This is a genomic window from Hydrogenophaga sp. FW305-3-2-15-A-LB1 (assembly GCF_058787875.1).
The window spans coordinates 1-53,841 of sequence record NZ_JBYTAE010000033.1 but is presented as its reverse complement, the minus strand read 5'-3'; the positions used below and the strand labels follow the sequence as shown (position 1 = coordinate 53,841).

The 53,841-nt window shown below is 69.8% G+C and carries 51 protein-coding genes and 2 pseudogenes; 33 read left to right on the top strand and 20 right to left on the bottom strand.

Annotated features, from left to right (window positions below):
* From AC3WPZ_RS12280 to epsG, 4 genes are all read left to right on the top strand, one after another.
* Window positions 1-1,015, top strand: a 1,015-nt coding sequence (locus AC3WPZ_RS12280; protein WP_492439800.1) for an EpsD family peptidyl-prolyl cis-trans isomerase, incomplete at its 5' end; no start/stop codon positions are given.
* Window positions 1,012-1,821, top strand: a complete 810-nt coding sequence (gene epsE, locus AC3WPZ_RS12275) for a polysaccharide export protein EpsE (RefSeq protein WP_492439798.1) — start codon at window positions 1,012-1,014, stop codon at window positions 1,819-1,821. The genes AC3WPZ_RS12280 and epsE, both read left to right, overlap by 4 nt.
* Window positions 1,822-1,830: 9 nt before the next feature.
* Window positions 1,831-3,204, top strand: coding sequence for a chain length determinant protein EpsF (gene epsF / locus AC3WPZ_RS12270; RefSeq protein ID WP_382160917.1), 1,374 nt, complete (start codon window positions 1,831-1,833; stop codon window positions 3,202-3,204).
* The gene (gene epsG, locus AC3WPZ_RS12265; RefSeq protein WP_382160920.1) at window positions 3,201-4,061 is read left to right on the top strand and encodes a chain length determinant protein tyrosine kinase EpsG; all 861 of its coding nucleotides are present in this window, start codon (window positions 3,201-3,203) and stop codon (window positions 4,059-4,061) included. The genes epsF and epsG overlap by 4 nt, the downstream gene beginning before the upstream one ends.
* On the opposite strand, the gene AC3WPZ_RS12260 is transcribed toward epsG, so the two are convergent.
* Complete coding sequence (locus AC3WPZ_RS12260) at window positions 4,055-4,456, bottom strand: VanZ family protein (RefSeq protein WP_492439795.1); 402 nt, start codon at window positions 4,454-4,456, stop codon at window positions 4,055-4,057. The genes epsG and AC3WPZ_RS12260 overlap by 7 nt on opposite strands.
* Here AC3WPZ_RS12260 and xrtB point away from each other — a divergent pair.
* Genes xrtB through AC3WPZ_RS12185 form a run of 15 tightly spaced genes read left to right on the top strand, consistent with a single transcriptional unit; the run spans window position 4,455 to window position 20,457 of the window.
* Entirely contained in the window at window positions 4,455-5,360 is a 906-nt protein-coding gene (xrtB, locus tag AC3WPZ_RS12255) for an exosortase B (RefSeq protein ID WP_492439793.1), read from the top strand. The genes AC3WPZ_RS12260 and xrtB overlap by 2 nt on opposite strands.
* 4 nt (window positions 5,361-5,364) lie before the next feature.
* Window positions 5,365-6,078, top strand: a complete 714-nt coding sequence (epsI, locus tag AC3WPZ_RS12250; protein ID WP_382160928.1) for an exosortase-associated protein EpsI, B-type — start codon at window positions 5,365-5,367, stop codon at window positions 6,076-6,078.
* Window positions 6,075-7,193 carry a GDP-mannose 4,6-dehydratase gene (gene gmd / locus AC3WPZ_RS12245; protein ID WP_382160930.1) on the top strand — a complete coding sequence of 373 codons (1,119 nt, stop codon included), beginning with the start codon at window positions 6,075-6,077 and terminating at the stop codon, window positions 7,191-7,193. The genes epsI and gmd overlap by 4 nt, the downstream gene beginning before the upstream one ends.
* A gap of 7 nt (window positions 7,194-7,200) precedes the next feature.
* The gene (locus AC3WPZ_RS12240; protein WP_492439790.1) at window positions 7,201-8,196 is read left to right on the top strand and encodes a GDP-L-fucose synthase family protein; all 996 of its coding nucleotides are present in this window, start codon (window positions 7,201-7,203) and stop codon (window positions 8,194-8,196) included.
* Between the two features lie 27 nt (window positions 8,197-8,223).
* A complete protein-coding gene (locus tag AC3WPZ_RS12235; protein WP_382160936.1) occupies window positions 8,224-9,273 on the top strand; it encodes a CgeB family protein in 1,050 nt (349 codons plus the stop codon).
* On the top strand, window positions 9,270-10,580 hold the full coding sequence (locus AC3WPZ_RS12230) for a lipopolysaccharide biosynthesis protein (RefSeq protein WP_492439788.1): 1,311 nt from the start codon (window positions 9,270-9,272) through the stop codon (window positions 10,578-10,580). Before AC3WPZ_RS12235 ends, AC3WPZ_RS12230 begins: the two co-directional genes overlap by 4 nt.
* Window positions 10,577-11,737, top strand: a complete 1,161-nt coding sequence (locus tag AC3WPZ_RS12225; protein ID WP_492439786.1) for a glycosyltransferase family 4 protein — start codon at window positions 10,577-10,579, stop codon at window positions 11,735-11,737. The genes AC3WPZ_RS12230 and AC3WPZ_RS12225 overlap by 4 nt, the downstream gene beginning before the upstream one ends.
* Window positions 11,734-13,350, top strand: coding sequence for a hypothetical protein (locus AC3WPZ_RS12220; RefSeq protein WP_492439784.1), 1,617 nt, complete (start codon window positions 11,734-11,736; stop codon window positions 13,348-13,350). The genes AC3WPZ_RS12225 and AC3WPZ_RS12220 overlap by 4 nt, the downstream gene beginning before the upstream one ends.
* Before the next feature lie 3 nt (window positions 13,351-13,353).
* Window positions 13,354-14,553, top strand: coding sequence for a glycosyltransferase family 4 protein (locus AC3WPZ_RS12215; RefSeq protein ID WP_492439782.1), 1,200 nt, complete (start codon window positions 13,354-13,356; stop codon window positions 14,551-14,553).
* Window positions 14,550-15,716, top strand: coding sequence for a glycosyltransferase (locus AC3WPZ_RS12210; RefSeq protein WP_492439780.1), 1,167 nt, complete (start codon window positions 14,550-14,552; stop codon window positions 15,714-15,716). The genes AC3WPZ_RS12215 and AC3WPZ_RS12210 overlap by 4 nt, the downstream gene beginning before the upstream one ends.
* Window positions 15,713-16,666, top strand: coding sequence for a class I SAM-dependent methyltransferase (locus tag AC3WPZ_RS12205; RefSeq protein WP_492439778.1), 954 nt, complete (start codon window positions 15,713-15,715; stop codon window positions 16,664-16,666). The genes AC3WPZ_RS12210 and AC3WPZ_RS12205 overlap by 4 nt, the downstream gene beginning before the upstream one ends.
* Window positions 16,663-17,223 (top strand): LbetaH domain-containing protein, encoded by a 561-nt coding sequence (locus tag AC3WPZ_RS12200; protein WP_492439776.1) that lies wholly within the window; start codon window positions 16,663-16,665, stop codon window positions 17,221-17,223. Before AC3WPZ_RS12205 ends, AC3WPZ_RS12200 begins: the two co-directional genes overlap by 4 nt.
* Entirely contained in the window at window positions 17,220-18,068 is an 849-nt protein-coding gene (locus AC3WPZ_RS12195) for a glycosyltransferase family 2 protein (RefSeq protein ID WP_492439774.1), read from the top strand. The genes AC3WPZ_RS12200 and AC3WPZ_RS12195 overlap by 4 nt, the downstream gene beginning before the upstream one ends.
* On the top strand, window positions 18,065-19,303 hold the full coding sequence (locus AC3WPZ_RS12190; protein ID WP_492439772.1) for a glycosyltransferase WbuB: 1,239 nt from the start codon (window positions 18,065-18,067) through the stop codon (window positions 19,301-19,303). Before AC3WPZ_RS12195 ends, AC3WPZ_RS12190 begins: the two co-directional genes overlap by 4 nt.
* Window positions 19,300-20,457, top strand: coding sequence for a glycosyltransferase family 4 protein (locus AC3WPZ_RS12185; protein ID WP_492439770.1), 1,158 nt, complete (start codon window positions 19,300-19,302; stop codon window positions 20,455-20,457). The genes AC3WPZ_RS12190 and AC3WPZ_RS12185 overlap by 4 nt, the downstream gene beginning before the upstream one ends.
* Here the strand turns inward: AC3WPZ_RS12185 and AC3WPZ_RS12180 are convergent.
* Window positions 20,434-21,309: a trypsin-like serine protease gene (locus AC3WPZ_RS12180; RefSeq protein WP_492439768.1), complete on the bottom strand. Its 876-nt coding sequence runs from the start codon at window positions 21,307-21,309 to the stop codon at window positions 20,434-20,436. The two genes, AC3WPZ_RS12185 and AC3WPZ_RS12180, sit on opposite strands and share 24 nt — an antisense overlap.
* Window positions 21,310-21,493: 184 nt before the next feature.
* On the opposite strand from AC3WPZ_RS12180, the gene AC3WPZ_RS12175 reads away from it, so the two are divergent.
* On the top strand, window positions 21,494-22,141 hold the full coding sequence (locus tag AC3WPZ_RS12175) for a PEP-CTERM sorting domain-containing protein (RefSeq protein ID WP_492439766.1): 648 nt from the start codon (window positions 21,494-21,496) through the stop codon (window positions 22,139-22,141).
* A 19-nt stretch (window positions 22,142-22,160) separates the two neighbouring features.
* On the opposite strand, the gene AC3WPZ_RS12170 is transcribed toward AC3WPZ_RS12175, so the two are convergent.
* Genes AC3WPZ_RS12170 through AC3WPZ_RS12160 form a run of 3 tightly spaced genes read right to left on the bottom strand, consistent with a single transcriptional unit; the run spans window position 22,161 to window position 28,480 of the window.
* Window positions 22,161-22,922, bottom strand: coding sequence for a PEP-CTERM sorting domain-containing protein (locus tag AC3WPZ_RS12170; protein WP_382160967.1), 762 nt, complete (start codon window positions 22,920-22,922; stop codon window positions 22,161-22,163).
* Window positions 22,923-22,958: 36 nt separating this feature from the next.
* Window positions 22,959-25,289: a 5'-nucleotidase C-terminal domain-containing protein gene (locus AC3WPZ_RS12165; RefSeq protein ID WP_492439764.1), complete on the bottom strand. Its 2,331-nt coding sequence runs from the start codon at window positions 25,287-25,289 to the stop codon at window positions 22,959-22,961.
* A gap of 47 nt (window positions 25,290-25,336) precedes the next feature.
* Window positions 25,337-28,480 (bottom strand): ExeM/NucH family extracellular endonuclease, encoded by a 3,144-nt coding sequence (locus AC3WPZ_RS12160; protein ID WP_492439762.1) that lies wholly within the window; start codon window positions 28,478-28,480, stop codon window positions 25,337-25,339.
* Between the two features lie 108 nt (window positions 28,481-28,588).
* On the opposite strand from AC3WPZ_RS12160, the pseudogene AC3WPZ_RS12155 reads away from it, so the two are divergent.
* From AC3WPZ_RS12155 to AC3WPZ_RS12120, 8 genes and pseudogenes are all read left to right on the top strand, one after another.
* A pseudogene (locus AC3WPZ_RS12155) lies at window positions 28,589-29,650 on the top strand (SdiA-regulated domain-containing protein); the annotation flags it as partial.
* A gap of 24 nt (window positions 29,651-29,674) precedes the next feature.
* A pseudogene (locus tag AC3WPZ_RS12150) lies at window positions 29,675-29,776 on the top strand (PEP-CTERM sorting domain-containing protein); the annotation flags it as partial.
* 51 nt (window positions 29,777-29,827) lie between these two features.
* Window positions 29,828-30,553, top strand: coding sequence for a lamin tail domain-containing protein (locus AC3WPZ_RS12145; protein WP_492439760.1), 726 nt, complete (start codon window positions 29,828-29,830; stop codon window positions 30,551-30,553).
* A gap of 248 nt (window positions 30,554-30,801) precedes the next feature.
* The gene (locus AC3WPZ_RS12140) at window positions 30,802-31,557 is read left to right on the top strand and encodes an ABC transporter ATP-binding protein (protein WP_382160977.1); all 756 of its coding nucleotides are present in this window, start codon (window positions 30,802-30,804) and stop codon (window positions 31,555-31,557) included.
* A complete protein-coding gene (locus AC3WPZ_RS12135) occupies window positions 31,554-32,390 on the top strand; it encodes an ABC transporter permease (RefSeq protein WP_444688369.1) in 837 nt (278 codons plus the stop codon). The genes AC3WPZ_RS12140 and AC3WPZ_RS12135 overlap by 4 nt, the downstream gene beginning before the upstream one ends.
* 62 nt (window positions 32,391-32,452) lie before the next feature.
* Window positions 32,453-33,487, top strand: a complete 1,035-nt coding sequence (locus tag AC3WPZ_RS12130) for an ABC transporter substrate-binding protein (protein ID WP_492439758.1) — start codon at window positions 32,453-32,455, stop codon at window positions 33,485-33,487.
* Window positions 33,488-33,497: 10 nt separating this feature from the next.
* The gene (locus tag AC3WPZ_RS12125; RefSeq protein WP_382323459.1) at window positions 33,498-34,463 is read left to right on the top strand and encodes an isopenicillin N synthase family dioxygenase; all 966 of its coding nucleotides are present in this window, start codon (window positions 33,498-33,500) and stop codon (window positions 34,461-34,463) included.
* Window positions 34,442-35,164 (top strand): GntR family transcriptional regulator, encoded by a 723-nt coding sequence (locus tag AC3WPZ_RS12120; protein ID WP_492433076.1) that lies wholly within the window; start codon window positions 34,442-34,444, stop codon window positions 35,162-35,164. Before AC3WPZ_RS12125 ends, AC3WPZ_RS12120 begins: the two co-directional genes overlap by 22 nt.
* A gap of 5 nt (window positions 35,165-35,169) precedes the next feature.
* On the opposite strand, the gene AC3WPZ_RS12115 is transcribed toward AC3WPZ_RS12120, so the two are convergent.
* Window positions 35,170-35,493 carry a YegP family protein gene (locus tag AC3WPZ_RS12115; RefSeq protein WP_492433074.1) on the bottom strand — a complete coding sequence of 108 codons (324 nt, stop codon included), beginning with the start codon at window positions 35,491-35,493 and terminating at the stop codon, window positions 35,170-35,172.
* A 148-nt stretch (window positions 35,494-35,641) separates the two neighbouring features.
* Here AC3WPZ_RS12115 and AC3WPZ_RS12110 point away from each other — a divergent pair, with 148 nt between their 5' ends.
* A complete protein-coding gene (locus AC3WPZ_RS12110; RefSeq protein ID WP_492439756.1) occupies window positions 35,642-36,463 on the top strand; it encodes a DUF4377 domain-containing protein in 822 nt (273 codons plus the stop codon).
* Window positions 36,464-36,476: 13 nt separating this feature from the next.
* On the opposite strand, the gene AC3WPZ_RS12105 is transcribed toward AC3WPZ_RS12110, so the two are convergent.
* The 8 genes from AC3WPZ_RS12105 to AC3WPZ_RS12070 form a co-directional block, all read right to left on the bottom strand.
* Window positions 36,477-37,454 (bottom strand): NAD(P)H-quinone oxidoreductase, encoded by a 978-nt coding sequence (locus AC3WPZ_RS12105; protein WP_492439802.1) that lies wholly within the window; start codon window positions 37,452-37,454, stop codon window positions 36,477-36,479.
* Between the two features lie 17 nt (window positions 37,455-37,471).
* Window positions 37,472-38,506, bottom strand: a complete 1,035-nt coding sequence (locus AC3WPZ_RS12100; RefSeq protein WP_444688373.1) for a transketolase family protein — start codon at window positions 38,504-38,506, stop codon at window positions 37,472-37,474.
* 3 nt (window positions 38,507-38,509) lie between these two features.
* A complete protein-coding gene (locus AC3WPZ_RS12095; protein ID WP_382161000.1) occupies window positions 38,510-39,394 on the bottom strand; it encodes a transketolase in 885 nt (294 codons plus the stop codon).
* 101 nt (window positions 39,395-39,495) lie between these two features.
* Window positions 39,496-40,200, bottom strand: a complete 705-nt coding sequence (locus AC3WPZ_RS12090) for an ABC transporter ATP-binding protein (protein ID WP_382163735.1) — start codon at window positions 40,198-40,200, stop codon at window positions 39,496-39,498.
* Entirely contained in the window at window positions 40,193-40,939 is a 747-nt protein-coding gene (locus tag AC3WPZ_RS12085; RefSeq protein WP_382161003.1) for an ABC transporter ATP-binding protein, read from the bottom strand. Before AC3WPZ_RS12085 ends, AC3WPZ_RS12090 begins: the two co-directional genes overlap by 8 nt.
* Entirely contained in the window at window positions 40,936-41,940 is a 1,005-nt protein-coding gene (locus AC3WPZ_RS12080; RefSeq protein WP_444688374.1) for a branched-chain amino acid ABC transporter permease, read from the bottom strand. Before AC3WPZ_RS12080 ends, AC3WPZ_RS12085 begins: the two co-directional genes overlap by 4 nt.
* Before the next feature lie 19 nt (window positions 41,941-41,959).
* Complete coding sequence (locus AC3WPZ_RS12075) at window positions 41,960-42,847, bottom strand: branched-chain amino acid ABC transporter permease (RefSeq protein WP_492439754.1); 888 nt, start codon at window positions 42,845-42,847, stop codon at window positions 41,960-41,962.
* Window positions 42,848-42,916: 69 nt separating this feature from the next.
* A complete protein-coding gene (locus AC3WPZ_RS12070; RefSeq protein ID WP_444688376.1) occupies window positions 42,917-44,182 on the bottom strand; it encodes an ABC transporter substrate-binding protein in 1,266 nt (421 codons plus the stop codon).
* Window positions 44,183-44,397: 215 nt separating this feature from the next.
* Between AC3WPZ_RS12070 and AC3WPZ_RS12065 the strand changes: the two genes are divergently transcribed.
* Entirely contained in the window at window positions 44,398-45,510 is a 1,113-nt protein-coding gene (locus tag AC3WPZ_RS12065; RefSeq protein ID WP_492439752.1) for a glycerol dehydrogenase, read from the top strand.
* Between the two features lie 6 nt (window positions 45,511-45,516).
* On the opposite strand, the gene AC3WPZ_RS12060 is transcribed toward AC3WPZ_RS12065, so the two are convergent.
* A complete protein-coding gene (locus tag AC3WPZ_RS12060) occupies window positions 45,517-45,969 on the bottom strand; it encodes an acyl-CoA thioesterase (RefSeq protein ID WP_382161014.1) in 453 nt (150 codons plus the stop codon).
* Window positions 45,947-47,395, bottom strand: coding sequence for an NAD-dependent succinate-semialdehyde dehydrogenase (locus AC3WPZ_RS12055; protein ID WP_492439750.1), 1,449 nt, complete (start codon window positions 47,393-47,395; stop codon window positions 45,947-45,949). Before AC3WPZ_RS12055 ends, AC3WPZ_RS12060 begins: the two co-directional genes overlap by 23 nt.
* 77 nt (window positions 47,396-47,472) lie before the next feature.
* Here AC3WPZ_RS12055 and AC3WPZ_RS12050 point away from each other — a divergent pair, with 77 nt between their 5' ends.
* Both AC3WPZ_RS12050 and AC3WPZ_RS12045 read left to right on the top strand, forming a co-directional pair.
* Entirely contained in the window at window positions 47,473-48,177 is a 705-nt protein-coding gene (locus tag AC3WPZ_RS12050; RefSeq protein WP_382161024.1) for an SDR family NAD(P)-dependent oxidoreductase, read from the top strand.
* A gap of 16 nt (window positions 48,178-48,193) precedes the next feature.
* Window positions 48,194-49,015, top strand: coding sequence for a shikimate dehydrogenase family protein (locus tag AC3WPZ_RS12045; RefSeq protein WP_382323449.1), 822 nt, complete (start codon window positions 48,194-48,196; stop codon window positions 49,013-49,015).
* Between the two features lie 4 nt (window positions 49,016-49,019).
* Here AC3WPZ_RS12045 and AC3WPZ_RS12040 read toward each other — a convergent pair whose 3' ends face one another.
* The 3 genes from AC3WPZ_RS12040 to AC3WPZ_RS12030 all read right to left on the bottom strand — a co-directional run bounded on the left by AC3WPZ_RS12040 (window position 49,020) and on the right by AC3WPZ_RS12030 (window position 51,733).
* Complete coding sequence (locus AC3WPZ_RS12040) at window positions 49,020-49,661, bottom strand: GntR family transcriptional regulator (RefSeq protein WP_492439747.1); 642 nt, start codon at window positions 49,659-49,661, stop codon at window positions 49,020-49,022.
* 186 nt (window positions 49,662-49,847) lie between these two features.
* Window positions 49,848-51,047 carry an L-dopachrome tautomerase-related protein gene (locus AC3WPZ_RS12035; protein ID WP_444688381.1) on the bottom strand — a complete coding sequence of 400 codons (1,200 nt, stop codon included), beginning with the start codon at window positions 51,045-51,047 and terminating at the stop codon, window positions 49,848-49,850.
* Window positions 51,044-51,733, bottom strand: a complete 690-nt coding sequence (locus AC3WPZ_RS12030) for a type 1 glutamine amidotransferase domain-containing protein (RefSeq protein WP_492433062.1) — start codon at window positions 51,731-51,733, stop codon at window positions 51,044-51,046. Before AC3WPZ_RS12030 ends, AC3WPZ_RS12035 begins: the two co-directional genes overlap by 4 nt.
* A gap of 110 nt (window positions 51,734-51,843) precedes the next feature.
* Between AC3WPZ_RS12030 and AC3WPZ_RS12025 the strand changes: the two genes are divergently transcribed.
* Window positions 51,844-52,779, top strand: coding sequence for a LysR family transcriptional regulator (locus tag AC3WPZ_RS12025; RefSeq protein WP_382327273.1), 936 nt, complete (start codon window positions 51,844-51,846; stop codon window positions 52,777-52,779).
* On the opposite strand, the gene AC3WPZ_RS12020 is transcribed toward AC3WPZ_RS12025, so the two are convergent.
* The gene (locus AC3WPZ_RS12020) at window positions 52,776-53,732 is read right to left on the bottom strand and encodes a LysR family transcriptional regulator (protein ID WP_382323445.1); all 957 of its coding nucleotides are present in this window, start codon (window positions 53,730-53,732) and stop codon (window positions 52,776-52,778) included. The two genes, AC3WPZ_RS12025 and AC3WPZ_RS12020, sit on opposite strands and share 4 nt — an antisense overlap.
* Window positions 53,733-53,841 lie beyond the last annotated feature (109 nt).

Here is a 53,841-nt window from a genome sequence, read left to right as displayed (position 1 = left end):
GGCCATGACCACCCGCAGATTCCCCTCCCCCACCGCGCCCCGCCTGACCGCGCTGGCTGTGCTGCTCACGCTGGCCTTGAGCGCGTGCGGCGCCAAGGACGAAGGCACGCAGGCCACGCAGGTGGCCGCCAAGGTCGGCTCCAACGAGATCTCCGTGCACCAGATCAACCAGGTGCTCGCCCGCACGCCGATGGCCAACGCCTCCAAGGAAGCCGTGCAGGCGGCCAGCCAGCAGGTGCTCGAACGCCTGATCGACCAGCAGCTGGCGGTGGACCAGGCCACCGAGAACAAGCTGCACCGCTCGCCCGACGTGGTGGCCCAGCTCGAGGCCGCGCGCCGCGAGGTGCTGGCGCGCGCCTACCTGCAGCAGCTCACCGGCGCCATGCCCAAGCCCACGCCCGAAGAGGTGAAGGGCTACTACGACACCCACCCGGCCCTGTTCTCGGAACGCCGCGTGTTCAACCTGCAGGAAATCCGCGTGCCGGTGGCCACCGAGGTGTTGAAAGACCTGACCAGCATGGCCACGCAGGCCCGGCCCATCGACGAGGTGGCCAGCATGCTGCGCGCGCGCAACGTGCAGTTCGGCGGCGGCAGCGCCACGCGCACGGCCGAGCAGGTGCCGCTGGAGCTGCTGCCGCGCCTGCACGCGCTCAAGGACGGCCAGAGCCTGGTGGTGAAGAACGGCGACGCCGCCACCTTCCTGCGCGTGGCCTCGTCGCAGCAGATCCCGGTGGGCGAGACCGCGGCCACGCCGGGCATCGAGAAGTTCCTGGGCAACCGCCGCTCCACCGAGCTCGTGAACAGCGAACTCAAGCGCCTGCGCGAAGCCACCACCGTCACCTACCTCGGTGGCTTCGAAGCGCCCGCCCGCGCCACCCCGGGCGCCGACAAGCCCGACGCGGCCGCCGCGAACGGCCCCGCGCTCACCACGCCGCTGGCCGCCGACGACAAGGTGGCGCCCGCGGCCGGTGAAGACCAGGGCGCCATCGAACGCGGCCTGCAAGGTCTGAAGTGAGCACGCGCGCGCTGCTCAGTGCCTGCCTGCTGGCCGTGGCCGCCTGCTTCGGCGCCACGGCGCAGGCCCAGACCGGCCCGGTCGACTACCCGCTGGCCGCGGGCGACACGGTGCGCGTCCAGGTGTTCCAGAACCCGGACCTCGCGCTGGAGACGCGCATCACCGAGAGCGGCACGATCTCTTTCCCCCTCATCGGCGCGGTGCGCCTGGGCGGCCTGTCGGTGAGCGCGGCCGAGAAGAAGATCGCCGATGCGCTGCAGAGCGGCGGCTTCCTGCAGAACCCGCAGGTCACGCTGCTGCTCACGCAGATCCGCGGCAGCCAGGTCTCGGTGCTCGGCCAGGTGGGCCGGCCCGGCCGCTTCCCGCTGGAGACCGCCGGCACCCGCCTGAGCGACATGCTCGCCAACGCCGGCGGCACCACGCCCGGCGGCGACGACGTGGTCATCGTCACCGGCCAGCGCGACGGCCAGGCCTTTCGCAAGACCATCGACCTGCCCTCGCTGTTCCTGCGCGAGAACCGCGCGGACGACATCGTGCTGGGCAGCGGCGACGTGATCTACGTGCACCGCGCGCCGGTGTTCTACGTGTACGGCGAGGCCCAGCGGCCGGGCTCGTTCCGCATCGAACGCGGCATGACGGTGATGCAGGCGCTGGCGCAGGCCGGTGGCCCGACCGCGCGCGGCTCGCGCAGCCGCCTGGAGCTGCACCGCCAGCAGGACGACGGCAGCGTGCAGACCCTGGCGCCCGAGATGAATGACCCGGTCCGGTCCAACGACGTGCTCTACGTGCGCGAGAGCCTGTTCTGAGCGAACCCCATGACGCCCCAACAACTTCTGACCGTGCTGCGCGCGCGCTGGCTCGTGGTCTTCCTCACCTTCGTGCTCGTGGTGGCGGCCGTCGCCACCGTGACGCTGATGGCTGACAAGCAGTACACCGCTTCCGCCGCCGTGGTGCTGGACGTGAAGTCACCCGACCCGGTGAGCGGCCAGACCCTGGCGGGCCTGATGGCGCCCGGCTACATGGCCACGCAGGTGGACATCATCAAGAGCGACCGCGTCGCCAAGCGCGTGGTCAGCGCGCTGCGGCTGGACAGCAGCGCGGCGGTGCAATCGCAATGGCGTGAAGCCACCGAAGGCCGGGGCCAGATCACCGACTGGCTCTCGGCGCTGCTGCAGCGCAACCTGGACGTGAAGCCCTCGCGCGAGAGCAACGTGATCAGCATCGAGTACATGGGCGCCGACCCCAACTTCGCGGCGCTGGTGGCCAACGCCTTCGCGCGCGCCTATGTGGAGGTCAACCTGGAACTGCGCGTGGACCCGGCGCGCAGCTACGCGGGTTTCTTCGACGCCCAGACCCGCTCGGCGCGCGAGCGGCTCGAAGCCGCGCAGAAGGCCTTGTCGGACTTCCAGCAGGTCAACGGCATCACCTCCACCGACGAGCGCGTGGACTTCGAGACCGCCAAGCTCAACGAGACCAGCAGCCAGCTCACCTCCATCCAGGCCGCCACCACCGACAGCCAGAGCAAGCGCCAGCGCAGCGACGCCGACACCGTGGCCGAGGTCATGCAGAGCCCGCTGGTCAACGGCCTCAAGGGCGACATCGCCCGCCTCGAGGCGCGCCTGACCGAAACCGGCGTGAACCTGGGCAGGAACCACCCGCAGACGCTGCGCTACGAATCGGAGCTCGCCACGCTCAAGGCCCAGCTCGATGCCGAGACGCGCCAGATCACCAGCGCCATCACCACCACCTACCAGGTGAACCGCCAGCGCGAGGCCCAGCTGCAGGCGGCCCTGAACCAGCAGAAGGACCGCGTGCTCGAACTCAACAAGCAGCGCGACCAGATCGCGGTGCTGCGGCGCGACATCGAGTCGGCCCAGCGCGTGTTCGAGTCCGTGAGCCTGCGCGCCTCGCAGAGCAGCATCGAGAGCCAGACCAGCCAGACCAACATCGCGGTGCTCAACCCGGCGATCGCGCCCACCTTCCCCTCGGGCCCACGCGTCAAGCTCAACATCGCGATCGCCATGTTCCTCGGCGGCCTGCTCGGCGTGATGCTGGCCCTGGCGCTCGAATTCGCCAACCGCCGGGTGCGCTCGGCCGACGACCTGCGCGCCCTGCGCGACGTGGTGCCGCTGGGCAGCATCGGCCCGGCCGGCGGCATGATGAAACCCACCGCCGGAGCCCGCGCATGAACGCCCCGCTGGACTTCAAGCCGCAGGGCGCCATCGGCGACATCCTGGTCGCGCGCGGCCTGCTGCTGCCGGCCGACGTGGTGCGCGTGGTCGCCCGCCAGGCCAGCCACGACGAACCCTTCGGCGAAGCCGCCATCGCGCTCAAGCTGCTCGACCGCGCCGACCTCGACGCCGCGCTCTCGACCCAGTTCAACTACGGCTACCTGCAGGACGAGGACGCGCCGCTCAGCCGCGAGCTGGTCACGGCATTCAAGCCCTTCTCACGCGCCTCGGAAGAAATGCGCGCGCTGCGCGGCCAGCTCATGCTGCGCTGGTTCAACGACGACCGGCGCCGCCGCCTGCTCACCGTGGTGAGCCAGCGCCCGCGCGATGGCCGCAGCTTCATCGCGGCCAACCTGGCGGTGGTGTTCTCGCAGCAGGGCCAGCGCACGCTGCTGATCGACGCCAACCTGCGCGAGCCGCACCAGGCCAGGATGTTCCACACCACCGGCCACAGCGCGGGCCTGGCCGGCATCCTGGCCGGGCGCGCCGGGCTGGAGGTGATCGAGTCGGTGCCGGGCCTGCCCGGCCTGCGCGTGCTGCCGGCCGGCGCCGCGCCACCGAACCCGCAGGAGCTGGTGGGCATGCCCAGCTTCGGCGCGCTGCTGCAGCAGGTGAGCCAGAACCACGACGTGGTGCTGATCGACACGCCCGCGAGCGAGCGCTTCGCCGACGCGGAGATCATCGCCGCGCGCACCGGCGCGGCCCTGCTGGTCGCGCGCCGCCACCGCAGCCCGCTCGGCGGCCTGGGCGATCTCTCGCGCCGCCTGCAGGACACCGGCGTGGCCCTCGTGGGCTCGGTGCTGAACCATTACTGAGCCGTATGCGACGCCACCCACTCCCGCAGGCGAATGCGCACCGCGAGCACCGTGGTGCCCAGCGCCGCGCCCACCGCGTCGGCCACCAGGTCGTCGATGTCGGCGCTGCGCCCGGGCAGGCGCATCTGGCTGGCCTCGTCGAGCACGCCCACGAGCAGCGCGCCCGTGAAACCAATGACCATCGCCGACACCCCGCGGCGGCCGCTGGCGAAGCCGATCGCGCACGACAGCACGGCGTAGACCGCCATGTGGGCGAGCTTGTCCCATGGGGCCGGCACCAGGCCCACCGCGAAGGGCTGCGCGCCACCGATCCACAAGGCCAGCGGCACCGCCAGTGTCAGCGCCACGGCCAGCCAACGCGCCACGCGCTGCACGCGCCGAAGTGAGAAACCCATGAGCACCACCACACCTTCGATTGATACGGGCGCCGCGCCGATGGTGACGCGCCTTCTGCCCTGGCTGCCGATTATGGTCGGGCTGGCGGTGCTCTACGTGCCCACCCTCTACGACCTCTTCACTGGGATCTGGGCCCAGGACAATCAGTTCCACGGCCCCATCGTGCTGGCGATCTCGCTGTGGCTGCTGCACCGCAACTGGTGCGCGATGGAAGCCGCCTCGCAAGGCAGCCGGGGCAGCGCCTGGGGCTGGCCGCTGGTGCTGTTCGCGCTGGCCTGCTACGCGCTGGGCCGCTCGCAGGGCATGGGCATTCTCGAGGTCGGCTCGGTGATCTGGCTGCTGGCCGGCGTGGTGCTGCTCACGCACGGCGCGTCCGGCCTCAAGGCCCAGTGGTTCGCCTTCTTCTTCATGCTGTTCATGGTGCCGCTGCCCTCGCAGGTGGTGGACATCGTGACCATGCCGATGAAGATGATGGTCTCCTACGTGGCAGAGAACGTGCTCTACGCGCTGGGCTACCCGATCGGCCGCAACGGCGTGATCCTGCAGATCGGCCAGTACATGCTGCTGGTGGCCGACGCCTGCGCCGGCCTGCAGACGCTGCTCACGCTCGAAGCCCTGGGCCTGCTGTACCTGAACCTGGTGCGGCGCGACTCGCTGTTCCGCAACGTCGGCCTGGCCATCCTGATCGTGCCGATCTCGTTCACCGCCAACGTGATCCGCGTGATGGCGCTCAGCCTGATCACCTACCACTTCGGCAACGAGGCCGGCCAGGGTTTCCTGCACGGCTTCGCCGGCATGGTGCTGTTCCTCAGCGCCCTGCTGATGATCATCGCCTTCGACAGCGCGCTCCAGTGGGTGGAGCGCCTGCGCCAGCGGCCCGCCACCAGCCTGCAGAAAGCCTGACGCCATGGTCTTCCCCTTCAAGAACCTCTTGCTGATGGCGCTGATGCTGGCCTCGGCCGCGCTCGCCTACGCCATGCGCCCCACCGCCCGCCTGGCCGACGAGCGGCCCACCATCGACCTGGCCACGATGGTGCCGACCGAATTCAACGGCTGGCGCGAGCAGCCCAACGTGGCGGTGCAGATCATCGACCCCGAGCAGCAGGCCACCATCGAGGCCATCTACACCCAGACGCTCACGCGCAACTACATCCACGCCGACGGTTACCGCATCATGCTGTCGATCGCCTACGGCAACGACCAGAGCGACAACCTGCAGCTGCACAAGCCCGAGGTGTGTTACCCGGCGCAGGGCTTCAAGCTGGAGCGCATCGAGCGCGTGCCACTCCAGCTGCACGGCCGCGCCATCGCGGCCACCCGCCTGGAGACGCACCTGGGCAACCGCTACGAGCCCGTGACCTACTGGACCGTGGTGGGCGACCACGTCACCACCACCGGCATCGACAAGAAGCTGACCGAGATGCGCTACGGCCTGGGCGGCCGCGTGCCCGACGGCATGCTGGTGCGGGTCTCCTCCATCGACCGCGACAGCGCGCGCGCCCACCGCCAGCAGGCCCGCTTCGCGGCCGACCTGGTGGCCGCCCTGCCCGCCGAACACCGCGCCCGTTTCTCCGGCGTCGACAGCGCCACCACCACTGCCTCCACCCCGCCCGCACCATGAAGAAAAAAATCGCGCTCATCACGGGCATCACCGGACAGGACGGCGCCTACCTCGCCGAACTGCTGCTTCAGAAGGGCTACGAGGTGCACGGCATCAAGCGCCGCGCCTCGTCGTTCAACACCGACCGCATCGACCACCTCTACCAGGACCCGCACGAGTCCGGCCGCCGCCTGGTGCTGCACTACGGCGACCTGGCCGACAGCAGCAACCTGATCCGCATCGTCGGGCAGGTGCGCCCCGACGAGATCTACAACCTGGGCGCCATGAGCCACGTGGCGGTGAGCTTCGAGAGCCCCGAGTACACCGCCGACATCGATGCCGTCGGCACGCTGCGCCTGCTCGAGGCGGTGCGCCTGCTCGGCATGGAGAAACACTGCCGCTTCTACCAGGCCTCCACCAGCGAGCTCTACGGCCTGGTGCAGGAAACGCCGCAGAAGGAGACCACGCCCTTCTACCCGCGCAGCCCCTACGCGGTGGCCAAGCTCTACGCCTACTGGATCACGGTGAACTACCGCGAGGCCTACGGCATGTACGCCTGCAACGGCATCCTGTTCAACCACGAGAGCCCGATGCGCGGCGAGACCTTCGTCACGCGCAAGATCACGCGCGCGGTCTCGCGCATCGCGCTGGGCCTGCAGCGCTGCCTGCACCTGGGCAACCTGAGCGCGCTGCGCGACTGGGGCCACGCGCGCGACTACGTCGAGATGCAGTGGCTGATGCTGCAGCAGGAGCAGCCCGAGGACTTCGTCATCGCCACCGGCGTGCAGTACAGCGTGCGCCAGTTCGTGGAGATGGCCGCGCGGGAACTGGGCTTCACGCTCGACTGGGTGGGCGAAGGCAGCGACGAGGCCGGTGTGGTCGCGTCGGTGCAGCGGCCCGACCTGCGCTGTTCGGTGGGCGATGTGGTGGTGCGCGTGGACCCGCGCTACTACCGGCCCACCGAGGTGGAGACGCTGCTGGGCGACGCCAGCAAGGCGCGCACGCGCCTGGGCTGGACGCCGAAGACGACCCTGCCCCAGCTGGTGAGCGAGATGGTGCAGGCCGACTACCGCCTGGCGCGGCGCGATGCCATGGTCAAGCTGGCCGGCTTCCCCGCCTTCGAATACCAGGAGTGAGCACCCCATGCGCCACGATGCACGCATCTACGTCGCGGGCCACGGGGGCCTGGTGGGCTCGGCCATCGTGCGCCAGCTGCGCGCGGCCGGCTACCACCGCCTGCTGCTGCGCACGCACGCCGAGCTGGACCTGACGGACGCGGCGGCCACCGCCGACTTCTTCGCGCGCGAAAAACCCGAGTACGTCTTCCTCGCGGCCGCCCGCGTGGGCGGCATCCTGGCCAACCAGCAGTTCCCGGCCGACTTCATCCGCGACAACCTGCTGATCCAGACCCACGTGATCCACGAGGCCTGGCGCGCCGGCGTGCAGCGCCTGCTGTTCCTCGGGTCGAGCTGCATCTACCCGCGCCTGGCGCCGCAGCCGATGAAGGAGACCGACCTGCTCAGCGGCCCGCTGGAGGCCACCAACCGGCCCTACGCGCTGGCCAAGATCGCGGGCATCGAGATGTGCTGGAGCCACAACCGCCAGCACGGCACGCGCTTCCTGGCCGCGATGCCGACCAACCTGTACGGCATCGGCGACAACTACGACCTCGACACCAGCCACGTCATCCCGGCGCTGCTGCGCAAGTTCCACGAGGCGCGCGGGCGCGGCGCGCCCCAGGTCACGGTCTGGGGCAGCGGCACGCCGCGGCGCGAGTTCATGTACAGCGACGACATGGCCGCCGCCTGCCTGTTCCTGATGAAGCTGCCCGAGGCGCGCTTCCTGTCGCTGCTGGGCAGCGACGAGGCCGCCACCGGCCGCTTCGAGCCCCCGCTCATCAACATCGGCGTCGGCCACGACCTGAGCATCCGCGAACTGGCCCAGACCATCCAGCAGGTGGTGGGCTACCAGGGCGACGTGGTGTACGACACCAGCCGGCCCGACGGCACGCCGCGCAAGCTGATGGACGTCTCGCGCCTGCAGGCGCTGGGCTTCACGGCCAGCGTGCCGCTGGAGCAGGGCCTGCGCCGCGCCCTGGCCAGCGCCGATTTCGCGCGCGCCGTGGCGCGCGCGGCCTGATCGCGCCCACCGGCCATGCACACCCCCATGCCCTCCGTGCTCTACCTGGGCCAGAAGAGCGGGACCTGCCTGGACCGCGCGAACGCGCTGCGCCGCATCGGCTGCATGGTCGACCACATCGACCCGCGCGAGCTGCTGCCCGCCACGGTCTGGGTGGACCGCTGGACCTGGCGCATGGGGGGCCACTGGTTCTCGCCCTGGGCACAGCGCGCGCTGCAGGCGCGCCTGGGCTTCAAGCGCTACCACCTGTGCCACGTGGACTGCGGCGAATGGATCACCCCGGCGGTGATCGCGCTGCTGCGCCGGCACGCCCGCCACGTCATCAACTACAACAACGACGACCCCACCGGCGCGCGCGACGGCGCCCGCTTCGCCGCCTACCGGCAGGCCGTGCCGCACTACGACCTGGTGGCGGTGCTGCGCGAGACCAATGTGCCCGAGGTGAAGGCCCTGGGCGCGCGGCGCGTGCTGCGCGTGCACCACTGCGCGGACGAGGTGAGCCACGCGCCCCGCCCCTTGAGCGAGGCGGACCGGCAGACCTGGCACTCGCAGGTGCTGTTCCTGGGCACCTGGTTTCCCGAGCGCGGCCCCTTCCTGCTCGAGCTCATCCGCCTGGGCGTGCCGCTGACCATCCGCGGCCCGAACTGGCACAAGGCGCCCGAATGGGCCGAGCTCCAGCCGCATTGGGCCGGCGGCGCCATCGGCGGCGACCACTACGCCAAGGCGATCCAGTGCGCGCAGGTGAACCTGGGGCTGCTCTCGCGCGAGAACCGCGACCTGCACACCACCCGCTCGGTGGAGATCCCGGCGCTGGGCGGCCTGCTGTGCGCCGAGCGCACGCCCGAGCACACGGCCATGTACATCGAAGGCCAGGAAGCCCTGTTCTGGTCGGGCGCGGAAGAATGCGCCGCGGTGTGCCGCGAGGCGCTGGCCGACGAGCACCGGCGCCAGCGCGTGGCCAGCGCGGGGCATTGGCGCCACCTGCTGAGCCCCCACCGCAACGACGCGCTGATGCGCACCCTGCTGACGGCCGTCGACCAGATCGAAGCACCCGCGGTGCTGGAGCCCACGGCGTGAACCGCGCCTTGCGCCAGCGCGTGGTCGCCGGCATGGGCGCCAACTCGGTGGGCATGGCCATCACCATCGGCACCCAGCTCGCCTCGCTGCCCCTGTTTCTCGCGGTGTGGGACACGCGCACCTACGGCGTCTGGCTCATGATCAGCGCCCTGCCGGCCTACCTGTCGATGGCCGACGTGGGCATGGTGACCGCCGCCGGCAACCGCATGACCATGGCCATGGGCGCGGGCAACGCTGCCCTGGCCAACCGCGTGTTCCAGAGCGCGCAAGGTTTCGTGCTCTGTGTCTGCGGCGCGCTGGCGCTGCTGGCGCTGCCCGGCATCTGGTGGTCCGCGTGGCCGGCGGACGCCACCGCCGACCAGCGCCTGGCCCTGATGGCCCTGGTGGCCGGCGTGCTGGTCTCCTTCCTGGGCGGCCTGTCGGAACAGCTCTTCAAGGCCACCCACCGCTACGCGCAGGGCGCCTTGCTGGGCAACGCCACGCGCCTGGCCGAATGGGCGGGCTGGATGCTGGGCCTGCTGCTCTCGGGCAGCTTCACCGCCGTGGCCCTGGGCGGCCTGTTGTGCCGCATCGCCGGCACGCTGCTGTCGATGCAGGTCGCGCGCCACGGCTCGCACGGCCTGGCCTGGGGCCTGGCCGACGCGGCGCCGGCCGTGGTGCGCCAGATGGTCCGGCCGGCCGCCGCGTTCATGGCCTTTCCGCTCGCCAACGCCCTGAGCCTGCAGGGGGTGACCCTGCTGGTGGGCGCCCTGCTCGGCCCCGTGGCCGTGGCGGTGCTCAACACCTACCGCACGCTGGCGCGCACCGCGGTGCAGGCCACGGCGATCCTGAGCCACGCGCTGTGGCCCGAGTTCGCGCGCCTGTTCGGCCAGGGCGCGCTGGCCAGCCTGCGGCAGCTGGTGGGGCGCAGCGCCTGGTGGGGCGTGGCGCAATCGCTGCTGCTGAGCGCTGCGCTGTTCGCGCTCGCGCCCTGGCTGCTGCGCGCCTGGACGCATGGCGAGATCGGCTTCGACCCCTGGGTGTTCGGCCTGCTCATGGCCTACGCGGCGGTGGCCGGCCTGTGCCATGTGCCGCGCGTGCTGCTCATGTCCATCAACCGGCACGGTCCGCTGGCCGTCTGGTCGCTGCTGGCCAGCGCGCTGTGCGTGGCCCTGGTCTGGCTGCTGAACGAACCAATGGGCCTCACCGGGGCGGCCACGGCCATGCTGGCCAGCGAGGCCCTGCTGACCGGCATCTGCCTGCGGCTGGCCTGGGGCGCGATCGAGGCCCCCGCCGCCGCGCCGCGCGGCCAGGGGGTGGCGCCATGAAGGTCGCTCTCTCGGTGCCGGGCAAGTTCCACACCTTCGACCTGGCGCGCGAGCTGCACGCGCAGGGCGCGCTGGCCGGCATCCTCACCGGCTACCCGCGCTTCAAGCTGCGCCACGAGCAACTGCCCGCCTCGCTGATCCGCACCTTCCCCTGGTTCATGGCGCCCTACATGGCCAACCCGTGGCAGCACCGCCTGCCGCGCCGCTGGACGCGGGCGCAGGAACACCTGGTGGCCACCACCTTCACCGCGTGGGCCGCCGCCGCGCTGCCCGCCTGCGACGTGTACGTGGGCCTGTCGGGCAGCTCGCTCGCGGCGGGCCGGCGCCAGCAGCGCCAGGGCGGGCGCTACGTGTGCGACCGGGGCTCGGCCCACATCCGCGTGCAGGATGCGCTGTTGCGCGAGGAACACCACGAGTGGGGCCTGCCCTTCGAAGGCGTCGATCCGCGCAACCTGGAGCGCGAGGAGGCCGAGTACGCGCAGGCCGACTGCATCACCGTGCCCTCGGCCTTCGCGTGGCAATCGTTCATCCGCCAGGGCGTGCCGCCGCAGAAGGTGCGGCGCCTGCCCTACGGCGTCGATCTGGCGCGCTTCGCGCGCTCGGGCGAGCCCGACGCGCGGCGCTTCGACCTGCTCTTCGTCGGCGGCATGAGCCTGCAGAAGGGCGTGCCCTACCTGCTGCAGGCCTACCGCGCGCTCAAGCACCCCGCCAAGTCGCTGAAGATCGCGGGCACGCCTTCGCCCCAGCTGATCGCGCACCTGAGCGCCAAGGGCCTGTGGTCGCCCGGCATCGAGGTGCTGGGCCACGTGCCGCAGAGCGAACTCAGGCACCTCATGAGCCGCAGCCACGCCCTGGTGCTGCCCAGCGTGCAGGACGGCTTCGGCATGGTGCTCGCCCAGGCCATGGCCTGCGGCTGTCCCGTGATCGCCAGCGAGAACACCGGCGCGCGCGACCTCTTCGACGACGGGCAGGAAGGTTTCATCGTCCCGATCCGCAACGCGGCGGCGCTGGCCGATCGCCTGCAGCGGCTCGTGGACGAAACCGGCCTGCGCGAGCGCATGGCCGCGGCCTGCATCGAGCGCGTGCAGCGCCTGGGCGGCTGGCGCGACTACGGCCAGCGCGCGCTCGGCCTCTACCAGCAGCTGGTGGCGGCATGAGCAATGCCCGCTTCATCCTGCTGAGCCTGATGGCCCTGGCCACCCTGGCGCTGGCGGCGCAGATGGTGATCGATTTTTCGACCATCAACATCGGCGCAGCCTGCATCGTGTTCGCCTCGTCGATCGCGATGCTGCTGTACCTGCTGTGGACGCCGGCCCTGCACACCCACCCCCTCTCCACCTTCGCGCTCTTCGGCTTCTGCGTGACCACGCAGATGGGCGCGCTGCTGGGCCAGACCGTGTTCGGCACCTCGCTGGCGCAGAACCTGCGCCAGCCCCTGGAAACCTTCGCCACGCTGGCGGGCTTCCAGGTGATCGCGCTGCTGGCGCACATGCTCTACCGCTGGTTCCTGCACCCGGCCCCACCGCCGTCGCCGATGGCGGCCCCGCTGGTGGCCTCGCCCTCGCTCATCCGCCAGCTGCTCGGCAAGCTCGGCCTGTACGAGGCGCCGCCCACCAGCGCGCTGTGGCTCATGGGCTATGTGGGCCTGTTCGCCTTCCTCATCAGCGGCGGCAGCGAAGGCACCTTCCGCAAGGTGCTCGACGGCATGCGCTTCCTGACCTGGGCGCCGTTCCTGATCCCCATGTACCTGATCCAGGTCGGCCCCGCCTACTGCCGCCCGCGCCGGCAGTACCTGCACCTGCTGGGCTTCGGCAGCCTGGTGATCCTGCTGGGGCTGGCGGCCAATGTGCGCAGCATCATGCTGTCGGGCTTCGTCACCATCGCGCTGTTCGCGCTGCTCACCGCCCTGCGCAGCCAGAAGCCGGTGTCGGGCAAGCGCTGCCTGCAGCTGGGCCTGCTCGGCCTGGTGCTGGGCGCGGTGGCCATTCCCATGACCGACCTGGCCACCGCGATGGTGGTGGCGCGCAAGGTGCGCGGCGGCGTGTCCGCCGTGGACATGGTCAAGGAAACGCTCTACTACTTCCAGCGCCCCGAGCTGCTGGCGCAGCAGGAGCGCATGCAGCGCGACGCCGCCACCCTGGACAAGTACGACGAGTACTACTTCGAGAACCCGCTGCTGGCGCGGCTGATGGAGACCAAGTTCCACGACAACTCGCTGTACTTCGTCTCGCGCTTCTCGCAGAGCGACACCGCCCGCCTGGCGCAGACCTCGGTCGACCTGATGTGGTCCATCCTGCCCAACCCGGCGCTCAAGGCGCTGGGGGTGGACGTGAACAAGCGCGACCTCGAGTTCTCGATGGGCGACTACCTGAGCCACCTGAGCCAGGGCGGCCCGCTGGGCGGCTACCGCACCGGCTCCATGCTGGCCCAGGGCCTGGCGCTGCTGGGCATCGGCTTCGCGGTGGTGTACTTCTTCGCCTGCCTGGGGGTGTTCGCCCTGCTCGACCTGCTGTCCTACCGGCAGCGCTCCGGCCAGGTGCTGCTCAGCACCGTGGGCATGTTGTCGATCTGGAAGATCTTCCAGTACGGGCTCACCGCCGACGCCCTGCACGCCTGGGTCTCGCTGGTGTTCCGCGAACTGCCGCAGCAGGTGTTCTTCTTTGTCGTCATCACCACCTTCGTGCGGTGCCTGGGCCTGGTGTTCCAGGGCGGCGCCCGGCCCGACCCGCGCGCCACGCCACCCGCGCACGGTTTCCCCCTGCGGCCCTAGACCATGCGCATCGTCCTGTTCACCCACCCGGCCTTCCTGGCCTCGCAAAGCATGCCCCGCTTCGCGCAGATGCTGCGCCACGCCTACATGGCGCGCGGGCACGAGGTCCAGGTGTGGTCGCCCCCGGCCCGCGTGCGCCGCTGGGTGCGCGGGCCGCTGTCGAAATGGGCCGGCTACGTCGACCAGTACCTGCTGTTCCCGCTCTGGGTGCGGCGGCAGCTCGCGCGGGTGCCCGAGGACACGCTGTTCGTGATGACCGACCAGGCGCTCGGCCCCTGGGTGCCGCTGCTGCGCGACCGGCCGCTGGTGGTGCACGTGCACGACCTGCTGGCCCTGCGCTCGGCCCTGGGCGAGATCCCCGAAAACCGCACCGGCGCGAGCGGGCGGGTCTACCAGCGTTACATCCGCCGGGGTTTCCAGCAGGCGCGCCATTTCATCTGCATCTCGCAGCGCACGCGCGAGGACCTGCGGCGCGTGGGCGGCGTCGATCCGCTCTCGTGCGAGGTGGTCTACAACGGCCTGAACCAGCGCTTCGCGCGCATCCCGGCGGCGCAGGCCCGGGTGCAGCTGCGCGGCGCGGGCATGCCCGTGGCGCCCGGCGGCCTGCTGCTGCACGTGAGCGGTGGCCAGTGGTACAAGAACGTGGCCGGCGTGCTGCGCCTCTACGCGCACTACGCGCGCAACCAGCGCCACCCGCTGCCGCTGTGGCTGGTGGGCGTGCCGCAGACCGAGGCGGTGCAGGCCGTGCTGCGCGAGGTGCCCACCCAGGGCACGGTGCATTTCCTCTACGGCATCGACCACGCGCTGCTGCAGGCGGCCTACTCGGTGTCGCGCGCCTTCCTGTTCCCCAGCCTGGCCGAGGGCTTCGGCTGGCCCATCGTGGAGGCGCAGGCCTGCGGCTGCCCGGTGTTCACCACCGACGACACGCCGATGAACGAGATCGGCGGCCCGCACACCTTCTACCTGCGCCGGCTGCGCCACGGCGAAGACGAACAGGCCTGGGCCGCCGAGGGCGCGCGCCTGATCGAGGCCGTGATCAACGAAACCCCCGCCGACGCGCAGGCCCGCGCGCAAACCTGCATGGCCTGGGCCCGGCGTTTCGACGCCGACCGCGCCATCGGCCAGTACCTGCAGGTCTACGGGCAGGTGCTCGCCGGCCAGCAGGTGAGCCTCAACGCCGACATGGCCCGGACCCCCGCATGAAAATCCTGCAAGTCATCCACTCCGCCGACCCGGCCCGTGGCGGCCCGATCGAAGGCGTTCGCAACGTCGCGCACCGCATGGCCGAACTCGGCTGCGAGACCGAACTCGTGACCCTGGACGACCCCGCGTCGAGCTGGCTCGGCCAGCTGACGCAGAAGGTGCACGCGCTCGGCCCGAGCCGGGGCAACTACGGCCTCAACGGCCGCATGGTGTCCTGGCTCGACCAGCACGCGCGGGGTTACGACTTCGTGATCGTCAACGGCCTCTGGCAGTACCACAGCTTCGCTACCTGGCGCGTGCTCGCGCGCACCGGCCAGCCCTACGCGGTGTTCACCCACGGCATGCTGGACCCCTGGTTCAAGCGAACCTACCCGCTCAAGCATTTCAAGAAGTGGCTGTACTGGCCCTGGGCCGAATACCGCGTGCTGCGCGACGCGGCCGCCGTGCTCTTCACCTGCGAGGACGAGCGCCTGCTGGCGCGCGAGTCCTTCCGGCTCTACAAGGCGCGCGAGCAGGTGGTCTCGTTCGGCACGCGCACGCCGCCGGCCGACGGCGCGGCCCTGGCCGTGCGCTTCCTCGATGCCCACCCCGCGCTGTGGGGCAAACGCGTGCTGCTGTTCCTGGGCCGCATCCAGGAGAAGAAGGGTTGCGACCTGCTGATCGACGCCTTCGCCGATGTCGCCGAGCAGGCGCTCGACCTGCACCTGGTGATGGCCGGCCCCGACCAGACCGGCTGGATGGCCGCGCTGCGCGCCCAGGCCGCGCTGCGCGGCGTGGACCACCGCATCCACTGGGTGGGCATGCTGCAGGGCGATGAGAAGTGGGGCGCGTTCCACGCGGCCGAGGCCTTCGTGCTGCCCTCGCACCAGGAGAACTTCGGCATCGCGGTGGCCGAGGCCCTGGGCTGCGGCCTGCCGGTCCTGATCTCCGACAAGGTCAACATCTGGCGCGAGGTGCAGGACGCGGGCGCCGGCCTGGTGGCCGAGGATACGGTGGACGGCACGCGCGCCCTGCTCGAACGCTGGCTCGCGCTGCACCCGGCAGACCGCCAGCGCATGTCCCTGGCGGCCAGTCGGCTGTTCAGGAAGAGCTTCACCGTCGAAGCCATGGCCGACAGCCTGCTGCAGGTGATCCGCCAACACGCCCGCGAGAAACAGCCATGAGCCTGGTCAAGACGAACTCGGTGGGCCACATCGCCACGGCCGGCGACTGGCTCTGGGAGAACCTGCAGTTCCTGTGGATGCGCCTGCAGGGCCTGCAAGGCCGGGGCGACGACATGGCCGAGCTCATGGCCGAACTCGACGGCTACCGCACGGCCTACGAATCGCTCAGCGGCTGGCTGTTCCGCGACGCGGCCATCTTCGAGGTGGGTTATGGCGCGCGCCCGCTGCGGCTGCTCGCGCTGACCTCGCTGGGCCTCAACGCCCGGGGCATCGACCTGGACGCGCCGCTGCTCAGTGGCTCCATTCCCGAACTGCTGCGCGTGCTCAGGACCAACGGCTGGCAGCGCTTCCTCAAGAGCACGGTGCGCGCCAAGGTCTTCGATGCGCACGAGCGCCGCGCGCTGGACCGCGCGCTGGCGCAGCGCGGCGCGCGCCTGCGCATCCAGCCCGCGCGCTTCCTGGTCGGCGACATCGCCACGGCCAGCCTCGCGCCCTCGTCCGTCGATTTCTTCTGCTCCGAGGACGTGTTCGAGCACATCCCGCGGGACGCGCTGGACGCCGTGTGCGCCAGCATGGCGCGCGCGCTCACGCCCGACGGCGTGGCCCTGATCGCGCCCGCCGTCTTCACCGGCATCGGCGGCGGCCACCTGGTGGAGTGGTACGCGCACACCCTGGGCAGCGGCATGGAGCGCCGCTCCGAACCCTGGGAGCACCTGCGCCAGCGGCGTTTCCAGGCCGACTGCTTCCTCAACGAGATGCGCCTGGCGGACTACCAGCGCCTGTTCGAGCGCCACTTCCGCGTCGAGGCGGTGCACAACCTGCAGGCCGGCCATGGCGCGGCCTTCCTGACCGAGGACGTGATCGAGGAACTCGACGACTACAGCGAGGAAGAACTGCTCGGCGACAAGTGGCGTTTCGTGCTGCGCAAGAAGCCGGAGAGCGGACCGTGATCCTGCAGGACAACGACCCCTTCACGCAGCCCTCGTTCTCGCTGGGCAACCGCGCGGCGCGCGCGCTGTGGGGGGTGGTGTGGCTGCTCCTGTTCCGCCCGAGCCCCCGGCCCGCGCACGCCTGGCGCCGCGCGCTGCTGCGCCTCTTCGGCGCCCGGCTCGGGACCGACGTGAACGTGTACGCCAACGTGCGCATCTGGGCGCCGTGGCAGCTGCGCATCGGCAACCGCGTGGGCGTGGCCGACGGCGTGACGCTCTACAACATGGCGCCGATGGAGATCGGCGACGGCTGCGTGATCTCGCAGGGCGCGCACCTCTGCGGCGGCTCGCACGACATCGATTCGTCCAACTTCCAGCTGGTGGCGCGGCCGGTGGTGCTGGAGGACCAGGTGTGGATCTGCGCCGATGCCTTCATCGGCCCGGGCGTGCGGGTGGCGCGCGGCTGCGTGGTCGGCGCGCGCGCGGTGGTGATCAAGGACATCCAGGAGCCCTGGACGGTCTGGACCGGCCACCCCGCCACGCGCAAGCGCAGCCGCCAGCCCAGGAGCCTGCCGTGACCCCGGTGTCCGTGCTCATCCTCACCCGCAACGAACAGCAGGACCTGCCGGGCTGCCTGGCCAGCGTGGCCTGGAGCGACGACGTGCACGTGCTCGACTCGCTGAGCACCGACCGCACGCGCGAGATCGCGCGCGAGGCCGGCGCCCAGGTGACGGAGCGCGCCTTCGACGGTTACGCGAGCCAGCGCAACGCCGGCCTGCGCCTGCCGTTCCGCCACCCCTGGCTGCTGGTGCTCGACGCCGACGAGCGCGTGCCGCCCGCGCTGGCCCGGGAGATCGAGGCCTTCGTGCAGGGCGCCGGAACGCACGTGGACGTGGCCGCGGCGCGCATGCGCCGGCGCGACATCTGGTGGGGCACCTGGCTGCGCCGCTCGCAGATCTCGCCCTTCTACGTGCGGCTGCTGCGCCCTGAGCGCGCGCGCTACGAGCGCGAGATCAACGAGGTGCTGGTGGTGGACGGCCCCATCGCCGACCTGGCCCAGCCGTTCGACCACTACCCGTTTTCCAAGGGGCTGGACCACTGGCTCGACAAACACAACACCTACTCGCGCATGGAAGCCCAGCTGATCCTGTCGAGGTCGGTGCCGCAGCCATCCTGGCGCACCGCGCTGTTCGGCCGCGACTTCAACGAGCGGCGCGTGCACCAGAAGGCGATCTTCTACCGCCTGCCGGCGCGCCCGCTGATCAAGCTGGCCTACATGCTGGTCTGGCGGCGCGGCGTGCTCGACGGCGTGGCCGGCATCCGCTACGCCCTGCTGCAGACCATCTACGAGTACCTGATCGTGCTCAAGGTGAAGGAAGCCGAACAGGGGCAGCGCGCGCCGGCGGCGCCCGAGCGGCCATGAAGATCCTCATCCACAGCGCCAACTTCGCGCCCGAGGTGATCGGCGTGGGCAAGTACTCGGGCGAGATGGCCGAGTGGCTGGCCGCCCAGGGCCACGAGGTGCGCGTGGTGGCCGCCCCGCCCTACTACCCGGCCTGGCAGGTGGACCGGGCCTTCCGCTGGCCGCCCTGGCGGCACGACACCTGGCGCGGCGTGCGCGTGTGGCGCGCGCCGCTGTGGGTGCCTCGGCGCCCCGGCGGCCTCAAGCGCGTGCTGCACCTGTGCACCTTCGCGCTGTCCTCGCTGCCGGTGATGCTGCGCCAGGTGGCCTGGCGGCCCGACGTGGTGCTCACCGTGGCGCCCGCGCTGGTGTGCGCGCCCGGCGGCTGGCTCACCGCGCGCCTGAGCGGCGCCCAGGCCTGGCTGCACGTGCAGGACTTCGAGGTGGACGTGGCCCTGCAGATGGGCCTGCTGCGCGGCGAGCGCCTGGGGCACACGGTGCGCGCGCTCGAATCGTGGCTGCTGCGCCGCTTCGATGTGGTCTCCACCATCTCGGGGCGCATGCTGCAGCACCTCAAGCGCAAGGGCGTGCCCGAAGAGCGCACGCACCTCTTCATCAACTGGGCCGACGTGGCGCGCATCCGCCCCCTGGGCGGCCCCAGCCCCTACCGGGCCGAACTCGGCCTGGCGCCCGGCACCCACGTGGCGCTGTTCTCGGGCACCCTGGGCGCCAAGCAGGGCCTGATGGTGATCCCGCAGGCCGCGCGCCTGCTGGCCCATCGAAGCGACCTGGTGTTCGTGGTGTGCGGCAACGGCCCGATGCAGGCCGAGCTGGAACAGGCCGCGAGCAGCCTGCCCAACCTGCGCCTGCTGCCCTTGCAACCGCTGGAGCGCCTGAACGAACTGCTGGGCCTGGCCGACGTGCACCTGCTGCCCCAGAGCCAGGAGGCCGAAGACCTGGTGCTGCCCTCCAAGCTGACCGGCATGCTCGCCAGCGGCCGGCCGGTGCTGGCCACCTGCCGCACCGACACCGAGCTGGCCGACGTGGTGCTGCGCTGCGGCCGCGTGGTGCCGCCCGGCGACGCGGGCGCGCTGGCGATGGCGCTGATCGGCCTGCTCGACCACCCGGAGCAACGGCAGGCGCTGGGCGAGCGCGCGCGCGAGCACGCGCTGCGGCACCTCGCGCGCGACGCGGTGCTGCAGTCGCTGGTGAACCGCATGCAGGCTTCGCGTGGCCCGGCCCCGGAAAGAGCATGAACGCCGCCAGCTTCCCGGCGGCCGGCGACATCGTGATCTTCCAGCCGGAGTTCGTCGAGTTCGGCGGCGAGGAGCGCGTGATCCTCTCGCTGTCCGAAGGGCTGCACGCGCAAGGCCTGGCGCACAGCGTGCTGTGTTACCACGACCGGATCGACCTGGCCCGGCACGCGCGGCTGCCGCTGAGCGTGCACGCGCTGCGGCCGCCGCAAGGGGGCCTGCACCGCGCCCTGGCGCTGCGCCGGGCCCTGCTGCGCCTGCGGCAGCGCGGCGACCCGGTGCCGGTGCTGTTCAGCATCCAGTCGGCCCTGCACGCGGGGCTGGCGGGGCTGATGGGCCCCGTGGCCTACCACCTGCGCATCCCCGACACCTACCGCCTGCTGCAAGCCGCGCCCTCACACCGTGCGCGCGAGCTGCTGAGCCTGCGGCACTGGGGCACCCGCCGGGGCGTGCGGGGCGCGCGCGCTTTCGCCACCAACACCCAGGCGCTGAGCGACGAGATGCGGGCGCTCTACGGCCGCGAGGCCCAGGTGTTCCACCTCGGCGGTTTCGGCCAGCAGCCGCTGACGCAGGCGCCCACGCGGCCCATGGCGCCGATCGAGCTGCTCAGCGTGTGCCGCCTGCAGACCAGCAAGCGCATCGACTGGATGCTGCATGGCCTCGCGGCCATCCTGCGCGAGCCCCAGGGCGAGCCGCCGTTCCGCCTGCACGTGGCGGGCAGCGGCCCGCAGGCGGCGGAGCTCGCGGCCCTCAGCCACCGGCTGGGGCTGGACGACCGCGTGTTCTTCCATGGCTTCGTGGACGACGAGCAGCTCGCCGCGCTGTACCGGCGCTCGCACGTGTTCCTGATGCCCGCGCTGCAGGGTTATGGGCTGCCGGCCATCGAAGCGCTCTACCGCATGCAGGGCGTGGTGCTGCACCGCGACTCGGGCGTGGTCGAGCTGCTGCGCGACACACCCTGGGTGGTGGTCACCGACGGTGGCCCGGCCGGCTTCACCGAGGGCATGCGCGAGATGCTGCGGCGCACCCAGGCGCCCGGCTTCTTCTCGCGGCCGCTGCCCCCGCTGCCCACCGAACAGGGCTGGGGGCGCCAGCTCATCGAGGCGTTCGGCTGGCGCGCCGCGCCGCCGCCTTCAGCGGACGGCCTTCGCGCCTGAGGCCGCCGCGGGCTTGGGCGGCGCGGCCAGCACCTCGCGCATCCAGCACAGGTGCTCGGACAGCACGATGCCGCCCGCGCCCGTGCCGTGGGCACCGCGCGCGCGGGGGCCGGCGGCGAAGTTGATCTCGAAGCTGTTGAGGCCCGCCAGCCACCACTGGCCGTCGACCTGCACGAATGCGGCGCTGCCCGAATCGCCGTTGACCAGGGTGGCCTCGCGCCGCGCGCCCAGGGTGCCGTTGGCCGGCACGGGCGGGCCGATGCGGTTGCTCTCCAGCGTGGGCCCGTCGAAGTCGAACAGGTAGGTGGCGGGCCGCCCGGTGACATCGGCGAACACCGCATCGACCCGGTTCTCGCCGGTGGTGACCAGGGTGGTGCTGCCGCCGTGGCTCACCAGCGTGATCACGCGGCCCAGCAAAGCGCCGGTGAAGATCCGCGGCACCTGCAGCGCCTTGGGCGCGGGGCGGCTCAGGCGCACGATCGCCAGATCGGCGTGCACCGACGGGTCGCCGGGCGCGTTGCCCGTGGTGGTGCCGGTGTAGGCCGGGCTCACATGCACCTCGGTGCCCGTGGCCACGAAGCCGCCGCCCAGCGCGCTGCGAAAACTCATGCGGCCGGGCTCGGCGATGTTCACCGCGTGCACCGCCGTGAGCACGTGCTCGGGCCCGATGAGCACACCGCTGTAGAGCCGGCCCCCGCTGTCCAGGCTGAGCACGCCGGACCACGGCGCCTCGGCCGCCATCTCCTGCGGACCCGCGCCGCCCGTGAGCGCCAGCGCCGCGGGCGCGCCCCACAAACCGGCGAGCAGGGCCGCACAGGCCCCGGATCGCCCCAAACCATCCATTCGGATCATGCCGACACCCCTGTCCAACGCGGTTGAAAAGAACACAGCACCAACCCCGACCGCAGAATCCGGGTTCGTGGCTGGCAGGCGTGGCAGAAGATACCCAGGCTGGTGTTACTTTTCCATCACGGTCCAGTCTTTCGTCCATAGGCATCGGCGCGCCGACAGGGGCGGCCGACGAAAGGTGATCCTCATGAAACGTCTCGCATCTCTCACCCGGGCCGCGTGCCTGGCCCTCGGCCTCGCGGCCGCCACCGGCATCGCCAGCGCGGCCGACCTCGACCAGACCGGCGGCAGCTTCGTCGACCTGACACACGCGGCCGGCACGTTCAACCCCGAGTGGCTGGGCAGCGCGGCCACGTACGCCGCCGAGTTCGACCTCTCCGCGCTGTGGCGCGGCGCGCCGCTGCTGCTCTCGCAGGCGGCCACGGTCACGTACACGCTGGTGGGCTTCGAGGCCGCGTACAACAACGCCTTCGTCGCCGGCCTGGGGCAGCTCAGCAACCAGCTCAACGGCATCGCCCAGCTCGGCAGCAGCTTCAGCAGCGCGATCGAGGCCGGCGGCGCGCTCGACTTCGGCTTCCTCAGCAACGGCCTGGGCGCGCTGTGGGGCAACGGCAGCGCCAACGTCGGCGTGATGCTCTCGGCCGACCGCCAGAGCGCGCTGCTGCTCTTCAACGACTCGTACGCCGACAACGACTTCGACGACATGGTGGTGCGCGTCACGATCGCGGCCGTGCCCGAGCCCGAAACGCTGGCCATGCTGCTGTCGGGGCTGGGCGTGGTCATGGTCGGGGCTCGGCGTCGGGCTCGCAAGATGGCGGCGGCTCAGGCGGCTTGAGGCGGTCGGTGGCCCGGGCTCAGGCCTGGGCCGCCTGCGGTTGCTGCTTGTTGCGGCGGCGGGCGTAACCCCCCAGGAGGCCCAGGCCGGCCAGCAGCATGGCGTAGGTCTCGGGTTCCGGCACGGCGCTCACGACCACGTTGTCGATGCGCAGTTCGGAGGTGTTCAGCACGTCGCCCACGTCCACCACGCCCAGGGCCAGCGACACGGTGCCGCTGCTGTTGGCCTGGTAGGTGTAGGTGGACTGGTACCAGCTCCAGTTGACGTTGCTGCTGTCGGCGAAGGTGCCGAGGAACACGCCGTTGAGCACCGAGCTGGTGGTGTCGACGAACTTGAACACCGAGTCGTTCAGGGCCACGAAGCCGAAGTCCGGGTTGACGGTGTCGGTGGACAGGAAGGCCCAGTTGAAGGTGACCGTCAGCAGGTCGCCGGCGTTGGCCGTGAAGTCCTGGCGCACGGCGGAACCTTCGTAGGCGTAACCGCCCAGGTCGAACGCGGAGACCGGGATGCCGGCCAGGTCGGGCGAGGCGAAGAAATCGACGGCGGCCACGCCGGACTGGTTGTTGAAGCCGTTCTGGCCGGGGATGTCGTCGTCGTACAGCGAGGCCGTGGTCAGGCGCAGGCGCTCGTTGGCGGCGAGCACGTCGCCGTAGGACTGCCAGCCCGCCGTGGCGTTGGCGTCGAACGTGCCGTTCTGGAACGTGGTGCCCTGGGCCAGGGCAGGCGCGATGCCGGCAGCGCACAGGCAGGCGGCGGCGACGAAGGTGCGGATTGCTTTCATGGGAAACCTTTCGGGTGAAGAAGATCGTCAGGGGAATCAGGGAGCGGGTGCGGGCACGAGGTCGCGGCCCGGGGCGAACTGGGCGGCGGTCAGGCCCTTGAGCGTGACCAGGGGGCGCGCGGCGATGGGGCCGCTGGCGCCATCGGTGTCGAGCATCACGTGCACACCACCGAGGGTGTCGACGAGGCTCACGTGGCCGCTGGCCACGCCGTTGCCCACCACGCCGAGGCTGGCCAGCAGGGGGTTGAGGTCGAGCTTGTCCACGTAGGGCGTGAAGTCGGTGATGGTGTCGCCGGCATCGCGCGCGCTGGTGTAGCGGAAGGTGTCCAGGCCCGCGCCACCGGTGAGGGTGTCGGCACCGGCGCCGCCGATGATCAGGTCGTCGCCCGCGGTGCCCACGAGCGTGTCGCGCCCGCTGGTGCCGTTGCGCGTCACGCCGGCCACGGTGCGGGCCACGGCCGCGTCGATCAGGCGGCCGCCGCGGTCGAAGGCGTTTTCCTCGCCATAGACGTTGGCGGTGATCTCGTCGCCGTCGGCGGCGTTGAGGCGCTGCAGGCCGCCTTCGGCCTTGGGCGTGCGGATGAAGCTGGCCAGCGCTTCCTGGTAGGTGATGGTGTTGACGTTGTTCTCGAACACCACGGCGTTGGCCGCGAAGGGGAAGCCGTCGCCGCCGTTGGCGGTGAAGTCGATGGTGGCGAACGAGAAGATGCGCGGCGAGACCACGGCGCCGTTGTCGACCAGCACGGTGCCGTCGTCGAGCGTGATGCGGCGGATGCGGTCGCCCGAGTTCAGCGCCGTGCCGCGCGCGGTGCGCAGGGTGTCGTAGACCACCTGGATGCCCGAGACCTGGGCGAAGCGGCCTTGCGGCACGCCGTTGGCCGTGGAGGCGGCCACCGAGTGCTCCAGCAGGTCCTTGAGCTGCGCGGCGTTCATCGCGGGCGCGCGCTTGACCAGGTTGGTGAAGGGCAGCACGTTGAAGGTGTCGCCGGTGGTCACGTTGCCGGGGCCGGCGATGCTGGTGCGGATGCCGCCGCCGTTCTGGATGCCCACCTCGGCCTTGCCGGCGAAGCGCATGGCGTCGGCCACGAGGTTGCCCAGGCCGGTGTCGGCGTTGCGCACGCCTTCGGTGTAGTCGCAGGGCGCGGCCGGGCAGGCCACGTGCGTCGGGCCGTTGAGCGGCACCGCGGTGGTGCCGATGATCTGGGCGTTGAGCGCCTGGATGTAGGTGGACACCGGGGCCACCACGGCCGCCGCGATGGCGGTGTTGCCGCTGACGCGGTCGGCGTCGGCGGCGGCGCCGCTCACGCGGACCATGCGGGTGCTGTCGATGCGGGTGACGGCACCGGTGGTGTCGTCCAGCGTGAGGTTCACCTCACCCACGTAGCGGTTGCCGAAGTGGCCGGTGACCAGGGGCACGGCCTTGTTCTGCGCGTCGGTGGCGTACACCGGGTGCGTGCTGTAGGTGGGCGACACGCCGCCGTTGATGAGCAGGTCGTCCGGGTCGGTCATGAGCTCGTGGCCGCCGCCGGAGATCACCAGGTCCACGCCGCGCAGCGCGGGCACCATCACGTTGAGCTCGTTCTGCGAGTTCTGCAGGTGGCTCATGACGACGATGGCCGTCACGCCCTGGTTGTTGCGCAGGTCGTCGATCTCGGCCTGCACCAGGGGCAGCAGGGCCTGCAGGTTCTGCAGTTCGCTGTTGGCGGCGCTCCAGTTCTTCATGATGCCGGCGGGCGGCGAAGAGATGGAGGGCAGCAGCGGCGTGGTGACACCGATCACGCCGACCTTCTTGCCACCGGCGGTGGTGAGGATCTTGGAGGCGGCCACCTTGCCCTGCGCCTGCAGGTTGGCGAACTGGGGGGTGGCGGAGAAGTCCAGGTTCACCGACAGGTAGGTGGTGCCGGAGACTTCGGCGAAGCGCGCGGCCACCGGGCCGGTGTTGTCCAGGTCGAACTCGTGGTTGCCGAAGGTGGTGGCGTCCACGCCGATCAGGCGGTTGGCGATGGCGTCGTAGAAGTCCTGGCCGCCGTCGGCGTGGGCGCTGGCGAGATTGGCGAAGCTGGCGGTCAGGCGCGGGCCGGGCAGGAAGGAGTCACCGGCGTTGAGCGTGATCACGCTGCGGCCGGCGGACAACGCCGCCGCCTTGCGGTTGGCGACCACGGTGGCCAGGCGGTCCACGCCGCCGTAGAACGAGATGGCCTGGCTGGCGTCGTCGCGCAGGTTGCCCTGCGCGGAGAGCAGCCACGATTCCTGGTCGCCCAGGTGCAGGACCGTCAGGCCCTCGGCCCAGACCGAGCCGCCGCACAGGACGAGGGACGCGGCGAAGGCACAGGCCGTGCGGCGAAAACGTTGTTGGGATGCGTTCATGAGAAGAGGCTCCGGATTGAAAGGGATGTCGGTGAAAGAGGCAGGCGTCACAGGCCGAGGTCGCGGGCGGCCACGATCTGGGCGGCGTTCACACCGCTGAGCGTGAGCAGCGGGCGTGCGGCGAGCGGGCCGGCGTGGCCGTCGGCGTCGATCTGGACCACCAGGCCGGCGGCGCTGTCGACCAGGCGCACCACGCCGTCGGCGATGGCGTTGCCGCCCGTGTAGCCGATGGACTGCAGCAGCGCGCTGAGGTCGATGCGGTCGGTGCCGGGCGCGAAGTCGGTGACGCGGTCGCCGGCATCGCGCAGGTCGGTGTAGACGAACACATCGGCACCCGCGCCGCCGGTGAGCACGTCGGCGCCGGGGCCGCCGGTGATCACGTCATCGCCGGCCGTGCCGACCAGGGTGTCGCGCGAGGCCGTGCCGTTGACGGCCTTGCGCAGGGCCAGGCCCACCAGCACCGGGTCGTGGTCGGAGGAGCGGTACACCGTGTTGGTGTAGTAGTCGGTGAGCTTGAACTCGGTGTTGTAGTCGATCACCGAGGGCTCGTCGGCGTTGATGCGCCAGTGGATGGCGCCCGTCACCTTGGCGCTCAGGCTGGCCGTGGCCAGGCCGTGGTCCAGGTAGCCGGCTTCGCCGTCGAACACGTAGGAGTAGCCGAAGGCGTTGAAGCGCGCGATCTCGTCGACCAGGCCGTTGTTCGTCAGTTCGAGGATCGGGTCTTCCTTGCCGTAGGCGTTGATGTCGCCCACCACCATCACGTCGTTCGAGCCCGAGGTGGACTGGATCTGCGAGATGAAACCGAGCAGGGCCTGCGCCTGGTCGACGCGGGTGGCGTTCCAGCAGCCCTGGCCGTCGCCCGCATCGGCGTCGGCACCCGAGCCGCTCGGGCAGCTGCCCTTGGACTTGAAGTGGTTGACGACCACCGAGAAGCGCTCGCCGTTGGCGGCGGCGAAGGTCTGCGCCAGCGGCGGGCGGTTGTGCACGCCGTTGGTGTCGCTGCGGGCCTGGCCCACCAGCGAGAGCTTGCCCGGCTTGTAGATCATGGCGACGCGGATCGCATCGGTGCCGCTGCCGCCGGTGGGCATGGCGATGGTGGCGTAGGTGTTGGCACCGGCCACGGCGTTGAGGCCGCTCACCAGGTTCTGCACGGCGGTGTTGCCGTTGTTCTCGATCTCCATCAGGCCCACCACGTCGGCGTTGAGGCCGACGATGGCCTTCACGATCTTGTCGCGCTGGCGGGTGAATTCGGCCGCGCTGTCGGCGCCACGGCAGTCGGAACGGCCGCCGCCGGGGAAGCAGCTCGCGCCGGCCTGGTCGATCGTGGTGAAGTAGTTCAGCACGTTGAAGGCACCCACGCGCACGTTGCCGCCCACGGGCGCGGGCGTGCCCGGGCGGGCGTTCTCGCGGCTGAAGACCACCGGTTCGGTCGGGTGGATCTTGTAGTCGCTGATGCCGTCGGTGAGGTTGGTGGCCAGGCCGTAGTCGATGACGCCGGTCACGCCCGAGGGCAGCACGTCGCCGGCGCGCAGGGTGGTGTCGGCGCCGAGGTACGGCGTGGGGTCGGGGTTCTGGATCGACAGGCCGTCGTCGAGCAGGATGCGGCGGCGCGCGTTCTCGTCTTCCATCGCCAGCGCTTCCACCGAGCCGGCGGGGTGGCGGTTGGTCGGCTTCTCGAGGCGGCCCTCGGCGGAGAGGGTGACCTGGCCGTAGCGGCCCTGGAAGAAGTTCTGCGACGCGGTCAGCGGCGTGGCGATGTGCACCAGCATGCCTTCGTAGCGCTCGAGTTCACCCTCGGCCACTTCGGGCAGCGTGATCACGGTGGGCGCCACGGTGTGGCCGGTGGACAGCAGCGCGATCGTGGGCGTGGTGAGCTGCGTGAGCGGGCGCGCCACGGCCTGCGCGCCGGTGCCGGTGCGGTACTCGGTGACGGTGCCGGTCACGCTGAGTTCGTTGCCCGCGACCACGTTGGCGCCCGGGGTGCTGCTGGTGAAGACGAAGATGCCGTCGGAGGTGCTGGCATCGCCGTCGCCCACCGGGTCCTGCAGGAAGAAGCCGTTGTTGGTGACCAGCGTGACCACGCCGCGCACCGTGGCCGGCTGGCCCACCAGCGGGCTCTGCGCGCCGCTGCCCTGCACCTGCGGAATGGTGAGGCTGCCGTTGACCGTCACCGTGAGGTTGCACAGCGCGGTCTGCAGTTCGTTGTTGGAGAAGGTGACTTGCACCGGGTAGCTGCCCGCGGCCAGCGAGCCGGCGACCACCAGCGACGCGGTGGCCGTGCCGCCGTCGGCGACGGCGGGCTGGAAGCCGTCGAGCGAGATGCCGGCGGGCGTGCCGTTGCCCAGCGTGAGGCCATTGACCACGCTGTCGCTGTCGGTGGCGCTCAGGGCCAGCGTGCCGCCCACGCCCTGGTCGAACGCGCTGCTGGCCGGGCAGGCGGTGGCGATCGGCTGGTTGATGGTGCCACCCACCGGCGTGCCGGTGATGGCGATGTCGTCGATGCCGACCCACTCGTCGTTGCCCACCGCGTTGGTGGTGATGATGCGCACCTGCAGCTGGGCCTGGTTGTTGGCGGCGGCCGGCAGCACCACCGACACGGGGAAGGTGGCGGTGGCGAGGTTCGGGCCGGTGGTGGCGTCGGCGACGAAGCCGGCCGGCACGTTGATGAAGTTGCCGGTGTTGCCCACGCGGTACTGCAGGGCGAACGGTTGCACCGCGTCGTCGCTGGAGCCGTCGAGGTCGCGCAGCGTGTAGGCCACACGGATGTCCTGCTGGCCGGTGGTGTTGAGGTGGATGACGAGGTTGGGCGCGTCGGCGGTGCCCGAGCCGTTGAGCGCGACCACGGGGTTGGCGATCGCGAATTCGGCCACGCCGCCGTTGGTGAGCGTGTTGGGGTTGGTCTGGTTGGCCAGCACGTTGACCACCTGCGAGCCGACGCCCAGCACGGTCTGCGGGTTCGCGCCGGTGGAGGTCACGAGGTCGTCACCGCGGTAGCCCACGATGCCGGGCACGCCCGACCAGTTGTCGGCCGCGGTGATCAGGCCCGCGTTGGACCAGTTCTGCTGGAACGGCAGGCTCTGCGCCACGGTGTCGGCCCACACGGACGGGGCCGTGAGCAGGCCCAGCGCCATGAGGCAGGCGGGCAGGCGGCGTTGAACGGATGGGCAGCGCGGAACAAGGGTGGGCTTCATCTTCAGGACCTGGTTGGTGGTGGGCTTTGCAGCACGTTGGATGGCGCGCGGTGGGATGCAACCGCAGCGCCGGACTGCGTCAGATGATGCAGAGCGTGCGTCACGGAAATGCAACCGCGGGCCGCGGCTTTACTGAGCCGAACGGCTCATCAAGTTCGGCCCGAAGCGCAGCAACCGCGCTCGGCATCACCACGGCGAAGGCGAAGCGCCCGCATGGTCCGAACGGCGCACGGCAAGGCCCGAAAAAAGCGTCAACCGGCAACAGGCCCGCAATGCTCGGTGCCCAGAATTCCGCCGCAAGCGGACTCGCGTCGAGCCGCCCAAGACGAAAGAGACACCATGAAGTTCCCCTCCCTTCTGCTTGCGCTGTGCGCAGGCCTCACGGTCTCGGCGCACGCCCAGACCACGCCCTCGCTCAACCTCGGGGGCTACACGCTCACCCAGCAGTTCCGCCTGCCCGGCCAGGCCGGCATGGTCTCGGAGGCTTCGGCCATCACCTACAACTGGGACACCGGCACCCTGTTCGTCGTCGGCGACGAAGGCGAGGCCATCGTGGAAGTCACGCGCACCGGCGAGGTGCTGGGCTCGATGAAGCTCAGCGGCTTCGACGACACCGAAGCCCTGACCTATGTGGGCAACGGCCAGTTCGTGCTGGGCGAAGAGCGCACGCAGAGCCTGTTCCGCGTGGACTACACGGCCAACACCACCGCCACGCGCAGCGCGAGCCTGCCGGCCTACTCGCTCGGCAGCTACAGCAACAACGAAGGCCTGGAAGGCGTGAGCTTCGATCCGCGCAACGGCAGCTTCATCGCCGTCAAGGAAAAGAACCCGCTGGCGATCCTGCAAGCGAACATCGACTTCAACACCGGCACGGGCAGCCACGGCGCGCTGTTCAACCCGGCCAACATGGTGTTCGCGCAGCCCGACTGGACCGGCTCGGTCCGCCCGCTCGACCTGGCCGACATCCAGGTGCTCTCCACCGTGCCCGGCCTCTCCGGCACCGGCATCGACGACCACCTGCTCGTCATCAGCCAGGAATCGCGCCGGCTGTTCGAGATCACCCGCACCGGCGAGGTGCTGGGCTTCATCGACCTCAAGTTCCTCAGCGGCACCGCCGAGGGCGTGACCATCGACGAGAACGGCGTGATCTACATCACCCAGGAACAACCGTCGGTGTTCGTCTTCACGCCCGCCGCCCTGGTGCCCGAGCCCGAGACCTACGGCATGTTGCTCGCCGGCCTGGGCCTGGCCGGCTTCATGGCGCGCCGCCGCAACCGCGTCGCCACCACCGCCTGATCACCGCTCCCGTTTTCCGTCCACCACTCCAACCCTGAACGAGGTTCTTCCATGAAAAAAATGTCCACCCTTCACCGCATGCTCGCCGCCACCCTGCTCGCGGGCAGCGCCCTGGTCGTCGCCGCGCCGGCGCACGCCAGCGTCTTCATCACCGAGTTCTCGTACCAGAGCGCGGTGAGCGACGAAAAAGGCGAGTACATCGAGCTCACCAACACCGGTGTCACCGATGTGGACTTCACCGGCTGGAGCTACGACGACGACAGCCGCACCAGCCTGACCTTCAACCTGTCGGAGTTCGGCGTCGTGCGCGCGGGCGAGTCGGTCATCATCACCGAGATCGACCCCGACCTGTTCCGCACCCGCTGGAACCTGGACAGCTCGGTCAAGGTGATCGGCTTCATGGCGCCCAACTTCGCGCGCGCGGACGAAGTCAACATCTACGACGCGCAGCTCAACCTGGTGGACCGCCTGACCTACGGCGACAACACCATCGGTGGCGTGCGCCCGCGCTTCAACGCCGCCCGCCCGGGCAGCTTCGCCGAGCTCGGCCAGAACAACATCCACGGCTGGGTGCTGTCCTCCGTCGGTGATGCCGATGGCTCGTGGACCTCGACGGTCGGCGATGTCGGCAGCCCCGGTTTCAGCTCGCTCGTGACCCCGGTGCCCGAACCCGAAGCCTATGCCCTGCTGCTGGCCGGCCTGGGCCTCGTCGGTGGTGCCGTGGCGCGCCGCCGCCGCACGGCCGCCCTGCCGGCCCTGGCCCCCGCCGCAGCCTGACAGAAGGCCCGGCCTGAGGGATCGAAGGCCGGCCTGCCACAGCGCTGTCACAAGGGGCCGATAAGATGGCCCACGCCCGCCGGTCCTGACGGGCGGACAAGTATCGGGACGCCATACACCGACCAAAAAGGCCCGCGCGATGCGGGCCTTTTTTTTCGCGCCAGGTCATCCGCACTTCCGTGGCATGGATCTCGCTTTGGACATTGGACGTCCAACAACCCGCCCACTTTTGGGGACGTCCAGACATCATGTCCGCAGACATTCAACTCAGAAACGTTTCACGCCGCTTCGGTCCCACCGTGGCGCTCGAATCGGTCGACCTCGACATCGCGGCCGGCGAGTTCATCGCCCTGGTCGGGCCATCGGGCTGTGGCAAGACCACGCTGTTGCGCCTGGTGGCGGACCTGGACCAGCCCAGCAGCGGTTCGGTGCGCATCGGCGGCCTGCCGCCCGCCACCGTGCGGCGCCAGCGCCAACTGGGCCTGGTGTCGCAGCGGCCCGCGGTGCTGCCGTGGAAGCGCGCCATCGAGGACGTCGAGTTCACCCAGAAGGTGACCGGTCGCGCCGGCCTGCCCGCGCGCGGCCTGCTGCGCGACTTCGGCCTGGCGGGACACGAGGAGAAGATGCCGCACCACCTCTCGGGCGGCATGCTGCAGCGCGTGAATTTCGCGTCGGCCATCGCGCACGACCCCGAGGTGCTGCTGATGGACGAGCCCTTCTCCGCGCTGGACGAAATGAAGCGCGAAGAGTTGGGCCTGTGGCTCGGCACCGAGCTCGCCACGCGCCCCAAGACCGTGCTGTTCGTCACCCACCACGTCGATGAAGCGGTGCTGCTGGCCGATCGCGTGATCGTGTTTTCGCCAGCGCCCGGCCGCATCCTGGCCGACATCCGCGTGCCCTCGCCGCGCCCGCGCACGGCGGCCTTCCGCACCGATCCGCAATTCGTGGACCTCACCGACCGCATCCGCGGCCTGCTGTTCGGCCAATGGAGGGCCGCCGCATGAACACCACCACCGTGACCCCAGCCGCCGTCGCGCCGGTGCCGCCTGCCGCCGCCGCGCGCACCGCGGCGCTGCGCGCGCTGACGATCGCTTCGCGCATCGCCTTGCCCGTGATCTCCATCCTCGGCCTGTGGTACCTGGCCATCGCGTTCTCGGGGCTGCCGGAGTTCGTGATTCCGCGCCCCACGCAGGTGCTCGCGGTGCTGACCCAGGAAACCTCGTTCGTGACGCAGCACCTGATGGTCACGCTGCGCGCGGCGGCGATCGGTTTCCTGTTCGCCAACCTGGTCGGCATCGGCCTGGCGGTGCTGTTCACCTCGCTGCCGATGTTCAACCGCCTGCTCATGCCAGCGGCCATCACCATCCGCAACGTGCCCTATGTGGCGCTGGCCTCGGTGCTGGTGCTCGCGGTGGGCGACGGCCTGTGGACCAAGGTGGCGATCGTCACCATCGCCGGCTTCTTCCCCGTGCTGGTGAACACCCTGCGCGGCCTGGCGGCGGTCGACCCCGTGGTGCTGGACCGCATGCGCATCCTCGACGTGAGTCCGTGGAAGGTGTTCCTCAAGGTGCGGCTGCCGTACTCCGTGCCCTACATCCTCGCGGCACAGGAGATCACCGGCAGCGGCAGCATCATCGTCGCGGTGGCCGCCGAATGGATGATTTCCTCCGAAGGCCTGGGCTACGTGATCAACCGCGCCATGGCCCAGTACCGCGGCGACCAGGTGTATGCCGTGGCGCTGCTGGCCGCCGTGCTGTCCTACGCGATCTACATGCTGGTCCAGGTGATCGGCGCGCGCATCAACTGGAGCGAGCGCAGCCGCACCGGCGGCAAGTGATCCGCACCCTCCCAGGCCATTTCTTTTCTGCCCGTCTTTTCCGATCTTCAAGGAGCCCCACCATGCGCGCCCCCTTCATCCGCCTCGCCGCCGCCCTGGCCATGGGCCTGACCGCCTGGAGCGGCGCCGCCGCGCAGGCCCCGACCGAAGATATCCGGATCGCGCTCTCGTGGCTGCGCAACGGACAGTACGCGGCACTCATGGTGGCCGACGCCAAGGGCTACTTCGCGGAAGAAGGCATCAAGGTCAGCTTCATCGACGGCGGCCCGGGCAAGAACCCCATCCCCACGGTGGGCGTGGGCCAGGCCCAGTTCGGGGTCATGGCCCATTCGTTCATCATGTCGGCACGCCTGGCGCCGTCGCCGGTGGATGTGGTGGCCATCGGCGCGCTGATCCAGGAGCTGCCCTACGTGTACATCGGCCTGGGCAACCCCGGCGACCCGGATCCCGCGCCGAAGGACCTCGAAGGCAAGCGCGTGGGCATCCAGGCCGATGGTGAGATGTTCCTGAAGGCCCTGGCCAAACGCAACAACCTCGATCTGTCGAAGGTCAAGGTCGAGACCGTGCTGGCCAACGCCGAGCCGTTGCTGGTCGGCAAGGTCGACTACTTCACGGGCCATCTGCACAACCAGACCTACCAGGTCGAACTGGAAGCCGCCAAGGCCGACGCGCCCGCGCACCTGAAGGGCAAGACCTGGAAGGTGCTGCGCTTCTCGAAACACGGCGTGGCCTCCTACGGCGACACGCTCTTCACGAGCGGCAAGATGATCAAGGAAAAGCCCGAAACCGTGCGCAAGGTGGTGCGCGCCGTGGCCAGGGGCCTGAAGTTCACCATCGACCACCCGGCCGAGGCGGTGAAGCTGGTCGATGCCTACCCGCAGCAGATCGAGCGCGCCGACAAGCTCGCCTGGCGCATGAAGGTGCAGAACCCGCTGAACCAGAGCGCCGACACGCGCGCGCGCGGCCTGCTGTGGATGGACCCCAAGGTGTGGGAGGACACCATGGCCTTCTACAAGGAATACGACCAGATCAAGTCGGTGGCCCCCGTCACCGAGATGATGACCAACGCGTTCAACCCGGGCATCAAGGCCAATTGAGAGAGCACCCATGAGCACCACCACCGCCGCGCACGCGATCCCGACCATCGACATCTCGCCGCTCTTCGGCGACGACCCGGCCGCGCGCCAGGCCATCGCCCACGACATGGGCCGCGCCGCCGAGACCTATGGCTTCATGAAACTGGTGGGCCACGGCGTGTCGCCCGCGGTCATCGCCGAGACCTTCCGGGCCGCCGAAGCCTTCTTCGGCCAGAGCGAGGAAGCCAAGGCGCCGTACCAGGAGCGCAAGACCAACCGCGGCTTCCAGCCGATGTTCGACAACGCGAAGCCAGGCCAGAAGCCCAGCGGACAGGAGGCCTTCAGCATGGGCCATCCGATCCCGCCGATCGACCCGGCCCTGCTGCCGCTGCCGTTCTACGCGGCCACGCCCTGGCCCGACGTGCCCGGTTTCCGCGAGCGCCTCGAGACCTGCTACCACGACATGTTCCGGGTCGGCGAATCGGTGCTGCAGGCGTTTGCGCTGCACCTGGGTGCGCCGGCGGACTTCTTCGCCAACGTGTCGCGCAACACCTACTCCAACATGCGCGTGGTCCACTACCCGCCGCAGGAAGTGGTGCAGCACATCGCCGACGAAGGCGTGCGCGCGCACGAAGACCAGGGCCTGATCACGCTGCTGATCCAGGACATGAACGGAGGCCTCGAAGTGCTCGGCCCGGACAAGGACTGGCTGCCCGTGGTGCCCGACGAAGAGGCCATCGTGCTCAACGTCGCCAAGCTGCTCACGCGCTGGAGCAACGGCCGGTTGAAGTCGGCGCTGCACCGGGTGATCAACCGCTCGGGCCGCGAGCGCTATTCGATCCCGCTGTTCATCCACCCGAACTACCACCAGGTGATCGACCCGCGCGACTTCGCGCCGGCTGGCGAGGTGCCGCGCTTCGAGCCCATCGTGGCCGGCGAGCAGGTCTACAGGAACTTCGCCGGCGAGCGCAAGTCATGGGCCGAGCTGACGTCCTGACCCTGCCCGACCGACTGGCGCAGGACCTGCGCCGGCGCCTGTCGGCCGGCGAATGGTCGCCGGGCCAGGCCATCCCGGCCGAGACCGCGCTGGCCGGCACGTATGCGGTGTCGAGAAACACCATCCGCGAGGCCATCAGCCGCCTGGTGACGGAGGGCCTGCTGCGCATCCAGCGTGGCGTGGGCACCATCGTGAGCCCACCCCCGCCGCCGCCCGCGTCCATGGGCATGGGCCACTTCGAGTCTCTCACCGAGTCGATCAGGGGCCAGGGCCGCACGCCGCGCATCGTGCTGCACAGGCTGGAACGCCGCGCCGGCACGCCCGAGGAAACCCGCAAGCTGGAACTGCCCGCTGGCGCGCGCGTGCTCTACACCGAGCGCGCGATCTACAGCGACGACGAACTGCTGAGCTATGGCTACGACCGCTACGTCGACAGCCTGTTCCCCGAGGTGCTCGACGAGACCTTGTTCTCGATGTCGTTCGTGGACATCTTCGCGCGCCTGGGCGTGCGCACGGACCGCACCGAGGTGGAATACCACGCGGTCCACTCCAGTGCCATCGGCTGGGACCGCGGCAACCGCCAGCCGCAGCTCTACGTGCTGCTCGACCGGGTGCACTACGCACAGAACCGGCCGATCTTTCACGCGCAGACGTACTGCCTGGAAGGGCGCAACCGCATCTACACCAGCACGTCGCGCTGAGACCTTCACTCCTTGGTTGGCGCGCCCGGCGCCGCGGCCTTCACCGCCTCGATCCCCTGGTCCCGCGCGGCCGCCGATGAGTAGGTCTCGCTTTTTCCAAGCGACTCACCATTGGCCGCCTTCAGCACGAAATAAGGCTTTCCCGCGGCGTCGTTCAGGCGCGCGTAGCGGGCATCGACCGGTGCATTCGCCTGGACCGACGCAATGCCACCCTGCGCACTCTGTTTGGCGGTGTAGCGCTCGCTGGTCAAGATGATTTCGTGGTTGCCCGCCACGAGGTTGAACATCCACTGCGTGCCCGAAGGCTTGAGATGAAAGTAGGCGGCCATGATGCTCCTGTATGGTTGGGGGAAGGACACCGCCGACCATCCTCGGCGGCACCTGGACGGCTGTCAATCCTCAATATGTAGGAGAGCTTGCATGAAACAAACACATCCGCCATGCTGTCCTGGCGGACCACAGAAAGGAAACCTTCACATGAAACGCTGGACATTCATCGCCCTCACCGCAGCCAGCCTGCTGGGCCTGACGGCCTGCGCCAACACCACCGCCCCGTCGGCCAACGCCATGAACGATTCGTCTCTCAACAAAACGCTGCAGGCCTTCCACTGGGAGCTGGAAAAGGCGGACGACCCCACCGGCCGCGCACTGCCCGCATTCACCGCGCTCGCGCCCCAGCGCGTCGTGCGCCTGAGCTTTGTCCCGGGCGACAAGCCGGGCGACCAGCGCGTGGTGGTGGACAGGCTTTGCAACGGCATCGGCGCGGGCTACCAGCTCAACGGCATCGACATCACGATCTCGCGCCCGGTGAGCACGATGATGGCCTGCCCCGACCGCCAGCTGATGCAGCTGGAACAGGCCGTGGCCACGCAGATCAGCCGCGCCACCCGCGTGCACCTGGCCCAGGACGCCAACCCGCCGCGCGTGCTGCTGCAGTTCAACGACGGCAGCCGCTGGCACCTGGTGGGCAAGCCCACCGACGCCACGCGTTACGGCGGCGCGGGCGAAACCCTGTTCCTGGAAGTGGGCCCCCAGCTCCAGCCCTGCAGCCACGGCGTGGTGCGCAATGCGCAGTGCATGCAGGTGCGCGAGGTGAAGTACAACAGCGCCGGCCTCAAGACCGGCACCGGCGAATGGGGCCACTTCTACGGCAACATCGAGGGCTTCACGCACCAGGCGGGCACGCGCAACGTGCTGCGCGTCAAGCGCTACACGATCCAGAACCCGCCGGCCGACGCCTCGCGTTATGCCTATGTGCTGGACATGCGCGTGGAGTCGGAGCTGGTCGGCCCTCGATGAGCCGCGGGCGGGCCTAGACCTCCAGCAGGATCTTCCCGATGTGCTCGGAGGACTCCATCAGCGCATGCGCCTGGGAGGCCTGATCCAGCGGGAACACCTGGTGGATCACGGGCGCCACGCGCTTCGCGCTCAACAAGGGCCACACCTGCTCCACCAGCTCCTGGCCGATCCGGGTCTTGTCCGCCAGGCTGCGCGGGCGCAAGGTGGAGCCGGTGAAGGTGATGCGCTTGGCCATCAGCGGCGTCCAGTCGAGCTCGGGCCGGGACGATTCCAGGAACGAGATCTGCACCAGCCGCCCTTCGACGGCCAGGGCCCGCAGGTTGCGCTCGACGTAGGAGCCACCGACCATGTCGAGCACCATGTTCACACCGGCGCCCTCGGTCGCCTTCAGCGCCACGTCCACGAAGTCCTGCTCGCGGTAGTTGATGGCGATGTCAGCCCCTGCGGCCTTGCAGGCCGCCGCCTTCTCGGCGCTACCGACCGTGCACAGCACGCGCGCACCGAAGGCCTTGGCCAGCTGGATCGCCGTCAGGCCGATGCCCGATGAGCCGCCATGCACCAGCAGGCTTTCCCCGGCGCGCAGACCGCCGCGCTGAAAGACGTTGGCCCAGACTGTAAAGAAGTTCTCCGGCAAGGCGGCGGCCTGCCGCATCGAAATGCCCTCGGGCACGGGCAGCGCCTGGCCCTCGGGCACCACCACGCAATCGGCGTACGCACCGCCATTGGTCAGCGCGCACACCGGGTCGCCCACCGACCAGCGCGTCACACCCGCACCCAATGCCACGACCTCGCCCGACACCTCCAGGCCCAGGATGGGGGAGGCACCCGGCGGCGGCGCGTAGAGCCCGCGCCGCTGCAGGGCTTCGGGGCGGTTGACGCCCGCATAGGCCACGCGCACCAGCACCTCGCCGGCCGCCGGCACCGGCGTGGGGCCGGTGCGCGGCACGAGCACCTCGGGGCCACCGCCCTGGCCGTGGTCGATGAAGCGCATCGTCGCGGACACGGCGCTCATCGCGCGCCTCCCGCCACCAAGGCCGGCGCGGGCCGGGCCGCCGCGCGCTTGCCCTGCATGGCTTCGCGCGCCACGGCCTCGATGCCGGGGCCGTCGAGCCGGTAGTGCGCGTACAGGTGGGTGGGCGGGGCGATCAGGCTGTACTCGTCGTGGATGCCGTGGCGCACCAGGCGCACGCCCGCGCCTTCGTCGGCCAGCACCTCGGCCACGGCAGCGCCCAGGCCACCGAGCACGTTGTGCTCTTCCACCGTCATGAGCAGGCGCGAACGCGCTGCCGCCTGCAGCACCGCGTCGCGGTCCAGCGGCTTGATGGTGGCCATGTCGATCACGCCCACCGAGAAGCCCGCGCGGCCCAGCGCGGCCGCGGCCTCGAGCGCGCCCTTCACGGCCATGCCGCAGGCGATGAGGGTGAGGTCGGTGCCCCGGCTGTGCTCGATGGCCTTGCCGATCTCGAACGGTGTGTTCTTCTCGTACACGTCGGGCTCACGGCCGCGACCGATGCGGAAGTAGATCGGCTCGGGCCAGCCGATCGAGGCCTTGATCGCGCTCGCGAGTTGCGGGCCGTCGGCGGGCGAGATCACCGTGAGCCCCGCGATGGAGCGCATGGTGCCGATGTCCTCCGTCGCGTGGTGGGAGGTGCCGTAGAAGCCGAGCGAGATGCCGGTGTGGTGGCCCACCAGCCGCACCGGCAGCTTGCTGTAGGCCACGTCCATGCGGATCTGCTCGCAGCACAGCAGGCCCAGGAAGGACGCGAAGGTGGCGACGAAGGGGATCTGGCCCGTGGTCGCCAGGCCGGCGGCGGCCGTCACCATGTTCTGTTCGGAGATGCCGAACTGCACATAACGATCGGGGTAGGCCTTGGCGAACTTGTTGAGGCCGTTGGAGTACTGCAGGTCGGCCGAACCGGCCATCACGGGGTGGCCCTGCTCGGCCAGTTCGATCAGCGCGTCCGAAAAATGGTTCAGACCCGGGGTGATCTGGTTCAAGGCGCGGTACTGCCAGGAGTCGGGGGAAAGGGGTTGGGGGTTCATGGTTCAGATCTCCTTGCTCATGATTTCTTCGATGGCGCGCTGCGCGTCTGCCGGCGCCAGGTAGCCCAGGTGCCAGCCGGGTTCGGTTTCCATGTAGGAAACGCCCTTGCCCTTGATGGTCCTGGCGATCACGCACGCGGGCTTGTCGCGGCCCGTGTCGGCCTTGAGGCGCCGCAGCAGCGCGGTGAGGTCGCGCACGCTGTGGCCGTCCACCTCGTGCACCTCCCAGCCGAACGCGCGCCACTTCTCGGCCAGGGACTCGACGCCCATCACCTCGTCCACCTTGCCGTCGAGCTGGTAGCCGTTGCGGTCCACGATGGCGACCAGCCGCGAGAGCTTGTTGTGGGCCGCGAACAGCGCGGCCTCCCACACCTGCCCTTCCTGCATCTCGCCATCGCCCAGCATCACGAAGACGTGGAAGTCGCGCTGGGACATGCGCCCACCCAGCGCCATGCCGCAGCCGCCGGAGAGCGCGTGGCCGATCGAGCCCGAGCTGAAGTCGATGCCGGGCACCTTGGTCATGTCGGGGTGGTCGCCCAGCGCGCTGCCCAGGCGGGTGTAGCCGTCCAGCTCTTCCGGGCGGATGAAGCCCCATTCCGCGAGGATGGGGAACTGCCCCACGGCGGCGTGGCCCTTGCCCATCAGGAAGCGGTCGCGGTCGGGCCAGGCGGGCTCGCCATGGCGCAGCGACATCACGTCGTAGTACAGCGAGGCGAAGATCTCGGCGGCGGAGAAGACCGAGGTGTAGTGGCCGACCTTGGCGATCTCGATCAGCCGGATCGTCTCCAGCCGCACGAAGCGGGCCTTCTCCCGCAGGCGGGCGATCTCTTCGGCGGTGGGGGTGAAATCGGGAGCATCCGCTCGGCGGACGGGACTGGGCTGCGGCATGAGGGGGTTCCTTTCGTTGCGCATTGATGCACCATATATCTTTGAAACAGGCGTGGTGCGGGAAGGGGATCGGGCCCTGCCGGGGTCGGCGGGCCCGGTGTTCAGATGCCGAGGTAGCTGGCCCTCAGCTGCGGGTTGTGCAGCAGCTCGCGGCCGGTGCCGCGCATGGCGATGGTGCCGTTCTCGATCACGAAGCCGTGGTCGGCCATGTTGAGCACCATCTGCACGTTCTGCTCGATGACCAGCACCGCGAGCTCGCTGTTGCGGATCTTGCGGATGCCTTCGAACAGGCGGTCCACCATGATGGGCGCGAGCCCGAGCGATGGTTCGTCGAGCGCGAGCACGCGCGGCAGCGCCATCAGCGCGCGGCCCACGGCGACCATCTGCTGCTGCCCGCCCGACAGGGTGCCGGCCAGCTGATGGCGGCGTTCATCGAGGATGGGGAACAGCGCGAAGATCTCGTCCATCGTCTTCGAGCGGCGCGCGCGCGCCCGGGGCGTGGACGCCCCCACCATCAGGTTCTCCATCACCGTCATCTCGGGAAAGAGCTGCTTGCCTTCGGGCGACTGCACGAAGCCCTGGTCCACGATGCGGTGCGGCGGCAGGCCGGTGAGCGAGCAGCCTTCCAGCACCGCCGAGCCCTTGGTGGTTTTCACCAGGCCCGAGACCGTGCGCAGGAAGGTCGTCTTGCCCGCGCCGTTGGCGCCGATCAGGGCGGTGATGGTGCCGGGGTGCAGGTCGAGGTGGATGCCCCGCAGCACCTGCTGCTCGCCGTAGCCGGCCCAGAGGTCTTTCACGCTAAACATCGGTGCCGACATAGCCTTCTCCAAAATACGCGGTCAGAACGCGCGGATCCTTCACCACCTTCTGCGGTTCGCCATTGGCGATCAGGCAGCCCTGGTCCATCACGATCACGCGGTCCGACAGACCCATGATCACCTTCATCACATGCTCCACGATCAGCACCGTGATGCCTCGGTCGCGCACCTTGCGCACCAGGGCCACCATCTCGGCCGCCTCGCTGGGCGTGGCGCCGGCCACCACCTCGTCCATCAGCAGCAGGCGCGGCTGCGTGGCCAGCGCGCGGCCGAGTTCGATCTTGCGTTTGTCGAACGCGGTGAGGTCGTTCGCGTCGGCGTTGCAGCGGTCGCCGAGGTTGAGGAAGTCCAGCAGCTCCATCGCCAGCGCGCGCGCCTTGGCGGTGGACTCCAGGCGCGCGAAGGCGCCGACCATCACGTTCTCCACCGCCGAGAGCCCGCCGAAGGGTCGCGAGAGCTGGAAGGTGCGCGCGATGCCCGCGCGGCAGATGTCGCTGGGCGCCATGCCCAGCACATCGCGACCTTCGAACAGGATGCGACCCTGGTCGGCGCGGTGGAAACCGGCGATCAGGTTGAAGGCCGTGGTCTTGCCCGCGCCGTTGGGACCGAGCAGCCCGAGGATCTCGCCTTGCCGAAGGTCGAACGACACCTCGTTCACGGCTTTCAGGCCGCCGAAACGTTTGCTCAGGCCCTGCACTTGCAGCAGCGCCGTTGTCGAATCGCTCATTTTTTCGTCCCTCCTTGCTGGAGGCGTTGTTTCAGCCAGCGATCGATCGGCGCGATGATGCCCTTGGGGAAGTACAGCACCGCGACGATCAGGATCACGCCGTAGATGACCAGGTGCAGGCCGAGGAAGGTGCCGCCGAGGTAGCTGCGCGAGAACTCCGCGATCGGGTGCAGCACCAGGGCGCCCAGCATGGGGCCGAGCACCGTGCCCTGCCCGCCCACGATGGCCATCAGCGCCACGTCGATCGAGAACTCGATGCCCATGTTGCGTTCCGGGTTGATGTAGCGGAAGAACTGGGCGTAGAAGGCGCCGCCCAGGCCGGTCATGAAGGCGCTGGCCGCGAGCGCGATCAGCGAGCACCGCGTGGGGTTGACGCCCAGGGCCTCGGCGCCGTTGTGGTCGCCCCGGATCGCCTTGAGGTAATAACCCAGGCGCGAGCGCTCGAGCACGATGGTGGCGAGCAGCACCAGCACCAGCATCACCAGGGCGATGTAGTAGTACGGCACCTTGCCTTCGAACTGGTAGACCAGGCCGCCGAGTTCGCTCGGCGGCACCACCAGGCCCTGCGCGCCCTTGAGCGGGATGCCCAGGAAATCGTCGGTGTTCTCGAACCAGATGCGCACGATCTCGGCGAACGCGATCGTGGTGAGCGTGAAGTACGGGCCCTTGAGCTTGAACGTGGGGTAGCCGATGGCCAGCGACAGCAGGGCCGCGAACGCACCGCCGGCCAGCATGCCCAGCCAGGGCGAGAGGCCAAGCAGCGTGAACAGCAGCACCGTCACATAACCGGCCAGGCCCGCGAACACGGCGTGCCCGAGCGAGAGCTGCCCGACGTAGCCGCACACGAAGTTCCAGGCCGTGGCCATGTACGCGAAGTACAGGATCATGGTCAGGGAGTGCAGCGTGTACGAGTCGCTCACGAACAGCGGCAGCACGGCCGCGATCGCGATCATGGGCAGGCCCAGGATCAGCGTGGAGGGGGAGTTGGAAAAGGCGTTCATTCTTGACATGGCCACGCCCTCACGCCTTGCGGCCCAGCAGGCCGTTGGGACGGACCAGCAGCACCACGATGAAGATGAGGAAGGAGAACATCGCGGCCGAGGTGGCGGTGACGAACTGCGAGATCAGCGACTCGAAGACACCGAGCAGCAACCCACCCACGATGGAGCCCGGGATCGAGCCGATGCCACCGAGCACCACCACCAGGAACGACTTGACCCCGAACATCAGCCCCACGGTGGGCGTGATCGACAGGAAGGGCACCAGCAAGGCGCCGAACAGGCCCAGGATGGCGGCGCCCAGGCCGAAGGTCTGGTTGTAGACGCGGTAGACGTTCACGCCGCTCATGGCGGCCGCGTCGCGGTTCTGCGCCGTGGCGCGGATGGAGCGGCCCACGTCGGTGTGCTTGAGCCCCCACCAGAGGCCCCCGGCCACGGCGATGGCGGCGACAAAGCCGACGAAGCGCGGGATGCTGATCGGCAGGCCCGCGAGCTCGAAGGTGCCACCGGCGAAGTCCACGCTCACCGAGCGCACGTCCGGGCCGTAGGTCATCAGCACCAGGTTGTCCATGACCAGGTAGACGCCCGTGGTCAGCAGCAGCGCGCCCAGCGGTTCCACCACCAGGGACGACTCGCGCCTGAACAGCGGCGAGATGATGACGCTCTGCGTGAAGTAGCCGAAGCCGAACAGCAAGGGCATGGTCACCAGCGCCGCCACGTAGGGGTGCAGGCCGAAGGTGGACCACAGCGTGTAGGCCGCGTACATGGCCACCATGAGGAACGAGCCGTGCGCGAAGTTGATGACGCGCAGCACGCCGAAGATCAGGCTCAGGCCCAGGGCGATGCCGCCATAGATGGCGCCCTGCAGCAGCCCGTTGATGAGCGCGTAGAAAAAGATGAGGGGATCCATACCGGTTTCCGTGATGAGGGCGCCCCCCCCGCGGGGCGGCGGGCGCCCGGGTTGAAGCCGTGGACCGGATCAGCGCTTGGACCAGTCGGGCAACGGCCAGACCGGCTTGGTGCCGGCCAGCCGGTTGGCCGCCGGCCATACCGTGCGGCGCTCGCCACCGATGTTCTGGGTGATGGCGCCGTGGGCGTGCGGGTTCTGGCCCTTGTCGTCGAAGACCACGCGGCTGTAGCCCGTGATCAGCGCGGGCCCGCTCTTGATGTCGGTCGCGGCCAGGGCATCGCGGATCTTTTCCCGGTCGGTCGAGGCGGCGCGCTCCAGCACATCGCGCAGGATGTAGGCGTTGGACACGCCCTGCGCGCCGTAGGCGTTCAGGCCGTAGCCCATGCGGGTCTGGAATTTCTTGTCGGCGTCCAGCGCGTTCGGGTCCTTGATGGCCTGCATGATGTCCACCTGGAAATCGTCCTGCACGAACATCAGGTCGTAGGCCTTGGGGTTGACCGACTTGTAGAACGAAGGGTCTTCCGCGCCGCCACCGACGGAGTGGATGCCATAGGGCACGTTGAGGCGGTTCTCCGCGAACTGGCGCGTGAACAGGATGTGGTCGGGCGTGTAGGCCACGACGATCAGCGCATCGGGCTTGCTCGCGCGGATCTTCAGCAGCTGCGCGGAGAAGTCGGACTGGTTGGGCGGGTAGGACTCGTCGAGTGAAATCTTGTAGCCGCGCTCCAGCGCCATCTTCTTGATGTTGGCGGTGTGCGAGCGGCCCCAGTCGGTGCCTTCGTAGAACAGGCCGATGGTCTGCGGCTTGTTGCCGGTTTCCTTGGCCAGCAGGTCGATCGCGTCCATCTGCTCGCGCGCGTCGTAGATCGCCTTGTTGTTCGGGCGAAAGACGTAGCGGAAGCCGCGCTCGGTGATCTCGTCCTTCACCGAGCCCGTGACCAGCCAGGGCGTCTTGTAGCGCTCGGCCACTTCGGTGGCCGGGAAGGTGACCGCGCTGTTGTACGCGCCCACCATCACCGACACCTGCTCGCGCGTGATCAGGCGCTCGGTTTCGGCCACGCCGACATCGGGCTTGGACTGGCTGTCCGCGAAGATCGCGACCAGCTTGGCGCCACCCAGGGACTTGATGCCGCCCGCGGCGTTGATCTGCTCGATGGCGATCTCCGCGCCGACCTTGGTCTGGTTGCCGATGGTCGCGGTGCCGCCCGAGAGGGGCAGCACGAAACCGATCTTGATCTCCTTGGGCTGTGCGAACGCCGCCGCGCTCAGCCCGAACAGGCAGGCGGCGCCCAGGCGGATCAGCGCCTGGCGCCGATGGGTTGGGATGGTCTTCATGGTCTCGTCTCCAGATTGAGGAATGGGTCGGCCTGCGGTCCAGCGCACCGGCCGGGCATCGAAGGCGACGGTGCCGGGCCCGTCCGGCAGCACCTTGCTTTCGCCCTCGATCGGACGCATGATATATGATGCAACGTGCATCATGCTGCGGGTTTTCCCGGATGCGGGTGCCCGGTCCGCTGTGTTCAAGAACCCTTTTCCACCCAGGAGACAAGATGTCCACTTCCCCCACCACCCCTTCCCTGCTGCGCGTTTTTGGCGGCCCGCTGCGCTACCTGCAGGGCCCGGGCGCCCTCGATCAACTGGGCGCGCAGGTCGCCCTGCTCGCGCCGTCGGCCGTGCTGATTGCCGACCGCTTCGTGCTCGACCTGGTGGGCGCTCGCGTGGCGGCTTCGTGCCAGGCCTCGGGAGTGGCGCTGAGCACCGGCGAGTTCACCGGCGACATCACGCCCGCCGAGGTGCAGCGCCTCACGGAGCAGCTCGCCGCGGCGAAGCCCGGCGTGGTGATCGCGGCCGGTGGTGGCAAGGGCATCGACGTGGGCAAGGCCGTGGCCCGGGCCTTGGGTGCGCAGGTCGTGACCGTGCCCACGGTGGCGTCCAACGACGCGCCCACCAGCAAGATCTTTGTGCTGTACGACGAACACCACCGCCTGCTGTCGGTGGAGCACCTGGCGCACAACCCCGCGGCCGTGGTGGTCGACACCGCGCTGATCGCGGCCGCGCCGGTCAAGCTGCTGCTCGCGGGCATCGGCGACGCGCTCTCGAAGAAGTTCGAGGTCGAACGCTGCGCGGCCGCCGGTGGCCTGAACATCTACGGCGGCCTGGGCACGCAGGCGGCGCTGGTGCTGGCCGACCTCAGCTACCGCAGCGTGCGCGAGCACGCCGAGCCGGCCATCGAGGCCGTGCGGCGCGCCACCACCGATGCGCACCTCGAATCGCTGGTCGAGGCCACGGTGCTGCTCAGCGGGCTGTGCTTCGAGAACGGCGGACTCTCGGTGTCGCATGCGATGACGCGCGGCCTGTCCGCGATCGCCGGCACCGCGAGCACCTTGCACGGCCTTCAGGTCGCCTACGGCCTGCTGGTGCAGCTCACGCTGGAAGAGCGCGACGCGGCCTTCATGGCGGAGCTGCGCGGCTTCTACGGGCGCATCGGCCTGCCGCAGGACCTGAACGAATTGGGCCTGGGGCGCGCGGCCAGCGAGGACGAGATCGAGACCATCGCGCGCCAGACCATGACCGCGCCGCATGTGCGCAACTTCCCGACCACCCTCAGCGCCGAGCGCATCGCCGGCGCCATCCGCCAGGTGGAGGCCGCGCGCCTGGGCTGAACGCGCTCAGGCAGGCACCGGCCCGGCGAGCAAGCGCTCCCGCTCGGCCGGTGTCCAAGGCGACGCTTGCCCCGTGCGGTCTTCGCACATCACGGTGGTGACGCGCGCCGCGAAATGCGCCACCCCGTCGACCTGGATGCCGAACCGCGCTTCCAGGCTGGTGCGGCCCACGCGCGTCACGCGCAGGCACACCGAAGGCTCGGCCCCGCGCCCGACCGGTTGGCGGAAATCACAGGCCATCGCCACCACGACCTGGGAGCGGGCCCCCGTGCCCGGCAGCGGCAAACCGATGGCCTCGGCGTGCTCGTTGCGCGCGTCCTCGCACCACCTCAGGTACACGAGGTGGTGGACATGGCCCAGCGCGTCCAGATCCGTCCAGCGCACGCGCACCGGCATGGTCCAGTGCCAGCGCCCGTCCTGGGGTTCAGGGTCGCGTTCAGTCGAGACCGACGCAGACATATTTCAGCTCGGTGTAGTCGTCCATGCCGTACTGCGAGCCCTCACGGCCCAGGCCCGACTGCTTGACGCCACCGAACGGCGCCTCGGCGGTGGAGATCAGGCCGGTGTTCACGCCCACCATGCCGTACTCCAGCCGCTCCGACACGCGCCAGCTGCGCGAGAGGTCGCGCGTGTACACGTAGGAGGCCAGGCCGTACTCGGTGTCGTTGGCCATCTGGATCACCTCGTCCTCGCTGTCGAAGGGGATCAAGGCCGCCAGCGGGCCGAAGGTCTCCTCGCGCGCGACCAGCATCTGCTGCGTCACACCGGTCATGACCGTGGGTTCAAAAAAGTTGCCGTCAAGCCGGCGCCCACCCGCGATCACCGTGGCCCCCTGGCCCAGCGCGTCGTCGATGTGCTCCTCCACCTTGGCCTGGGCCTTGGCGTCGATCAGGGGGCCGACCACCACGCCCGCGTCGAGGCCGTTGCCCAGCTTCATCGCCCGCACGCTGGCCGCGAGCTTGGCGGCGAACGCGTCGTACACCGCACGATGCACATAGAGGCGGTTCGCGCACACGCAGGTCTGGCCGTTGTTGCGGAACTTGGCGATCATCGCGCCCTGCACCGCCGCGTCCAGGTTCGCGTCGTCGAACACGATGAAGGGGGCGTTGCCGCCCAGTTCCAGCGAGACCTTCTTGATGTGCTCCGCGCATTGCCGCATGAGCACGCGCCCGATCTCGGTGGAGCCGGTGAAGCTCAGCTTGCGCACCACCGGGTTGCCGGTGAGCTCCTTCGCGATCGCGCCGGCATCCCCCGTCACCACGTTGATCACGCCCCGGGGAATGCCGGCGCGCTCGGCCAGCACCGCGATGGCCAGGGCCGAGAACGGGGTCTGGGTGGCCGGCTTGACGACCATGGTGCAGCCCGCGGCGAGCGCGGGCGCGAGCTTGCGCGTGAGCATCGCATTGGGGAAATTCCAGGGCGTGATCGCCGCGCACACGCCGATGGGCTGGCGCAGCACCACGATGCGCTTGTCGGGCTGCGGCGCGGGGATCACGTCGCCGTTGTTGCGCCGCCCCTGCTCGGCGAACCATTCGATGAAGCTCGCGCCGTAGGCGATCTCGCCGCGCGACTCGGCCAGCGGCTTGCCTTGTTCGATCGTCATGATGCGCGCCAGGTCGTCTTGCGCCTCCATCATCAGCTCGTACCAGCGGCGCAGCAGCGTGGCGCGCTCCTTGGCGCTGCGCGCGGCCCAGGCCGGGAAGGCGTGGGCGGCGGCCTGCACGGCCAGGCGCGTTTCCCCCTCGCCCATGTTGGGCACCGTGCCCACCCGCTCGCCGGTGGCGGGGTTCATCACCTCGCGCGACTGGCCGTTCAGGGCGGGCTGCCAGTGGCCATCGATCAGGCACTGCTGAACAAAGAGGCCGGGGTCCTTCAGATGTTTCATGCTGTCTCCAAAAAAGGGTTGTCCGATTTTGGATGCATGATATATCATGCGTCTTCTATCAACAAGGAGACGTTTTCATGAATCAAAGGCAAAAGGTGGCGGTGGTGACGGGTGGCGGCACGGGGATCGGGCTGGCCTGCGCCCAGGAGCTGCAAGCCAAGGGCTGGCGCGTGGTGTGCGCCGGCCTGGACACCGAGCCCACGCTGCCCGACCAGCTCGAGTTCACCCGCCTGGACGTGACCGACAGCGCCGCGATCGCGGCCCTGTTCGAGCGGCTCCCGCACGTCGACGGACTGGTCAATGCGGCGGGCATCATCCTGCACGAGCAGAAGGAACTCACGCCCGACGGCTTCGACAAGGTGGTGGCGATCAACCTCAACGCGGTCAACCGGCTGACGCTCGCCGCCTTGCCCGGCCTCAAGGCCGCGCGTGGCGCGGTGGTGAACGTGGCCTCCATGTGGAGCCAGTTCGGTTCGGCCCGCAACCCGGCGTACTCGGCCAGCAAGGGCGGCGTGACCTCCCTCACCCGCTCGCACGCGGTGGCCTTCGCCGCCGATGGCGTGCGGGTCAACGCGATCGCGCCGGGCTGGATCGACACGCGACTGGCCTCCGGCGCCATCCACAATCCCGAGCGCAGCGCGGCGATCCTGGGCCGCATTCCACTCGGTCGCTGGGGCCAGCCGGCGGACGTGGCCCGCGTGGTGAGCTTCCTGCTGTCGGCCGAGGCCGCCTACGTCACCGGCATCGTGATGCCCGTGGACGGCGGATTCGGCATCGCCTGAACCCGCACCGGAGCCCATGAGCGTGAACCCTCCACCGACCCCCGCCGTCAACGGCCGAACCGCCGTGGTGCCCCTGCTGGCCTACCCGAGCGAGCACGTGCGCACGCCCGGCTTCTTCAACCAGCACTGCAGCGAGCACGGCATCAACGCCGTGATGGTGCCGTGGAAGGTCTCGCCCGCGGACCTGCCCGCGGCCATCGAGGCCATCCGCCGCATCGAGAACATTCCCGGTTTCGTCATCACCATCCCGCACAAGCAGGAGGTCTGCCGGCACTGCGACACGCTGGAGGGCCTGGCCGAGGTGATGGGTGTGTGCAACGCGGTGCGCAAGAACGCCGATGGCACGCTGTCGGGCCGCATGCACGACGGCCAGGGTTTCGTGCAAGGCCTGCTGGAGCGGGGCATCCCGCTGGCCGGCCGCTCGGTGCTGCTCGCGGGCGCCGGCGGCGTGGCGACCGCCATCGCGTTCGAACTGGCCGGGTCGCAGGTGGGCCGCATCGGCATCCGGAACCGCTCGGTGGACAAGGCGCGCGAACTGGGGCAACAGCTCTCGCGCCATTTCCCGGGCCTGGTGGTCGAACTCAATCCAGCGCGCGTGGAAGGCTACGACATCGCCGTCAACGGCACCTCGCTGGGCCTGCACCCGGAAGACCCGATGCCGTTCGACCCGACCAGCTTGCGCCAGGACACGGTGGTGGCCGAGGTCGTGATGCAGCCCGACATCACCCCCTTGCTGCAGCGAGCGTCGGAGAATGGCCAGCGCATCCACAAGGGCGTGCACATGGTCACGACGCAGATCCGGCTGCTGGTCGAGTTCACGACCGGCCAGGCCGGCTGAACGCCTAGGCGTAGATCTCTTCGACCGAGCGCCCGCTCATCCACTCGGTCAACACCCGCTCACCCCACTGGATGTCTTCCTGGATGGCCTTGGACGCCATCTCGGGGTTGCGGGCCTTCAGGCCTTCGAGCACCTTGTAGTGCGGGTGGCCGCTGTTGAAGATGTTGCGCCGGGGCACCTTGGCGTGGAAGGTGTTCAGCAGCGGCCCCATCCGCACCCACAGGGTCTCGACGACCGCGGACAGGCTGGGCAGCCGGGCGGCGGCCATCAACTCGAAATGGAAGTCGCGGTTGCGCCGGGCGGCGTCCTTCGGGTTGGTGGCCGAGGCCTTGATGAACTGGTCCTGGATCTTCTCCAGGTGCTCGATTTCCTTGCGCGTGATCTGCCGCGCGGCCTGGGCGGCGGCCGCGCCTTCGAGCAGGCCCCGCATGAGCTGGATCTCGCGCACGGTGGCCAGGTCCAGCTCGGGGACCGCGATCGAGGTGGCGGCGGTCACGTCCAGCGCCTGCTCGCTGGCCAGACGGAAGATGGCCTCGCGCACCGGTGTGATGCTGGTGCCCAGCACCTCGGCGAGTTCGGCGATGCGCAGCCTTGAACCGGGCGCGTATTGCCCGTTCATCAAGGCATTGCGAATCTCAACGTACACGCGTTGGGACAGGTTCTGCTTTTCCACTCGGCCCAGTTCAGCCATCTCCGCACCTTACTTTTTACATCATATATCCTGTCCGGAATGTAGCAGAAAAGGGCGGAATGCACGGGCGCGACAAGGCCACGCTGTCTCCTGCGGCTCAGCGCAGGAAACAGCGTGGCGTCGGAAGGCGGCGCGGGATCGTCAGTGGCGCGTGGCCTTCTGGCCGCGCGGCCGCAGCCGCCACAGCTCGTAGCGCTCCTCCCCGGCCTTGACCTGGCCGGCGAAGTGCTGGTTGAGTGCGCTGGCGGTGAAGACCAGGTCACCGCCCGGGTGCCAGGCCGGCGTGTCGGGCCAGCGCACCGCGCCGTTCGCGGCGATCAGCGCCAGCGCGCGCGTTGAGGGGCTGTAGCGCACGATGCCGCCTCGCGTCACGTCGGTGATGTAGAGGTCGCCCACCGGGTCGGTGACGATGCCGTCGGTGTTGCCGCCGACCACACCCAGGCTTCGGACCTCGCGCGCGATCTGCGCGTCGCTGGCGCCCGCCCGGCGCAACACGGCGGTCGGGACCGCCCAGGCCTGCGTGCCGGTCGTCACCGTCCAGTACAGCGTCTGTCCATCGGGCGAGAGCGCGATGCCGTTGACGCCGATCAGCAAGGGGTTGCCGGGCCAGACCTCGCTGCCACCGGACACCACCTTGACGCCCGGCTCGATCTGCAGGCTGGCGTGCCCGTCCAGCACGCGCCGGGCCGTGCCGCTGGCGTGGTCCACCACGATCAAACCCACCTGGTTGCGCGGCGCGCTGCGAAAGCCGCTGTCGGACACATAGGCCACGCGCCGGCGTTCGTCGACCGCGATGTCGTTGAGGAAGCTGCCCGCCCGATCGGCCACGCCGTCCAGCGCAATGGTCTTCAAGAGCTTGCCCGAGGCCAGTTCGAACACCATCACCTTCTGCGCCCCGGCGGGCGCTTCGGCCTCGCCCGCCACGAAGCCCATGTCCAGCGCCCAGAGCCAGCCGTTGCGCCGGTCCACATGGAAGCCGAGCACGTTGCGCAAGGCCAGGTGGGGCGGCGCCTTCACATCGTTGCCCTGCGTGGAAGGAAAGGCGGTCAGCCTCGCGGGGCCACCGTCGGCCGTGGCGTCGAGCCGGCTCAGGGTGGCCGGCGCGGCGGGCGAGAGCAGGCGGGGCGTGCTCACGTAGGCGCCGCCCCGGGCGTCGAAATGCAGGCCGGCGATGGGCGCGTTCACCGATTGCGCGAACGGCACAGCCGCCTGCCCGGGTGCGGCAGCCTCCCAGCTCACCCCCTGGTAGCTGCGCCAGCGTTCCAGCGGCAGCAGATCGGAAGCCTGGGCCACCCACGGAAAGGCGAGCAGCGCCGCCAGCGCGAACGCGGCGCGGCTCATGAGCGCGCTCCGAGCTGCGCGAGCAAGGCCTCGGCCGTCGCTTCGGAAGATGCCGGGTTCTGCCCCGTGATCAGCCGGCCGGACACCACCACGTGGCTCTGCCAGTCGGCCCCGCGGGTGTAGAGGCCGCCGTGGCCGGTCAACATGTCCTCCAGCGAGAAGGGCACCACGTCGGTGAGCTGGGCCACCGATTCCTCGCTGTTGCTGAAGCCGGTGACCTGGCGGCCGCGCACCAGCGGCTGCCCTTGCGCGTCCTTCACATGGCGCAGCACGGCGGGTGCGTGGCACACCGCGGCCACCGGTTTGTCCTGCGCCAGGAAGCGTTCGATCAACGCGATGGACCGGGTGTCTTCCGCCAGGTCCCACAGCGGCCCGTGGCCACCGGGGTAGAACACGGCGTCGAAGTCCTGCGCGTTCACGTCGCCCAGAGGCAGGGTGCGGGCCAGGGCGGCCTGGGCCCGCGCGTCGGCGTTGAAGCGGCGTGTCGCTTCGGTCTGGGCATCGGCTTCGTGGCTCTTGGGGTCGATCGGCGGCTGCCCGCCCAGAGGTGAGGCCAGCGTGACCTGCGCGCCCGCGTCCTTGAACCGGTAGTACGGGGCGGCGAACTCCTCCAGCCAGAAACCGGTCTTGTGCCCGGTGTCGCCCAGCCGGTCGTGGGAGGTCAGCACCATCAATATCTTCTTCATCGCGCATCCTTTCGAGGCCCGCAGGCCGTGGTTGAAATGGGTTGGACACGATGATCGGGACGCTTCTATGATTCGAAAAGTCGAAATATTCGATCTTTGGAATTCAATAAATGAATATCGACAACAAGGACCTGAACCTACTGCGGGTCTTCCACGTGGTCTACCAGGAGCGCAACGCCTCGCGCGCGGCCGAACGCCTGGCGCTGAGCCAGCCCGCGCTGAGCCACAAGCTGGCCAAGCTGCGCCACGAGATGGGCGACCCGCTCTTCGTGCGCGCCCCGCGTGGCCTGACGCCGACGCCCCGGGCGCATGAGCTGGCGCCGCAGGTGCAGGCGCTGGTGGGCGACATCGAGGCCTTCTACCACCGCAGCGAAGGCAGCGACTTCCTCTCGCGCAACGAGCGCCTGCACCTCTTCACCACCGACTACCTCGAACAGTCCCTGCTGCCCGGGCTGTTGCCCCGGCTGCGCGCGCAGGCGCCCGGTGTCATCCTGATCACGCACAACACGCGAGGCCAGCTGCCTCGCGAGGAACTGGAAAAAGGCAGCTGCGACCTCGCCATCGCGGGCTTCTACGACGAGCTGCCCGACACGCTGCGCCAGCAGCGCCTGTTCAGCGAAGACTTCGTGGTGCTGGCCTCGCGCCACAACCCCCACTTGAACGGAGGTGCGTTGGGGCTTGAACAATTCCTGGCCTGCGAACACCTGCTGACCACGCTCACTGGCGATCTGCATGGGCGGGTCGACCGCGCCCTGGAGGCGCGGGGCCTGCGCCGCCGCATCGCGGCGGGCCTCTCCAGCTTCCTGGCCCCGACCCGCCTGGTCCGGGACACGGCCTTTCTGCTGACCTGCCTGCGCTCGGTGGCCGAAGAGGCCGCGCAACGCGACCCCGATCTGCAGATCCACCCGCTGCCGATCGACCTGCCCCGGGTGGAGGTGAAACAGATCTGGCACGAACGCACCGACGCCGACCCCTTGCGGCGTTGGCTGCGGCAGCAGATCCAGCAGGTGTCGGGACGCCCAGGCCGAGCCGGCGTTCAGGCCTAGGCCCGCACCTGGGCCGCCGCGGCGCGCACCGCCGCCAGGAAGTCGGCGTACACCTCGCCCTGCAGGGAGCTGGGGCGCTGCACGATGGAGATCGGGGCCGAGAACGACGACAGGGGCGTGCGCAGCACGCGCACCAGGCCATGCCGCTGGGCCAACCGGGCCGCGTCCAGGGGCACCAGGGCCAGGGTCACGAGCTCGTGGGCGAGCGCGAGGTTGCTGCTGAAAGAGGCCGATTCCATCAAGGGCCTGGGCGGTGTCACGCCGCCGCGGATGAACTCGGTGTTGAGCAGTTGCCGCGTCACCAGTTCCGGCGGCGGCAGCACCCACTGGGCCTGGGCCAGCTCGTGCCAGCCCACCTGCCGCCGGCGGCGGGCCAGCGGATGGCTGGCACCGGCCACGATGGCCAGGGTCTCGTCGTACAGCCGCTCGACCCGCAGCGTGCGCATGGGCTCGCTGTCGAGCAGCTCCCCCGAGAAGCGGCCGACCACACAGTCCACCTCCCCCGAATCGAGCGCGATCAGCAGGTCGTGGATGGACCCTTCCCGGAAGCGCACCAGCATGCCGGGGCGGCGCGCCAGGAAGCGCCCGAGCGCGCGCGGCAGCAGGGACAGCAGCATGATCGGCGTGGCCCCCACCCGCAACAGGCCCGCCTCGCCGGCCTCGATGGCCCGCAGTTCGTCGCGCAGGATGCCCCACTCGTTGAGCATCACTTCGGCCCGATGCAGAAAGGCGCGGCCACTGGCGGTGGGGTGGGTGCCCAGGCGCCCGCGCTCGAACAGGCGCACCCCCAGCGAGGACTCCAGCTCCTGCAGCATCTTGGTGACCGCGGGCTGCGTGCGGTGCAGCAGCCGAGCCGCCCCATGCAGGGTGCCCGTGGACACCAGCGCACGGCACAACAACAGGTGCGACAGGCGAACGCCCGTGAGAGATGAGGGTGACAGGGGGTCGGTCATTTCGATTCCATTATGGAATCGTTCGATCAAAACAACTCAGTTTTTCAGAATCACCATCTGGTCCACACTGGCCGCATGGACCTCGCTGACACCCCGACCCGCCCCGACG

Bases quoted from the DNA above. Each gene is read 5' to 3' on its own strand.
- epsF (WP_382160917.1), top strand. From the start codon at position 1,831: ATGACGCCCCAACAACTTCTGACCGTGCTGCGCGCGCGCTGGCTCGTG.
- epsG (WP_382160920.1), top strand. From the start codon at position 3,201: ATGAACGCCCCGCTGGACTTCAAGCCGCAGGGCGCCATCGGCGACATC.
- xrtB (WP_492439793.1), top strand. From the start codon at position 4,455: ATGAGCACCACCACACCTTCGATTGATACGGGCGCCGCGCCGATGGTG.
- AC3WPZ_RS12260 (WP_492439795.1), bottom strand. From the start codon at position 4,456: ATGGGTTTCTCACTTCGGCGCGTGCAGCGCGTGGCGCGTTGGCTGGCC.
- epsI (WP_382160928.1), top strand. From the start codon at position 5,365: ATGGTCTTCCCCTTCAAGAACCTCTTGCTGATGGCGCTGATGCTGGCC.
- gmd (WP_382160930.1), top strand. From the start codon at position 6,075: ATGAAGAAAAAAATCGCGCTCATCACGGGCATCACCGGACAGGACGGC.
- AC3WPZ_RS12240 (WP_492439790.1), top strand. From the start codon at position 7,201: ATGCGCCACGATGCACGCATCTACGTCGCGGGCCACGGGGGCCTGGTG.
- AC3WPZ_RS12235 (WP_382160936.1), top strand. From the start codon at position 8,224: ATGCCCTCCGTGCTCTACCTGGGCCAGAAGAGCGGGACCTGCCTGGAC.
- AC3WPZ_RS12225 (WP_492439786.1), top strand. From the start codon at position 10,577: ATGAAGGTCGCTCTCTCGGTGCCGGGCAAGTTCCACACCTTCGACCTG.
- AC3WPZ_RS12220 (WP_492439784.1), top strand. From the start codon at position 11,734: ATGAGCAATGCCCGCTTCATCCTGCTGAGCCTGATGGCCCTGGCCACC.
- AC3WPZ_RS12215 (WP_492439782.1), top strand. From the start codon at position 13,354: ATGCGCATCGTCCTGTTCACCCACCCGGCCTTCCTGGCCTCGCAAAGC.
- AC3WPZ_RS12210 (WP_492439780.1), top strand. From the start codon at position 14,550: ATGAAAATCCTGCAAGTCATCCACTCCGCCGACCCGGCCCGTGGCGGC.
- AC3WPZ_RS12205 (WP_492439778.1), top strand. From the start codon at position 15,713: ATGAGCCTGGTCAAGACGAACTCGGTGGGCCACATCGCCACGGCCGGC.
- AC3WPZ_RS12190 (WP_492439772.1), top strand. From the start codon at position 18,065: ATGAAGATCCTCATCCACAGCGCCAACTTCGCGCCCGAGGTGATCGGC.
- AC3WPZ_RS12185 (WP_492439770.1), top strand. From the start codon at position 19,300: ATGAACGCCGCCAGCTTCCCGGCGGCCGGCGACATCGTGATCTTCCAG.
- AC3WPZ_RS12180 (WP_492439768.1), bottom strand. From the start codon at position 21,309: ATGATCCGAATGGATGGTTTGGGGCGATCCGGGGCCTGTGCGGCCCTG.
- AC3WPZ_RS12175 (WP_492439766.1), top strand. From the start codon at position 21,494: ATGAAACGTCTCGCATCTCTCACCCGGGCCGCGTGCCTGGCCCTCGGC.
- AC3WPZ_RS12170 (WP_382160967.1), bottom strand. From the start codon at position 22,922: ATGAAAGCAATCCGCACCTTCGTCGCCGCCGCCTGCCTGTGCGCTGCC.
- AC3WPZ_RS12165 (WP_492439764.1), bottom strand. From the start codon at position 25,289: ATGAACGCATCCCAACAACGTTTTCGCCGCACGGCCTGTGCCTTCGCC.
- AC3WPZ_RS12160 (WP_492439762.1), bottom strand. From the start codon at position 28,480: ATGAAGCCCACCCTTGTTCCGCGCTGCCCATCCGTTCAACGCCGCCTG.
- AC3WPZ_RS12145 (WP_492439760.1), top strand. From the start codon at position 29,828: ATGAAAAAAATGTCCACCCTTCACCGCATGCTCGCCGCCACCCTGCTC.
- AC3WPZ_RS12140 (WP_382160977.1), top strand. From the start codon at position 30,802: ATGTCCGCAGACATTCAACTCAGAAACGTTTCACGCCGCTTCGGTCCC.
- AC3WPZ_RS12135 (WP_444688369.1), top strand. From the start codon at position 31,554: ATGAACACCACCACCGTGACCCCAGCCGCCGTCGCGCCGGTGCCGCCT.
- AC3WPZ_RS12130 (WP_492439758.1), top strand. From the start codon at position 32,453: ATGCGCGCCCCCTTCATCCGCCTCGCCGCCGCCCTGGCCATGGGCCTG.
- AC3WPZ_RS12125 (WP_382323459.1), top strand. From the start codon at position 33,498: ATGAGCACCACCACCGCCGCGCACGCGATCCCGACCATCGACATCTCG.
- AC3WPZ_RS12120 (WP_492433076.1), top strand. From the start codon at position 34,442: ATGGGCCGAGCTGACGTCCTGACCCTGCCCGACCGACTGGCGCAGGAC.
- AC3WPZ_RS12115 (WP_492433074.1), bottom strand. From the start codon at position 35,493: ATGGCCGCCTACTTTCATCTCAAGCCTTCGGGCACGCAGTGGATGTTC.
- AC3WPZ_RS12110 (WP_492439756.1), top strand. From the start codon at position 35,642: ATGAAACGCTGGACATTCATCGCCCTCACCGCAGCCAGCCTGCTGGGC.
- AC3WPZ_RS12105 (WP_492439802.1), bottom strand. From the start codon at position 37,454: ATGCGCTTCATCGACCACGGCCAGGGCGGTGGCCCCGAGGTGCTCGTG.
- AC3WPZ_RS12100 (WP_444688373.1), bottom strand. From the start codon at position 38,506: ATGAACCCCCAACCCCTTTCCCCCGACTCCTGGCAGTACCGCGCCTTG.
- AC3WPZ_RS12095 (WP_382161000.1), bottom strand. From the start codon at position 39,394: ATGCCGCAGCCCAGTCCCGTCCGCCGAGCGGATGCTCCCGATTTCACC.
- AC3WPZ_RS12090 (WP_382163735.1), bottom strand. From the start codon at position 40,200: ATGTTTAGCGTGAAAGACCTCTGGGCCGGCTACGGCGAGCAGCAGGTG.
- AC3WPZ_RS12085 (WP_382161003.1), bottom strand. From the start codon at position 40,939: ATGAGCGATTCGACAACGGCGCTGCTGCAAGTGCAGGGCCTGAGCAAA.
- AC3WPZ_RS12080 (WP_444688374.1), bottom strand. From the start codon at position 41,940: ATGAACGCCTTTTCCAACTCCCCCTCCACGCTGATCCTGGGCCTGCCC.
- AC3WPZ_RS12075 (WP_492439754.1), bottom strand. From the start codon at position 42,847: ATGGATCCCCTCATCTTTTTCTACGCGCTCATCAACGGGCTGCTGCAG.
- AC3WPZ_RS12070 (WP_444688376.1), bottom strand. From the start codon at position 44,182: ATGAAGACCATCCCAACCCATCGGCGCCAGGCGCTGATCCGCCTGGGC.
- AC3WPZ_RS12065 (WP_492439752.1), top strand. From the start codon at position 44,398: ATGTCCACTTCCCCCACCACCCCTTCCCTGCTGCGCGTTTTTGGCGGC.
- AC3WPZ_RS12060 (WP_382161014.1), bottom strand. From the start codon at position 45,969: ATGTCTGCGTCGGTCTCGACTGAACGCGACCCTGAACCCCAGGACGGG.
- AC3WPZ_RS12055 (WP_492439750.1), bottom strand. From the start codon at position 47,395: ATGAAACATCTGAAGGACCCCGGCCTCTTTGTTCAGCAGTGCCTGATC.
- AC3WPZ_RS12050 (WP_382161024.1), top strand. From the start codon at position 47,473: ATGAATCAAAGGCAAAAGGTGGCGGTGGTGACGGGTGGCGGCACGGGG.
- AC3WPZ_RS12045 (WP_382323449.1), top strand. From the start codon at position 48,194: ATGAGCGTGAACCCTCCACCGACCCCCGCCGTCAACGGCCGAACCGCC.
- AC3WPZ_RS12035 (WP_444688381.1), bottom strand. From the start codon at position 51,047: ATGAGCCGCGCCGCGTTCGCGCTGGCGGCGCTGCTCGCCTTTCCGTGG.
- AC3WPZ_RS12030 (WP_492433062.1), bottom strand. From the start codon at position 51,733: ATGAAGAAGATATTGATGGTGCTGACCTCCCACGACCGGCTGGGCGAC.
- AC3WPZ_RS12025 (WP_382327273.1), top strand. From the start codon at position 51,844: ATGAATATCGACAACAAGGACCTGAACCTACTGCGGGTCTTCCACGTG.
- AC3WPZ_RS12020 (WP_382323445.1), bottom strand. From the start codon at position 53,732: ATGACCGACCCCCTGTCACCCTCATCTCTCACGGGCGTTCGCCTGTCG.